This window comes from Achromobacter sp. 1012554356 (genome assembly GCF_059760815.1).
In genome coordinates this window covers 1-56,943 of the sequence record NZ_JCBANC010000020.1, presented here as the reverse complement: position 1 = coordinate 56,943, position 56,943 = coordinate 1, and the positions used below count along the sequence as shown (strand labels likewise).

Annotated in this window: 49 protein-coding genes, 1 tRNA gene, 1 rRNA gene and 1 other RNA gene (1 of these 52 only partly in view); 13 read left to right on the top strand and 39 right to left on the bottom strand. The window is 65.7% G+C overall.

The features are described from left to right. The 3 genes from AC6LJW_RS12800 to AC6LJW_RS12790 form a co-directional block, all read left to right on the top strand. Positions 1 to 69 carry the final stretch of a Fur family transcriptional regulator gene (locus tag AC6LJW_RS12800; protein WP_427986824.1) on the top strand. 372 nt of this gene lie to the left of the window's left edge, so the window shows 69 of its 441 coding nt (coding positions 373-441); the start codon falls outside the window, past its left edge; it ends in the stop codon at positions 67 to 69. Beyond that, entirely contained in the window at positions 66 to 485 is a 420-nt protein-coding gene (locus AC6LJW_RS12795) for a hypothetical protein (protein ID WP_498087477.1), read from the top strand. Before AC6LJW_RS12800 ends, AC6LJW_RS12795 begins: the two co-directional genes overlap by 4 nt. Before the next feature lie 108 nt (positions 486 to 593). Beyond that, positions 594 to 884, top strand: a complete 291-nt coding sequence (locus AC6LJW_RS12790; RefSeq protein ID WP_056569212.1) for a ClpX C4-type zinc finger protein — start codon at positions 594 to 596, stop codon at positions 882 to 884. Positions 885 to 905: 21 nt separating this feature from the next. Here AC6LJW_RS12790 and AC6LJW_RS12785 read toward each other — a convergent pair whose 3' ends face one another. Further along, positions 906 to 2,357 (bottom strand): GntP family permease, encoded by a 1,452-nt coding sequence (locus AC6LJW_RS12785; protein ID WP_498087476.1) that lies wholly within the window; start codon positions 2,355 to 2,357, stop codon positions 906 to 908. 2 nt (positions 2,358 to 2,359) lie between these two features. Next, positions 2,360 to 3,403, bottom strand: coding sequence for a patatin-like phospholipase family protein (locus AC6LJW_RS12780; RefSeq protein WP_498087475.1), 1,044 nt, complete (start codon positions 3,401 to 3,403; stop codon positions 2,360 to 2,362). A 225-nt stretch (positions 3,404 to 3,628) separates the two neighbouring features. Here AC6LJW_RS12780 and AC6LJW_RS12775 point away from each other — a divergent pair, with 225 nt between their 5' ends. Then, positions 3,629 to 3,958, top strand: a complete 330-nt coding sequence (locus AC6LJW_RS12775; RefSeq protein WP_498087474.1) for an EAL domain-containing protein — start codon at positions 3,629 to 3,631, stop codon at positions 3,956 to 3,958. 119 nt (positions 3,959 to 4,077) lie between these two features. On the opposite strand, the gene AC6LJW_RS12770 is transcribed toward AC6LJW_RS12775, so the two are convergent. From AC6LJW_RS12770 to mnmC, 6 genes are all read right to left on the bottom strand, one after another. After that, positions 4,078 to 4,153: transfer RNA gene (locus AC6LJW_RS12770), tRNA-Lys, on the bottom strand. A 167-nt stretch (positions 4,154 to 4,320) separates the two neighbouring features. Then, on the bottom strand, positions 4,321 to 5,118 hold the full coding sequence (locus tag AC6LJW_RS12765) for a MetQ/NlpA family ABC transporter substrate-binding protein (RefSeq protein ID WP_056569224.1): 798 nt from the start codon (positions 5,116 to 5,118) through the stop codon (positions 4,321 to 4,323). A gap of 45 nt (positions 5,119 to 5,163) precedes the next feature. Continuing rightward, complete coding sequence (locus AC6LJW_RS12760) at positions 5,164 to 5,817, bottom strand: methionine ABC transporter permease (protein ID WP_056569227.1); 654 nt, start codon at positions 5,815 to 5,817, stop codon at positions 5,164 to 5,166. Continuing rightward, positions 5,774 to 6,862, bottom strand: a complete 1,089-nt coding sequence (locus tag AC6LJW_RS12755; protein WP_056569229.1) for a methionine ABC transporter ATP-binding protein — start codon at positions 6,860 to 6,862, stop codon at positions 5,774 to 5,776. The genes AC6LJW_RS12760 and AC6LJW_RS12755 overlap by 44 nt, the downstream gene beginning before the upstream one ends. Before the next feature lie 222 nt (positions 6,863 to 7,084). Then, positions 7,085 to 9,310: a glycoside hydrolase family 31 protein gene (locus AC6LJW_RS12750; protein WP_056569232.1), complete on the bottom strand. Its 2,226-nt coding sequence runs from the start codon at positions 9,308 to 9,310 to the stop codon at positions 7,085 to 7,087. Between the two features lie 268 nt (positions 9,311 to 9,578). Continuing rightward, a complete protein-coding gene (gene mnmC, locus AC6LJW_RS12745; protein WP_498087473.1) occupies positions 9,579 to 11,450 on the bottom strand; it encodes a bifunctional tRNA (5-methylaminomethyl-2-thiouridine)(34)-methyltransferase MnmC2/FAD-dependent 5-carboxymethylaminomethyl-2-thiouridine(34) oxidoreductase MnmC1 in 1,872 nt (623 codons plus the stop codon). 138 nt (positions 11,451 to 11,588) lie between these two features. Between mnmC and AC6LJW_RS12740 the strand changes: the two genes are divergently transcribed. Further along, the gene (locus AC6LJW_RS12740; RefSeq protein WP_056569239.1) at positions 11,589 to 12,464 is read left to right on the top strand and encodes an inositol monophosphatase family protein; all 876 of its coding nucleotides are present in this window, start codon (positions 11,589 to 11,591) and stop codon (positions 12,462 to 12,464) included. Positions 12,465 to 12,532: 68 nt separating this feature from the next. On the opposite strand, the gene AC6LJW_RS12735 is transcribed toward AC6LJW_RS12740, so the two are convergent. Further along, on the bottom strand, positions 12,533 to 14,236 hold the full coding sequence (locus tag AC6LJW_RS12735) for an AMP-binding protein (protein WP_498087472.1): 1,704 nt from the start codon (positions 14,234 to 14,236) through the stop codon (positions 12,533 to 12,535). Between the two features lie 77 nt (positions 14,237 to 14,313). Between AC6LJW_RS12735 and AC6LJW_RS12730 the strand changes: the two genes are divergently transcribed. Further along, the gene (locus AC6LJW_RS12730) at positions 14,314 to 15,510 is read left to right on the top strand and encodes a M20 aminoacylase family protein (protein WP_105237375.1); all 1,197 of its coding nucleotides are present in this window, start codon (positions 14,314 to 14,316) and stop codon (positions 15,508 to 15,510) included. Positions 15,511 to 15,527: 17 nt separating this feature from the next. Here AC6LJW_RS12730 and AC6LJW_RS12725 read toward each other — a convergent pair whose 3' ends face one another. Next, positions 15,528 to 16,421: a LysR family transcriptional regulator gene (locus tag AC6LJW_RS12725; protein ID WP_056569247.1), complete on the bottom strand. Its 894-nt coding sequence runs from the start codon at positions 16,419 to 16,421 to the stop codon at positions 15,528 to 15,530. Between the two features lie 112 nt (positions 16,422 to 16,533). Here AC6LJW_RS12725 and AC6LJW_RS12720 point away from each other — a divergent pair, with 112 nt between their 5' ends. From AC6LJW_RS12720 to pagP, 4 genes are all read left to right on the top strand, one after another. Beyond that, a complete protein-coding gene (locus tag AC6LJW_RS12720; protein WP_498087471.1) occupies positions 16,534 to 17,643 on the top strand; it encodes a YeiH family protein in 1,110 nt (369 codons plus the stop codon). Positions 17,644 to 17,739: 96 nt separating this feature from the next. Next, a complete protein-coding gene (locus AC6LJW_RS12715; RefSeq protein ID WP_498087470.1) occupies positions 17,740 to 18,150 on the top strand; it encodes an acyl-CoA thioesterase in 411 nt (136 codons plus the stop codon). A gap of 10 nt (positions 18,151 to 18,160) precedes the next feature. Continuing rightward, a complete protein-coding gene (mgtE, locus tag AC6LJW_RS12710) occupies positions 18,161 to 19,633 on the top strand; it encodes a magnesium transporter (RefSeq protein ID WP_056569256.1) in 1,473 nt (490 codons plus the stop codon). Between the two features lie 133 nt (positions 19,634 to 19,766). Continuing rightward, the gene (pagP, locus tag AC6LJW_RS12705; RefSeq protein WP_056569259.1) at positions 19,767 to 20,321 is read left to right on the top strand and encodes a lipid IV(A) palmitoyltransferase PagP; all 555 of its coding nucleotides are present in this window, start codon (positions 19,767 to 19,769) and stop codon (positions 20,319 to 20,321) included. A gap of 6 nt (positions 20,322 to 20,327) precedes the next feature. Here the strand turns inward: pagP and AC6LJW_RS12700 are convergent, their stop codons facing one another. The 9 genes from AC6LJW_RS12700 to AC6LJW_RS12660 all read right to left on the bottom strand — a co-directional run bounded on the left by AC6LJW_RS12700 (position 20,328) and on the right by AC6LJW_RS12660 (position 30,891). Next, a complete protein-coding gene (locus AC6LJW_RS12700; RefSeq protein ID WP_056569262.1) occupies positions 20,328 to 20,939 on the bottom strand; it encodes a gamma-glutamylcyclotransferase in 612 nt (203 codons plus the stop codon). A 161-nt stretch (positions 20,940 to 21,100) separates the two neighbouring features. Further along, a complete protein-coding gene (locus AC6LJW_RS12695) occupies positions 21,101 to 21,559 on the bottom strand; it encodes an Lrp/AsnC family transcriptional regulator (RefSeq protein ID WP_056569264.1) in 459 nt (152 codons plus the stop codon). A gap of 17 nt (positions 21,560 to 21,576) precedes the next feature. Further along, a complete protein-coding gene (locus tag AC6LJW_RS12690) occupies positions 21,577 to 22,356 on the bottom strand; it encodes an SDR family oxidoreductase (RefSeq protein ID WP_056569267.1) in 780 nt (259 codons plus the stop codon). Positions 22,357 to 22,533: 177 nt separating this feature from the next. Beyond that, positions 22,534 to 24,228 carry a thiamine pyrophosphate-binding protein gene (locus AC6LJW_RS12685; RefSeq protein ID WP_056569270.1) on the bottom strand — a complete coding sequence of 565 codons (1,695 nt, stop codon included), beginning with the start codon at positions 24,226 to 24,228 and terminating at the stop codon, positions 22,534 to 22,536. Positions 24,229 to 24,292: 64 nt separating this feature from the next. Beyond that, on the bottom strand, positions 24,293 to 25,279 hold the full coding sequence (locus AC6LJW_RS12680) for a tripartite tricarboxylate transporter substrate binding protein (RefSeq protein ID WP_056569273.1): 987 nt from the start codon (positions 25,277 to 25,279) through the stop codon (positions 24,293 to 24,295). Then, complete coding sequence (locus AC6LJW_RS12675) at positions 25,279 to 26,052, bottom strand: GntR family transcriptional regulator (protein WP_498087469.1); 774 nt, start codon at positions 26,050 to 26,052, stop codon at positions 25,279 to 25,281. Before AC6LJW_RS12675 ends, AC6LJW_RS12680 begins: the two co-directional genes overlap by 1 nt. A 199-nt stretch (positions 26,053 to 26,251) precedes the next feature. Beyond that, positions 26,252 to 26,971 carry a VOC family protein gene (locus AC6LJW_RS12670; RefSeq protein ID WP_105237365.1) on the bottom strand — a complete coding sequence of 240 codons (720 nt, stop codon included), beginning with the start codon at positions 26,969 to 26,971 and terminating at the stop codon, positions 26,252 to 26,254. A gap of 18 nt (positions 26,972 to 26,989) precedes the next feature. After that, positions 26,990 to 29,725 (bottom strand): preprotein translocase subunit SecA, encoded by a 2,736-nt coding sequence (secA, locus tag AC6LJW_RS12665; protein ID WP_105237364.1) that lies wholly within the window; start codon positions 29,723 to 29,725, stop codon positions 26,990 to 26,992. Between the two features lie 191 nt (positions 29,726 to 29,916). Beyond that, on the bottom strand, positions 29,917 to 30,891 hold the full coding sequence (locus AC6LJW_RS12660) for a M23 family metallopeptidase (RefSeq protein ID WP_056569545.1): 975 nt from the start codon (positions 30,889 to 30,891) through the stop codon (positions 29,917 to 29,919). Positions 30,892 to 31,020: 129 nt separating this feature from the next. On the opposite strand from AC6LJW_RS12660, the gene AC6LJW_RS12655 reads away from it, so the two are divergent. Then, positions 31,021 to 31,428, top strand: coding sequence for a DciA family protein (locus AC6LJW_RS12655; RefSeq protein WP_082579009.1), 408 nt, complete (start codon positions 31,021 to 31,023; stop codon positions 31,426 to 31,428). Positions 31,429 to 31,644: 216 nt separating this feature from the next. Here AC6LJW_RS12655 and lpxC read toward each other — a convergent pair whose 3' ends face one another. The 16 genes from lpxC to rnpB form a co-directional block, all read right to left on the bottom strand. Continuing rightward, a complete protein-coding gene (gene lpxC / locus AC6LJW_RS12650) occupies positions 31,645 to 32,568 on the bottom strand; it encodes a UDP-3-O-acyl-N-acetylglucosamine deacetylase (protein ID WP_056569288.1) in 924 nt (307 codons plus the stop codon). A 240-nt stretch (positions 32,569 to 32,808) separates the two neighbouring features. Next, positions 32,809 to 33,993 (bottom strand): cell division protein FtsZ, encoded by a 1,185-nt coding sequence (ftsZ, locus tag AC6LJW_RS12645; RefSeq protein WP_008160099.1) that lies wholly within the window; start codon positions 33,991 to 33,993, stop codon positions 32,809 to 32,811. Positions 33,994 to 34,180: 187 nt separating this feature from the next. Continuing rightward, positions 34,181 to 35,407, bottom strand: a complete 1,227-nt coding sequence (gene ftsA, locus AC6LJW_RS12640; RefSeq protein ID WP_056569291.1) for a cell division protein FtsA — start codon at positions 35,405 to 35,407, stop codon at positions 34,181 to 34,183. Between the two features lie 4 nt (positions 35,408 to 35,411). Further along, positions 35,412 to 36,236 carry a cell division protein FtsQ/DivIB gene (locus AC6LJW_RS12635; RefSeq protein WP_056569294.1) on the bottom strand — a complete coding sequence of 275 codons (825 nt, stop codon included), beginning with the start codon at positions 36,234 to 36,236 and terminating at the stop codon, positions 35,412 to 35,414. Positions 36,237 to 36,248: 12 nt separating this feature from the next. After that, on the bottom strand, positions 36,249 to 37,199 hold the full coding sequence (locus AC6LJW_RS12630) for a D-alanine--D-alanine ligase (protein WP_175139415.1): 951 nt from the start codon (positions 37,197 to 37,199) through the stop codon (positions 36,249 to 36,251). After that, on the bottom strand, positions 37,196 to 38,602 hold the full coding sequence (gene murC, locus AC6LJW_RS12625) for a UDP-N-acetylmuramate--L-alanine ligase (RefSeq protein WP_056569300.1): 1,407 nt from the start codon (positions 38,600 to 38,602) through the stop codon (positions 37,196 to 37,198). Before murC ends, AC6LJW_RS12630 begins: the two co-directional genes overlap by 4 nt. After that, positions 38,599 to 39,675: an undecaprenyldiphospho-muramoylpentapeptide beta-N-acetylglucosaminyltransferase gene (murG, locus tag AC6LJW_RS12620; protein WP_427987439.1), complete on the bottom strand. Its 1,077-nt coding sequence runs from the start codon at positions 39,673 to 39,675 to the stop codon at positions 38,599 to 38,601. Before murG ends, murC begins: the two co-directional genes overlap by 4 nt. Further along, positions 39,672 to 40,865, bottom strand: coding sequence for a putative lipid II flippase FtsW (ftsW, locus tag AC6LJW_RS12615; protein ID WP_056569306.1), 1,194 nt, complete (start codon positions 40,863 to 40,865; stop codon positions 39,672 to 39,674). The genes murG and ftsW overlap by 4 nt, the downstream gene beginning before the upstream one ends. A gap of 55 nt (positions 40,866 to 40,920) precedes the next feature. Then, complete coding sequence (gene murD / locus AC6LJW_RS12610) at positions 40,921 to 42,453, bottom strand: UDP-N-acetylmuramoyl-L-alanine--D-glutamate ligase (protein ID WP_056569309.1); 1,533 nt, start codon at positions 42,451 to 42,453, stop codon at positions 40,921 to 40,923. Continuing rightward, entirely contained in the window at positions 42,450 to 43,619 is a 1,170-nt protein-coding gene (gene mraY / locus AC6LJW_RS12605) for a phospho-N-acetylmuramoyl-pentapeptide-transferase (RefSeq protein WP_056569311.1), read from the bottom strand. The genes murD and mraY overlap by 4 nt, the downstream gene beginning before the upstream one ends. After that, positions 43,609 to 46,464 carry a bifunctional UDP-N-acetylmuramoyl-L-alanyl-D-glutamate--2,6-diaminopimelate ligase MurE/UDP-N-acetylmuramoyl-tripeptide--D-alanyl-D-alanine ligase MurF gene (murF, locus tag AC6LJW_RS12600; protein ID WP_427987443.1) on the bottom strand — a complete coding sequence of 952 codons (2,856 nt, stop codon included), beginning with the start codon at positions 46,462 to 46,464 and terminating at the stop codon, positions 43,609 to 43,611. The genes mraY and murF overlap by 11 nt, the downstream gene beginning before the upstream one ends. Beyond that, positions 46,461 to 48,191 (bottom strand): peptidoglycan D,D-transpeptidase FtsI family protein, encoded by a 1,731-nt coding sequence (locus AC6LJW_RS12595; RefSeq protein WP_056569317.1) that lies wholly within the window; start codon positions 48,189 to 48,191, stop codon positions 46,461 to 46,463. Before AC6LJW_RS12595 ends, murF begins: the two co-directional genes overlap by 4 nt. Further along, on the bottom strand, positions 48,188 to 48,481 hold the full coding sequence (gene ftsL, locus AC6LJW_RS12590; protein WP_056569320.1) for a cell division protein FtsL: 294 nt from the start codon (positions 48,479 to 48,481) through the stop codon (positions 48,188 to 48,190). The genes AC6LJW_RS12595 and ftsL overlap by 4 nt, the downstream gene beginning before the upstream one ends. After that, positions 48,481 to 49,578, bottom strand: a complete 1,098-nt coding sequence (gene rsmH, locus AC6LJW_RS12585) for a 16S rRNA (cytosine(1402)-N(4))-methyltransferase RsmH (protein ID WP_056569324.1) — start codon at positions 49,576 to 49,578, stop codon at positions 48,481 to 48,483. The genes ftsL and rsmH overlap by 1 nt, the downstream gene beginning before the upstream one ends. A gap of 7 nt (positions 49,579 to 49,585) precedes the next feature. After that, positions 49,586 to 50,014 (bottom strand): division/cell wall cluster transcriptional repressor MraZ, encoded by a 429-nt coding sequence (gene mraZ / locus AC6LJW_RS12580; protein WP_056322651.1) that lies wholly within the window; start codon positions 50,012 to 50,014, stop codon positions 49,586 to 49,588. A gap of 355 nt (positions 50,015 to 50,369) precedes the next feature. Next, positions 50,370 to 50,775: RNase P RNA component class A (gene rnpB / locus AC6LJW_RS12575), an RNA gene on the bottom strand. A 127-nt stretch (positions 50,776 to 50,902) separates the two neighbouring features. Here rnpB and AC6LJW_RS12570 point away from each other — a divergent pair. Further along, entirely contained in the window at positions 50,903 to 52,729 is a 1,827-nt protein-coding gene (locus AC6LJW_RS12570; RefSeq protein ID WP_498087468.1) for an ATP-binding cassette domain-containing protein, read from the top strand. A 106-nt stretch (positions 52,730 to 52,835) separates the two neighbouring features. Here the strand turns inward: AC6LJW_RS12570 and pyrC are convergent, their stop codons facing one another. Continuing rightward, positions 52,836 to 53,915, bottom strand: coding sequence for a dihydroorotase (gene pyrC / locus AC6LJW_RS12565; protein ID WP_056569548.1), 1,080 nt, complete (start codon positions 53,913 to 53,915; stop codon positions 52,836 to 52,838). Next, on the bottom strand, positions 53,911 to 55,104 hold the full coding sequence (locus AC6LJW_RS12560; protein WP_056569330.1) for a M20 aminoacylase family protein: 1,194 nt from the start codon (positions 55,102 to 55,104) through the stop codon (positions 53,911 to 53,913). The genes pyrC and AC6LJW_RS12560 overlap by 5 nt, the downstream gene beginning before the upstream one ends. A gap of 147 nt (positions 55,105 to 55,251) precedes the next feature. Between AC6LJW_RS12560 and AC6LJW_RS12555 the strand changes: the two genes are divergently transcribed. After that, on the top strand, positions 55,252 to 55,530 hold the full coding sequence (locus AC6LJW_RS12555) for an SWIB/MDM2 domain-containing protein (protein WP_006217453.1): 279 nt from the start codon (positions 55,252 to 55,254) through the stop codon (positions 55,528 to 55,530). A gap of 489 nt (positions 55,531 to 56,019) precedes the next feature. Here the strand turns inward: AC6LJW_RS12555 and AC6LJW_RS12550 are convergent, their stop codons facing one another. Further along, on the bottom strand, positions 56,020 to 56,385 hold the full coding sequence (locus tag AC6LJW_RS12550) for a DUF4870 family protein (RefSeq protein WP_199778249.1): 366 nt from the start codon (positions 56,383 to 56,385) through the stop codon (positions 56,020 to 56,022). 161 nt (positions 56,386 to 56,546) lie between these two features. Next, a 5S ribosomal RNA gene (gene rrf / locus AC6LJW_RS12545) occupies positions 56,547 to 56,659 on the bottom strand. Between the last annotated feature and the right edge of the window lie 284 nt (positions 56,660 to 56,943).

Sequence of the window (56,943 nt, the reverse complement as noted above, 5' to 3'; positions counted from 1 at the left end):
CTGGTGCTTTACGGCAGCTGCGGCTGCGCCCAGGACGATCCCGCCCTGCCCCACGGAGCCTTCGAATGAACCCCGATCAGTTTTTCTTCCACGACCTGTCGCAATTTCCCATCGTGACCGCCCGCCACGGCGGCGCGCCGCTGGGCTACTCGGCCTCCTGGATCCGCGAAATGGAGCTGCTGGTGGACAACCCGCGCAGCTTCGTCATGGTGGTGCCCGATACCCGCCACGAGGCCGCGCACGACGACCGCAAGGCGATGATCGAATGGCAAACGGCCAACATGCCGCGGCTGCGCGCGCGCTGCCGGGCCTTCATCGCCGTCGAGCGTGACACCAACGCGCTCGACAAGCTGCGCAAGCGCGGCGAAAAGATGGCCCGGGCCTTCGGCCTTCCGTTCCTGGCGGTCGCGACGCCGGGCGAAGCGGTCCAATGCGCCCGCGAACTGCTGGGGCAGGCCGGGCCGGGCGGCTTCAACGTCGATTAAGGGGCCGGATCGCGATTTAAGACTGGGCGTGCGCGGCCGTTGTTCAATGACAGGCGCCGCCATCCGCGCGGCCGCCATTGCCAACTTTTCGCACCGGCTGCCCGACGCATGAACCACGCCCTCGCCTGTCTGTTTTGCCAATCGACGCTCGCGCAGGGCGCGCCGCTGCTCGAGCAGAACGGCGCGGCCATCTGCAAAACCTGTGTGGACCAGTTCGCCGTCCGCTTTGCCGACCGCGCGTGGGCGATGGCCGCCACGCCACAAGAGCAACTGGACGTGCTGCTGGACGAAAGCAGCCGCGCGCTGGCACAGAGCGAAACGCTGGCCGAGCGGGCGCGATGCTGCGGATTCAGCCTGAACGATCTGTCGGCGGCGTTGCCCGCGCGCACGCTGTCCTGACCGGCGCCACGCCGCCCGGCGTCAGAAGGACCCCAGCGCGCTACCCAGCGCAATGACGGCGGCCAGCCCGATGATGGGCCCCACGATGCCCACCACGACAATGTTCATGTAGCCGTCCCGGTGCGTCGATCCGCACACAGCCAGCAGCGTCACCACGGCGCCGTTGTGCGGCAGGCTGTCCAGCGTGCCCGCGCCGATCACCGACACCCGGTGCATCAGCGCCGGATCGATACCCAGCGTCTGTGCCAGTTCCATGTACGTCGCGGCCAGCGATTGCAGGGCGATGGTCAGGCCGCCGGACGCCGAGCCGGTCAGCGCCGCCAGCACATTGGTGGCGACGGCCAGCGACACCAGCGGCCCGCCCTCGATCGACAGCACCCAGTCGCGCACCGCCGCGAACGACGGCAGCGACGCGACCACCGCGCCAAATCCCACCAGGCTCGCGACGCTCAGCAGGGGAAGCGCCGAGGCGTTCACGCCCGCGTCCATGGTGTCGCGCAGCGACGGAAGACGCCCGAAGTTCAGCACCACCAGCACGGCAATCGCAGCGAGCAGCGCGGTGATCACCGACCAGACCCCACCCACCGCAGCCAGGCTCGTGCCGCCCCAGCGCGCCTCGGCCAGCCAGGCGGTGTCCATGCGCGGCAGAACGACGAGCGTCATGAACAGGTTGACCAGGATCACAACGACGAGCGGCGCCGCTGCCACCAGCGTGGACGGCGCGTCGGGGCTGCGCTGGCCATGATGCATTTCGGCGGGATCGAACTCGCGCGCGACGGTGGCACGCTCGCGCACCAGGACATCGTCGGACACGTCGGCAGCCATACCGGCCGGCGCGACATAGCCCTCGCCCGCGCGCCGCGCCGAAGCTTCCGCACGGCTCAGCCACCACAACCCGAAGCCCAGCATGATCGCGCTGGCGATGATGCCCAGCCCCGGCGCGGCGAACGGCGTGGTCGCAAAGAACGGCATGGGAATCGCGTTCTGCACGGCGGGCGTGCCGGGCAACGCGGACATCGTGAACGTGGACGTGCCGAGCAGGATGGCCGCGGGCATCAGGCGCACCGGGATCCCGGCCGCCTTGAAGAGCGCGTGCGCCATGGGCGCCAGCACGAAAAACGCCACGAACAGGCTGACGCCGCCATAGGTCACGATGGCGCCGGCCAGCACCATCGCCAGGATGGCGCGCCGCGCGCCGAGCTTGCGCGTCATCGCGTCGGCAATCGCCGTGACGGACCCGCTGTCGGCCATCAGCTTGCCAAACAGCGCCCCCAGCAGAAACAAGGGGAAGAACTGCGCCACGAATCCGGCCGCGCCGCCCATGAACGTCTGCGTCCAGTGGGCCAGCAGCGGTTCCCCGGCGGCGGCCGCCGTCACCATGGCCGCCGCCGGCGCCAGCAGCAGGATGCTCCAGCCGCGGTAGGCCAGCCCGATCAGCAGTACCAGTGCGAGGAGGATGCCAAAGAGTCCCATGGTCAGACCTCGCCCAGCAGTTCGTCGATGTCCAGCGATGACCGCTTGCCCAGGTCATCGCCATGCTCGGCCAGAAAGCGGTCGGCGGCCTTTCTGCCCTCGTCGCGCAGCATGCACAGGAACGGCCATTCGGCATTGAGCTTGGAGGAATAGCCCAGCTCCACCATGAGGTCGGACGAGACGCGATGGATGCGCATGTCCGCCCACATCCTGCCCTCGCCATTGCCGGGGTCGGCCACCTGGCGCAGCAGCGCGATCATGCGCAGCTCTTTCAACAGCGACGCGTTGAACGTGACTTCGTTCAGGCGGTTCATGATCTCGCGGGCGCTGCTGGGCAGCCCGGCGCGCTCGACCGGATTGATCTGCACGAGGATCGTGTCGTGCGACTGGCACTCCCGCACCAGCGGCGTGATCGTGGGATTGCCGCTGTAGCCGCCGTCCCAGTAGGGGTCGCCGTCGATCATCACGGCCCGGAACATGGTCGGCAGGCAGGCCGAGGCCAGCAGCACGTCGGCATTCACCTCGGCATTCTTGAACACCCGGCCGCGCCCGGTGCGCGCATTGGTCGCCGTGATGAACAGATGAATGGGCGCACGCGCCAGCTCGTCGAAGTCGATGACTTCCTGCAGGATGGCCGCCAGCGGATTGGTGCCCGCAGCGCTGAGGTCATAAGGGGAAAACACCCGCGACGCCAGGTCAAAGGCGATGAACATGGGCGAATGATCCAGCGACCAGGAACCCATAAGGATATCGAGCGGGCTGCGGCGGAACGGGCTGAACCGCGCGGCATCGGACACACGCCGCCAGAAGTCCTCGAGCGCGGCACGGGCGCCATCGGCGCCGCCCCGCGCGTGACCCAGCACCAGCACGGCGGCATTCATGGCGCCGGCTGAGGTGCCGGAAATGCCGTCGATGCCAAGCCAGGATTCTTCCAGCAGCCGGTCCAGCACGCCCCAGGTGAACGCGCCGTGCGCGCCTCCTCCTTGCAGGGCAAGATCGATCAACAGGGGATCGCGGGCAGTCGATGACGCTTTGGATCGGGCCACGGCGGAACTCCTTGCGGGGAGGCTGGGGATGAGCGGGCGATCAGATGACTGCGATATGAACCATGCTGCGGCGCACATATCGTTCGGATGTTATACGCGATGGCTTTGTAAAACGGAAGGCCGCCCTAGACCGGCTTGCCGAACACGCCGCCGCGCCGCGCCACCAGCGTGGCCTGCGTGCGGTTCAGCACTCCAAGCGTGCCCAGGATGGCCGATACATGCGTCTTGACGGTCTTCTCGCGCCGGACGATTTTTGGAACCGGCTATTCCAGCTTGAGTTATCTGCAGCGATTCGCCGTCGACAAGATCAAGATCGACCGCAGCTTCGTGGCCAACATTGGCGAAGGCAGCGACTCGACCGCCAGCGTAAACGCGGTCGTGATGCTGGGTCGTTCCATGGGCCTGACAATCAATGCGGAAGGGGTCGAGACGCCCGCCCAGCGCGATTTCCTGCGCGCTGCGGGGTGCGATGAGCTGCAGGGGTTTCTGTTTTCGAAGGCCGTGCCCGAAGCAGAAATTACCAAATGCCTGCAAAAGGAACGCTCCGCGGCGTAGCGGAGCCGCTGTCGCTCGTCGCTCGTCGCTTCTCGCTTATCGATCATGTTGCGAGCGGCAAGCCAAACGCAAAAACGCCGCTACGAATAGCGGCGTTCACAATGAACTGCGAATTGGGGTGGTGGGTTGTGCGAGACTCGAACTCGCGACCAACGGATTAAAAGTCCGCTGCTCTACCGACTGAGCTAACAACCCGACCGAAGCCCGAAATTATGGCGGATTTCGATGGGCTTGTCAAAAAATGACGCTGGCGGTGTTGCAGGGGCCGTCCGTCCGCATCGCGCCAAAGCAACCCGCAACGCAACCCGCCAAAAAAACGGCCGCTCGCGGCGGCCGTCTTCAGAACGCGTGCAGCTCCTGAATTACCAGGCAGCCACCACCGCACCCTTGAACTTCGTTTCGATGAACTGCTTCACTGCGGGGCTGTGATAGATCGAGACCAGCTTGGCGAACTCGGGGCGGTCCTTGTCCTTTTCACGCACGACCAGCACGTTGGCGTACGGCGAATCTGGCGATTCCTGGGCGATGGCGTCCTTGGTCGGGTTCAGGCCGGCTTCCAGCGCGAAGTTGGTGTTCACGGCCGAGGCGTCGGTGTCATCCAGCGAACGCGGCAGTTGGGCGGCGTCCAGCTCGATGAAGCGCAGCTTCTTGGGGTTTTCGATCACGTCGATCGGCGTGGCCTTCAGGCCCGCTTCCGGACGCAGCTTGATCAGGCCATTGGCCTGCAGCAGCAGCAGTGCGCGGCCGCCGTTGGTCGGGTCGTTCGGCAGCGCGATGCGGGCGCCTTCCTTCAATTCGGCCAGCGACTTGATCTTCTTGCTGTAGATGCCGATCGGGAAGATCACGGTCTTGGCGATGCTGACCAGCTTGTAGCCGCGGTCGGCGTTGGCGTTGTCCAGGTAGGGCTGATGCTGGTAGCTGTTCAGGTCCAGGTCGCCCGCGGCGAGCGCCACGTTGGGCTGCACGTAGTCCGAGAACTCGATGACCTGCAGGTTCAAGCCCTGCTTGGCGGCTTCGGCCTTGACCACATCAAAGATCTGGGCGTGCGGGCCGGCAGTGACGCCAACCTTCAGGGGCTTGTCCTGAGCCAGCGCGGGCTGGGCGAAAACGGCGGCGCCCAACGCGAACGCGGCCAGCGACTTCAAAACCTTGATGCTCATGTTGCGATATCCCGATATGACGGAAGTAGGAAAAAACAAAGTGGATCAGCGATGCGACATGCGGCGCACGAAGCGGTCGCCCAAACTCTGGATGGCCTGAACCAATACGATCAGCACGATCACGACCGCAGCCATGACGTCCGACTGGAAGCGCTGGTAGCCGTAGCGGATCGCCAGGTCGCCCAGCCCGCCGCCGCCGATGGCGCCGGCCATGGCCGAATAGCCGATCAGGCTGACAACGGTCACGATGGTGGCGGCGATGAGGCCCGGCAGGGCTTCGGGCAGCAGCACCTTCATGATGATCTGCATGGGCGATGCGCCCATCGCGCGCGCCGCGGTGACGAGGCCCGGATCGACCTCGCGCATGGCGTTTTCCGCGATGCGGGCCATGAACGGAATCGCGGCCACCGACAAGGGCACGATCGCGGCGGTGGTGCCGATGGAGGTCTGCGCGACAAGCCGCGTGAACGGGATGATCGCGACCATCAGGATCACGAACGGCACAGAACGGGTTGCGTTGATGATGGCGCCCAGCACGTGGTTCACGGGCTGGTTTTCGAGCATGTTGCCGCGCGCGGTCACCGTCAGCGTCACACCGAGCGGAATGCCGATGATCACCGCGATGGCGCTGGCCACGCCCACCATCAGCAGGGTGTCAAGCAGCGACGTAATAAGCAGGTCGATCAGTTGCGGACTCATGAGCTATTTCTTCAACGGTAATGTCACGGGCGTTCAAGGCGGCGATGCCGTCCTTGAGCGCGGCGGGCGCGCCTTGGGCCAGCACGAACATCGTGCCCACGGCCACGCCCTGGATGTCTTCGACGCGCGCCTGCACCAGGCCCACGTCCAACGCGAACTGCTTGGTCAGGTCCGACAGGAAGGCGCCGGATGCGTCAGTGCCGGTCAGCGACAGGCGCAGCAGACGCACGGCCTGCCCGGGCTTGGCGGCGGTGAGCGCCCGGATGCGTTCCTGGACGGCGGCCAGCGTGGCGTCGGTCAGTTCCGACGCCGTGGCGGCCGACACCATGTTGCGCGTCACGTCGTGGCGCGGCTGGGCGAACACTTCGCGCGTGCTGCCTACTTCAACGACTTCGCCCTGCGACAGCACGGCGACGCGGTCGCAGACCTCGCGCACGACTTCCATCTGGTGCGTGATCATGACCACGGTCACGCCCGTCTTGCGGTTGATGTCGCGCAGCAGCGCCAGGATGTTGTGCGTGGTTTCCGGGTCCAGCGCGGATGTGGCTTCGTCGCTCAGCAGGACGTCCGGATTGTTGGCAAGCGCCCGGGCAATGCCGACGCGCTGCTTCTGGCCGCCGCTGATCTGGCTGGGGTAACGGTCGCGCAGATGCTCGAGGCCCACCAGCGCCAGGAGGCGTTCGACGCGCGCCGGAATCTCGGCCTTGGCCACGCCCGCGATTTCCAGCGGCAGCGCCACGTTGCCGTACACCGTGCGGCGCGACAGCAGATTGAAGCCCTGGAACACCATGCCGATACGGCGGCGCTGTTCACGAAGCTGCGCTTCGTTGAGGCCCGTGAGGGCCTGGCCGCCGATGGAGATGCTGCCTTGGTTGGGGCGTTCCAGCAGGTTGATGCACTGGACCAGCGTGCTTTTACCGGCCCCGCTGGGACCGATGATGCCAAAGACCTCGCCCTGCTCGATGTGCAGGTTGATGCCGCGCAGCGCCTGGAATTCTCCATGCGGCGTGGCGTAGATCTTGGATAGGTTCTCGATGTGAATCATGGCAAGCGATTTTGTATCTTTTCTCTTCTAAAGAGAACGACCGTTTTTTCCGTTTTTAATAACTATAAGTAATATAAGTTGCCGGCGCGGCCCTGCGGCGCCCCCAGAGGACACGCGACTGCCCCGACAACGGCGATCCGGCAAAGACACAAAGGGCAGCCGGGAAGGAAAGCCTTCCTGACTGCCCTTTTTTCAGGCGGCCGACTGGCGGCCGATCCTGGTTCAGCGAGCGCGCGAAATGCGGACTTCCGCGCCGCGGCGCTTCACTTCCAGGCCTTCGGACGGCGAAATCCGCAGCCCTTCCAGCCCCTTGATGTAGCTCGAGCCCTGCATCTGCATCACGCGGATCTTGTTGCGCATGACGACCGGGTTATGCACCGGCATGCCAAACATCCAGACCTCGTCCAGGATACGGGCCGAGTTGAACTCGCCCGTATGCTGCGCGGCGGGGCCAAGACAGAGCATGTGACCTTCGCGGCCAAACACCGGGAACTGGCCCAGCTCGCAGTCGATGGTCCAGGTCGTGCCGCCTTCGTAGCGATGGCCGGTGTTCAGATCCCACCAAGCCTCGCCCTTGGGCAGATAGACGCGCACCTGATTGCCCGGCTCGGTAACCGGCGCCACCAGCAGGGCCGGACCCAGCAGGTATTGCAGGTCCCATTCGTGGGCGTGCGGATCGTTCGGGAACGACAGCGCCATGGAGCGCTGCACCGGCAGGCCGGTGCGGGCCGAATCCTCGATGGCGCCCAGCACATAGGGCACCAGCCGATAACGCCACTGCATCCAGGTCTTGGCGTGGGACAGGGTTTCGTCGCCAAAATCCCAGGGCATCAGCCCTTCCACGCCCTGGAAGGCAAAGTTGGCCGAGAACACGCCGGCGGTCAGCCAGCGCAGGTAGAGCTCGGACGTCATGCCCGAACGGTCGCGCGCGGCGGAACCGATGTTGTGCACCTGGACGGGTACGCCGCTGGAACCGATCGACAGGGACGTGCGCAGCGTGTGGCGCAGGCCTTCCCAGGTGTTGTCGACCTGGGGACCCACCTGCCACGGCAGGCGCTGGGCCGCCGGGAAGAGGTCGGCGCTGGGCACAACGCCTTCGGGCGGCACCTTCAGGCCGGCCACCGCGTCGAACAGCGCGCGGCGCACCAGCAGGGGATACATCGTGCGCAGAGCGGCGCCGGTCTCGCCGTTGCGCGCGGTCACGCCATCGGGGATCGCGATCTGCGCGTCGCAGGCGGGCGCGTCCAGGCCATCTTCCACCAGTTGGCGGTGACGCTCGACCCACAGGTTGTAGATGTCGCGGTAGGTCAGGTCCAGCAGGCCGTAGGGCTGCCCGGACGTGGCGGCATTGCCGTCGAACACCTGGGCGGCGCCGTCGTCCTTGGTCAGCAGCCAGCCGCGGTCTTCCAGCTCTTCAAAGAGCGGACTGGTCTTGATGACGCCCGGAAAGCCGGAGGCCGCCACATGCACGTTGTGCTTGTGAAAGAGCGCCAGCATCTGCTTGGCGTCCGGAAAGCGCTGGGCGTCCCACTCGAAAACCGTCTTGTCCGCCTGAAAGCCCCACGCGATCGGCTGGGCCAGCGTCACGGCATCGACCGGAATCTGGTTTTCGCGCATGCGCGCCACCAGGGCGACCGTCTGCGTCGGCATTTCGCCGGCGGCCTGCTGCAGCCACGCGCCCATTGCCCACAGGACGGGTTGGCCGGCGCGGCCGGTCAGCGCGGTGTACTGATTCAGGATTTCAGCGGGCTCGCCGGCAAAGAGGAACAGGTCCAGCACGGCGTCGTCGACGGTCAGCACATAGGCCGAATCCGCGGGCGCGACGCCCACCGAATGCTCCACGCGGCGCATCGAGTTGGCGTAGACGCCCCAACCGCGCGGGCTCCATGCCAGCGGCAGCGCACGGTGCTCGGGGTCGTCGGAGACCACCGATTCCTCGCGGCGGTTCAGGTCCCCGGGGGTTTCGCCCAGGCCGAACACCCGCTCGTCAGCGGCCAGCGTGAAGCCGGCCGTCCAGACGGCGTCGTCGGCCTGGTCCAGCGCGTTGTACCCGAATGCGGGCGTATGCGCGGAAACCTCGGATTCGAAGACGCGGTCTTCGTTGCGGTAAAGGGCGACGCGCACGGGGCTGGTCTGAATCTCCAGGGCAACGTCGCCCTGTGTGATTCGCCAACCGTCCCCGCCTTCGCGGGGCGCGATCGCGCCTTCGCCCACCGCCTCCTGGCGAGCGAGCAGCATTTCGGCCACGGCGCGCACGCGCGCGCCGGGCTTGTCATCATTGAAGTGGTTCGCCTCGCCGCAGCGCAGGCGAAAAACTCCAGGCGCATGCGCCTCGACTACCAGGTGCAACCCATCGCCCGCGTCGAAATCGAAGCGACTGGGGCGGGACGTCAGCAGCTCGACATTATCGAGCTGGGTAGTATGGGCAAAGTCGAACTTGGGCGGCACAGAGCATCCCCCGGCTTAAGCCAAAAACCATCAAAAGACGCTATTTTGACGGATTTGAGCTTTGAAATAAACTCGATCCCTCTTTTGGACGGTTAATTCATCCAAAAAAGGGGCATGAAGCCCTTGGCCTGCGCTAGGCGCACAAACGCCGCCGAGTCGCCGAATTGCCGTCCCGAAAGGTCAATTGCGGCCTACTGGCGCCAAATTCCGGCAATTCTTACAATTCTACGCCAGGCGGACAAAGCCCCCGGCCCGCATTAAATTTTTTTCATCGTGGTGAAACAAGCTGGGCCAGATCGGTCTCCAGCGGCAGGGGTTCACCCATCAGGCGGGCCGCAATCAGGTCTCCCATCAGCGCCGACCACGACAATCCCCGCGACGCATACCCGGCGGCCAGCCAGAGACCGGGGGCATGCGGCAGTTCGCCGACCGCCGGCAAGCGGCCCGGCAGGACCGCGCGCCACCCGGCCCACCCGGGCAGGCTGCCCGGCACCAGCGCATCAAATGCCGGAAACCGGCCATCCAGCAGCCCGGCCGCCTTGCCCAGCGTGACGCCCTGCCCTTCTGCGCCCACCGAGGCCTCGGCGGCGCCGTGAACATAGGTGCTGCCGACGACGCAGCCCACCCCGATGTCCGGCAACAGATACCCCTCGCCCCCGACGATGCACCGCGGGCCACCGTCCAGCGCCGCCGCGGGGATAAGCGTGACCTCGCCGGTCAGCGCATGCATCTGGGCGACGCGGGGCAGCGGGTCCAGCAGGCCGCTGGCCGCCAGCACGTCGCGCGAACCGGCGGCATTGGCCAGGATCACGGTGTCGGCACGGGCAAGCTCCGCGCCCGACGGGTCCAGCACGCGCCACCCCTGCCCCGCAGGCGACACCCGCTCGGCGCGGCCGGGGGTGACCGCCGCGCCGGACGCGGTCAGCAGCGCGTCGATCAGCAGCCCGGGCTGGACCAGCATGCCCTGTGAAAAGAACACGCCGCCGCGCGCCACGGGCAGCCCGGCCAATGCGCTGGCCTCTTCGCGCGACACTTGGCGCACCCAGTCCGCCGGAAACGCCAGGGCTTCCAGGGTGCCGGCCAGCGCCGCCGACCGGCCCGCGTCGCGCTCGACCTGGACGGTGCCGCAGACCCGGGGCGCCGCGCCGCCGGGCAGACCCTGCCAGCGCGCCAACGCCCGTTCGCTGCCCGCCCGCGACAGCCGCGCCCGCGCATTGTCATCCCGCGCGACTACCGGGGTAAGCGCCGCGGCCAAGTGGCCGGCGTGCGCCGGCGCGCCCTGCGACCGGGCGGCGTCCAGCACCGTGACGCGCCAGCCGCGGCCCGCCAGCGCCTGGGCAATGCCCGCGCCGGCCAGCCCCGCCCCCACGACCACCGCATGCCGATCCGACGAGACCGCCGCCGGCAGCGCGGCGCCTCCGGCCTGGCGGACCTGCCCCACCGTCATATGCCATTTCCCCCCGTAGCCGGTCGCCCGCCGCACCTCGAAGCCCGCATCGGCCAGATTGCGGCGCAGTTCTCCGGTGCAGGCCCAGGTGGCGACCGTGGCGTCCGGCGCCGCCAGGCTGGCCAAGGCGCGCAACAGCGGCGGCGCCCACATCTCGGGGTTGCGCTCGGGCGCAAAGCCGTCCAGGAAAAACGCGTCCACCCGCGCGCCAAGGCGCGGCGCCAACACCTTCGCATCGCCAAAACCCAAGGTCAGCGTGACGGCGCCGTTCTCGAATTCCAGTCGATGCAGTCCCGGCAGCAGCGCCGGCCACTGCGCAGCCAGCGCACGCCCCAATCCCGCCAGCGGCTCGGGCGCGTGGCGCGCCAGCAGCGCGGCAAAGTTGTCCCGCGAAAAAGGGTGCGCCTCCATCGAAACAAAGTGCAGGGCCGCGGGCCGCTGAGGATCGTCCCGCCACGCTTGCCAGAGCGCCAGGAAGTTCAGCCCCAGCCCGAATCCCGTCTCGCAGACGGTGAACGACGCGCGCCCCCGCCAGCGCTGCGGCAGGCCGTTGCCGCCCAGGAAAACGTGTTCGGCTTGGCCCAGCGCCCCGGACGGCGAGTGGTAGACGTCGCCATGGACGGCACTAACCAGCCTGCCGTCGGCGTCGACGTCAACCTTCGCGGGAACCAGCGGAACGTAAGTCACAGACATCCAGCCCAATAGATACAAATACGATGAAGCGCGAATTATCGGGCCACCTGCCGATTCGCGTTGGATGCGCACCACGCGGCCCAATGGATTAGTCCGTTTGCCACAGGTTTGACCCATGGGTGGGCTTACACTGGACCAATGGATACCTACGATCAGCCCCAATCGCTGGCTTCTCCCATCGACCTGTGCGCCGCGATCGACGCGGCGGTCACGGCCGCCCATGCCGGCGCAGCCATCCTGCAATCCTACGCGCACCACCGCGCCGATCTCGTGATAGATCGCAAGGCCCGCAACGATCTCGTATCTCAGGCGGACCGCGAGGCGGAGGCCGCGATCATCCAGGAACTGAAGGCGCGCACGCCCAAGTTCGGCATCGTCGCCGAAGAAACGGGCGGCAAGGCCCAAGGCGCGGCCACCTGGTACATCGACCCGCTCGACGGCACCACCAACTTCCTGCACGACATCCCGCATTACGCCGTGTCGATCGCCCTGATCGCGCACGCGGGCACGTCGATGTCCGCCAACGAGGCCCTGGCGGAAGACACGCCGGTCATCGGTGTGGTCTACGACCCCTGCCGCGAAGAGCTGTTCACCGGCGTGTACGGCGTGGGTGCGTGGCTGAATGGCCGGCGGATCACGTGCTCGCGCACGCAGACGATCGAAGACGCCGTGCTGGCCACGGGCTTTCCGTTCCGCGACTTCTCATTTGCCGCGCAATACATGCCGATGCTGCATGACGCCATCAACCGGTCACGCGGGGTGCGCCGCATGGGCGCCGCCGCGCTGGACCTGGCCTGGACCGCCTGCGGCCGATACGACGGCTATTGGGAAATGGGCCTCGCGCCCTGGGATGTGGCTGCGGGCACGCTGATTCTGCGCGAAGCGGGCGGCGTGTGCTCCGACATGCACAAGCAGGACCCCTGGCCGATCGGCGGGCGCGTCGTGGCGGGCAATCCCGCCATCGAACGCGCGCTGCATGAAATGATCGCCCCGCACCTGGACAAGCAGGGGTAAATCGCAAGCCGCAGGCAGCCAAGTGGCGGCCTGAACACCAGAGGCCGCCTTGCGCGGCCTCTGGCACATTACGCGGACGTCTTCGCGGATACCGCCGCGGCCTGCGCGTCAGGCCGCAGCTGGCGGCGCAGGATCTTGCCCACGTTGCTCTTGGGCAGTTCGTCTCGGAACTCCACGAAACGCGGGCGCTTGTAGCCCGTCAGCTTGTCCTTGCACCACTGCTGCACCTGTTCTTCGGTCAACGCCGGATCCTTCTTTACGACGAACACCTTGACTGCTTCGCCGGAATGTTCGTCCGGCACCCCGATCGCCGCGCACTCGAGCACGCCGGGATGCTGCGCAACCGCCGCCTCAACTTCGTTCGGATAGACCTTGAATCCGGACACCGCGATCATGTCCTTCTTGCGGTCCACGATGCGCGTGTACCCCTGCTCGTCCATGATGCCGATGTCGCCGGTACGGAAGTAGCCGTCGGCAGTCATCGAATCGCGCGTCTCGTCGGGCTTGCGCCAATACCCCAGCATGACCTGCGGCCCGCGGATGCCGACTTCGCCGCGTTCGCCGAGCGGCACCTCGTTGCCGGCATCGTCCAAAATTGCCACGTCCGTCGACGGCAACGGCAGCCCGATGGACCCGGAATACGCCGTCGCATTGGTGGGATTGACCGTTGCCACCGGCGACGTCTCGGACAGGCCATAGCCTTCGATCAGGGGCCGGCCGGTGATCTTCAGCCAGCGTTCGGCCACCTGCTGCTGCACGGCCATCCCGCCGCCCAGCGTCAGCCGCAGGCCGGAAAAATCCAGCTTCGCAAAGTCTTCGTTATGCGCCAACGCGTTGAACAGCGTATTGACGCCCGGGAACAGATTCACCGGCGTCTTGCGCCATGCATTGATCAGCGAAGGCTGGTCGCGCGGATTGATGATGAGCACGTTGCGCATGCCGGCATGCACGGCATACAGGCCGCAGACCGTCATGGCGAACACGTGGTACAGCGGCAGCGCGCTGATGATGGTGAGTTGCTGGTCCGCCAGGTCATGCACGACCGGCTGCGCCACCGCTTCGGTCTGCAGCACGTTGGCCACCAGATTACGGTGCGACAGCATCGCACCCTTGGGCACACCCGTGGTGCCGCCCGTGTACTGCAGCACCGCCACGTCGTCCATCGAAATGGATGGCGGATTGAAGGGCATGTGCGCGCCATCGCGCAGCAGCTTGGGCAGCGCATGCGCGCCGTCGATGTGCCAGGCGGGCACGATCTTCTTGATATAGCGCGCGGCCAGGTTGACCAGCGGCGCCTTCAGGCCGCCGAGCAGATCGCCCGGGCCGGTCACGACAATGTGCTTGAGATCGCCGCGATTGGAGACCTGCTGCAAGGTATGCGCGAAGTTTTCCAGGATGACGATGACGGACGCGCCGCTGTCCAGCAATTGGCGCTGCAGCTCTTCGGCGGTGTAGAGGGGATTGACGTTCACCACGGTCATGCCCGCGCGCAGCGATCCCAGCATGCACACCAGATACGCCGGCACGTTGGGCATCATCAGCGCCACGCGCGCGCCCTTTTCGAGGTTCAGGCCTTGCAGCCATGCCGCGAACGCGCGCGCCTGCCCGTCGAGCTGCGCATACGTGATGTTGCTGCCCATCGCCGTGCAGGCGATGCGCGGCGCGTAACGCTTGCAGGCCCGGTCCAGCAAGTCGGTGAGCGAGGAATAATCCTCGGTGGAGATCTCCGCAGGAACGCCTTGGGGATACTGAGCAAGCCACGGACGCGTCATGGTATTTGTCTCCATTAAATTGATTTTTGAATGATGATACCCTTTGTGCGTTCCCCATATTCCGCGCGAGTTCGCACATGAAACTCCTTGAACCCATCGTTGCCTGGCACCAGGATATTTCCAAGATCCGACGCGACATCCACGCGCATCCCGAACTGGCCTTCGAAGAGTTCCGCACCGCCGACGTGGTCGCGGCCAAGCTCGAGGAATGGGGCATCGAGATCCATCGCGGATTGGGCGGCACGGGCGTCGTCGGCATCATCCGCGGCAACCAGCCCGGCGATCGCGCCGTGGGCCTGCGCGCCGACATGGACGCGCTACCCATGCAGGAGGTCAACACCTTCGCGCATGCCAGCCAGAACGAAGGCAAGATGCACGCCTGCGGCCACGACGGCCACACCGCCATGCTGCTGGCCGCGTCCCAATACCTGGCCGCGAACCGCGATTTCGCGGGCACGGTCTATGTGATCTTCCAGCCTGCCGAAGAAGGCGGCGGCGGCGCCAAGCGCATGATCGACGACGGCCTCTTCACGCAATTCCCGATGGAAGCGGTGTTCGGCATGCACAACTGGCCCGGCATGAAGCCCGGCCAGTTCGGTCTGACGCCGGGCCCCATCATGGCCTCCAGCAACGAATTCTCGATCGTCATCAAGGGCAAGGGCACGCACGCCGGCATGCCCCACCTGGGCATTGACCCGGTCATGGCGGCGGTGCAGATGGCGCAATCGCTGCAGACCATCGTCACGCGCAACCGCAATCCGCTTGACGCGGCCGTGCTCAGCATCACGCAGATCCATGCCGGCAGCGCCGACAACGTCGTGCCCAACCATGCCGAATTGCGCGGCACGGTGCGCACATTCACGCTGGACGTGCTGGACCTGATCGAACGCCGTATGGAAGAGATCGCCCGCCACACCAGCGCGGCGATGGACTGCGAAGTCGAATTCACGTTCCAGCGCAACTATCCGCCCACCATCAACCACGCCGACGAAGCCGCGTTCTGCGCCGACGTGCTGCGCGACATCGTCGGCGAGGACAACGTCAACGCCAACGTGCAGCCGACCATGGGCGCGGAAGACTTCGCCTTCATGCTGCAGGAACTGCCGGGCTGTTACGTGTGGATCGGCAACGGCACCGGCGAGCACCGCGACAGCGGCCACGGACTAGGCCCGTGCATGCTGCACAACGGCAGCTACGACTTCAACGACGATCTGCTGCCGCTGGGCGGCACCTATTGGGTGCAACTCGCGCTCAAGAGGCTGGCCAAGGCCTGAACGGCCTGGCCGCGCATTTACCCAACGTCCTGCCCGCCGACCGCCAGGCACATCGCCAGAAAGCGCTCGGCGGCGCGGGCAGCGGCGTCGGCGTGCGGCACCAGGATGCTCAGCGTGCGCGTAAGCGGCCGGGGCAGCAGGCGCAGGGCTGCCAGCGCCCCGTCTTCGTGACGCATCGACATCACGGACACGAAGCCCACGCCCAATCCCGCCCGCACCGCCTGCTTTACCCCTTCCACCCCCGCCAGTTCAAGACCAACCGACGGCGCCAGACCGCCATCGCTGAACGCCCTTTCGACCAGCCGGCGTACGCCGGAACCGGGTTCACGCATCACCAGCGGCGACTCCGCCAGATCCCGTAGCGTCACGGCGCCCTTGTCCGCCAGGGCGTGATCCGCCCGCACGATCGCCACCACTTCGTCCTGCCGCCACGCGTGCACCGCCGTATCGGCGGGCAGCCCGGCGGGCACATCGCCTTCGATGAACGCCAGGTCCAGCGCCGGCAGGCGATCCACGATCTCGCGCGTGTTGCCATCGGACAGATGCAGGCTGACGGCCGGAAACGCGTGACGGAAATCCGCCACCAGGCGGGGCAGCAGATAGCTGGCCGGCGTGGTGCTGGCGCCCAGCCGCAGCGCGCCGGTTTCCAGGCCGCGCCAGGATTCGCGAACTGCCTGCGCCTGCCGGTACACCTGGCGCAGCTGCCGCGCCTGCTCCGCCAGGCGCTCGCCGGCCTCGGTCAGCGCAATGCCATGGCCGCTGCGCCGGTACAGCGGCTCGCCAAACCATTCCTGCAAGGCGCGTAGCTGGCCCGACACCGCCGGTTGCGACAGGTGCAGCGACTGGGCCGTGCGGCTGATGTTGCCGGTATCGGCGACTGCGGCAAACGTGAGCAATTGATCCGGCGTCATAGGGCTGATATCAGAATTACTGATATTCATTATTTAGATTGAAGATTTTTCAAATAATACGGCCGGATCTAATATTTCGTCTAGTTATGTAGTTATGCCCAAAGGGCCAGTAATGAACACTTCCACCACAACCGCCGTCCCCCTCCCCGCCAGCCCGGCCGCCCCATCTGCCGCAGCGCCGGCCGCCGCAACCCCGGCCGCCTCGGCCACCCCGTGGCGCGACAAGCTCAACGGCGTGCTGTTCGTGGGCCTGATGGCCGGCGCGGTGATGCAACTGGCCGATCTGCCCTTCATCCGCCAGCTCGGCTTTTCGCCGCTGGTCGTGGGCATCGTCTGCGGCATGCTGTACGGCAACTTCCTGCGCGGCACCATGCCCGCGGACTGGGGCGTCGGCGTCAACTTCACCGCCCGCCGCCTGCTGCGCATCGCGGTCGCCTTCTACGGCCTGAACATCAGCATCCAGCAGATTGCCGCCGTCGGCATGCCGGGGCTGGCCGTGTCGGTGGCCGTGGTGGTGGGCACGCTGCTGATCGGCACCGTGGTCGGCCAGCGGTTGCTGGGGCTGGACCGCGACACCGCCATGCTGACCGCCGCGGGCAGCGCCATCTGCGGCGCCGCGGCGGTGCTGGCGTTCGAACCCACGCTGCGCGCCGCCCCCCACAAGAGCGCCGTGGCCGTGGCGACCGTGGTGCTGTTCGGCACCCTGTCCATGTTCCTGTATCCGGTCTTCTATCACGCCGGCTGGCTGAACTTCGATACGCAGGCGCTCGGCATCTACATCGGCGGCACGGTTCACGAAGTGGCGCAGGTCGTGGGCGCCGCCAGCAACATCGACCCCGCCACCACCGAGGTCGCCACCATCGTCAAGATGACCCGCGTGGCGCTGCTGGTGCCCGTGCTGCTGGTGCTTGGCATGTACCTGCGCAGCGCCGCCTCCCATGCGGACGGCCAGGGCAAGAGCGCCAAGCTTCCGATTCCCTGGTTCGCCGTCGGGTTCCTGGTGCTGGCCATCATCAATTCGCTCGACATCATTCCCGCCGATATCGTCGCGGCCATCCGCCGGCTCGACGTCTTTGCCCTGACCATGGCCATGACCGCGCTGGGCATCGAAACGCGCTTCGCCCAGATCCGCAAGGCCGGCCCGCGCGTGATGGCCCTGGGGTTCATCCTTTACGTCTGGCTGTTGGCTGGCGGCTACGGGATCGTCAAGCTGGCGACCTGATCGCCGCGCTGCGCGGGGCGGCGGGCGCCAACGCGCACGCCGCCGTCTCGTTTTTCCTGCATAATCGGCTGGTTCTCTAGCATTGGAGTCGGCCGCATGACCTCCAGCACCAAAACCCCGTTTACGACTCTGCCTGCCCATCGCGACGCGGTGTTGCGCGTCATGCCGATGCCGGCCGATGCGAACATCCACGGGGACGTTTTTGGCGGCTGGATCATGGCTCAGGTCGACATCGCCGGGTCCATCCCCGCCGCCCGCCGTGCCGCCGGCCGCGTGGCGACCGTGGCGGTCAATGCCTTCCAGTTCAAAGAGCCCGTGTTCGTGGGCGACCTGCTCAGCTTCTACGCCGCCATCGTCAAGACCGGCATCACGTCCATCACGGTCTCCGTCGAGGTCTACGCGGAACGCCAGCGGCTGGACGCCGAAGTCGTCAAGGTCACCGAGGCCACGCTGACGTATGTCGCCACCGACGAAGCGCGGCGCAGCCGCCCTCTTCCCACACTTTGAGCCGTAACGCATGACGCAGTCCGCCGCCGCGCAGAAACCGCCCGCGACGCCCCGCCGCCTCGACCCGGAAGACGCCCAGACCGCTCTCGCGGAGGTCCAGGAGCGCCTGCGGCGCCAGCAGCTCGTCGAAAGCCTGGTTCACCGCCAGGAAGAAGGCGACGCCAAGGCCCCACTGGTCGAAGACCTGGTGCATCGCCAACACGAGGCCGAGCTCAAGACGCTTGTCGACAACCTGCATCCGGCCGACATCGCTTTTATTCTTGAATCGCTGCCCAAGGACGAGCGCCAGGCGATCTGGAAGCTGGTCAGCCCTGAGCACGACGCGGACGTTCTGCTCGAAGTCGAAGACTGGGTCCGCGAATCGCTGATCGAAGCGATGGACCGGAAGGATCTCGTCGCCGCGACCGAAAGCATGGACGCGGACGAGCTCGCCGACCTGGCGCCCGACCTGCCGCCCGACGTGGTGGCCGAAGTGCAAAAGGGCCTGACCGAAGAAGAGCGCGCGCAGCTCCTGGAAGCCATGGGCTACCCGGAAGACAGCGTGGGCGCCATCATGGACTTCGAGATGGTGCGCGTGCGCGAGGACGTCACGCTCGAGGTCGTGCTGCGCTACCTGCGTCGGCTGCACGAACTGCCCGACCACACCGACCAGATCTTCGTCGTGGACCGCCAGGACAAGCTGCAGGGCATCCTGCCCTTGTCGCGCCTGTTGGTCAGCGAGCCCGAAACCGAAGTTCGGGCGGTCATGAATTCCGACTTCCTGACGCTGAACCCGCTGGACTCCGACGCGGACGCCGCCGGCGCCTTCGAGCGTTACGACCTGGTTTCCGCCCCCGTGATGGACGACCAGGGCCGGCTGATCGGCCGCGTCACCATCGCCGACGTCGTGGACGTGATGCGCGAAGACTCGCAAGAGCAGGCGCTGTCGCGCGCCGGTCTGCAGGAAGAAGACATCTTTGCGCCGGTCAGCACCGCGCTGCGCAACCGCGCGCCGTGGCTGCTGTTCAACCTCTGTACCGCCGCCACGGCCTCGTTCGTGGCATCGCAGTTCGAGGGTACGGTCAGCCAAATCGTCATCCTGGCGTTCCTGATGTCGATCGTGGCCGGCATCGGCGGCAACTCCGGCAACCAGACCATGACGCTCATCATCCGGGCGCTGGCCATGGGCCGGATCACCGGTCGCAACCTGTGGCAACTCGTCAAGCGCGAGCTGTTCGTGACCTTGCTGGTGGGTCTGTGCGGCAGCCTCGTGGCCGCCCTGTTCGCATGGGTGATCTCGCGTTCGCTGTCCATCGCACTGGTGATGATGGCCGCCATGGTCTGCAACATGCTGGTCGGCGCCTCGGTCGGCGTGCTGGTGCCCATGGTGCGCGCACGCTTCGGCAAGGATCCGGCGATGGGTTCGTCGGTGCTGCTCACGTTCGCCACCGATTCGCTTGGCTTCTTCATCTTCCTGGGCCTGGCCACGATCTTTCTGCTGTAGCGCCCCCGCCACATCCCAACACCGCATCGGGCTGAATCAGCCCGTGCCGCCCCGCAGGTGACAGCCCGCTGACAGGGAAGATGACACCCACTCCGTTACAGTAACGGATCTGTCATCCTTACCTGGGGCCGCAATGACCGCCAGAATCCGCGCCGCGCTGCTTTGCCTGCTGTTGTCCGTTTTCACCGTTTCCGCCCACGCCTGCGACGGCATGCCCTCGTGGGCGCAGTCGGCGTGCAACCGCATCGACCAGATCTGGACCGATGGCGGCAACGACCTGTATGTCAGCGGGTGGGCCTGGCACAACCGCGCCAAATACAGCGCCGACAAGATCGACAGCTTCCGCGAACTTGCCTGGGGCGGCGGCTACGGGCGCAGCATCTACGACGAGGACGGCGACTGGCAGGGCCTGTACGCCATGGCGTTTCTGGACTCGCACTCCAAGGTGCAGCCCATCGCCGGCTATGGCTTTCTGAAGATCGGCCAGGTCAGCGACAACTTCCGGCTCGGCGCGGGCTACACGGTATTCCTCACCGCGCGCCACGACATCATGAGCTACGTGCCGTTTCCCGGCATCCTGCCGCTGGTCAGCGCGGGCTACAAGGACGCCATGCTTTACGCGACGTACATCCCGGGCTCAAGCGGCGCGGGAAACGTGCTGTTCATGTTCGGCCGCTGGCATTTCTGACACGCGTCAGAACGCGTGTCCCAGCTTGCGCACCAGATCGCCCAGCCGCCAGTCGTCGATGCCATGCGCACGCAGCGCGCGCGCCGTTTCCACCACGTAGTCCAGGCAAGGTCCGGAATGCCCGACCGCATTGCGCACGGACGTCAGCAGGCGGTCGTCGCAGAGATCGGCCGCGTACTCGCGGCAGGTGCGATTCAACAGGAATACCAGTCCGCGCACCGGCGCGGCGTCGGTGTGGCAGGTCAGCCAGCGCGGACGGTAGGCACCCGTGACCATCTCCCGGCGCCATAAGGCTTCAAAGACTTGCGGCACGTCGCTGGCCGCGATCTGGAAAGCCACGCCGCGGCAACAGCCGCCGCGATCCAGTCCGAACACCAGGCCGGGATTGTCGGGCGACCCGCGGTGGTCATGCGACCACAGGCACAGCGACCGGTGATAGCCCCGCACGGTGGCCAGGCGCCGCTCGCGCCAGGCAAAGCCGGGATGCCAGATCAGGGAACCGTAGGCGAACACCCACAGGTCGTCGGCGCCGTTCCAGCCGGCCAGGAGGTCATCCACCGATGCTGCTTGCCGCGATTCTTGCAATCCGGCGCAGCCGGCGGGCACTGCCAACGACATAGGGTCCTCTGATATCCCAATTCACTCCAAGACTGGAGTGAGCGATATCCTACGCCGCGCCCCGCGCAAAAGCATTGCCAGATTGGGCCCGCGCAACACGCAGAAAGAAATTTGCATCCGCGGCGGAGGGGGACTCAGGAAAAAATTTGCGCGTCCCGCGGCTACACCGCGCCCAGCGGCAATTCCGTGGTGCTTTTGATGACTTCCATCGAGAAGCTGGCGCTGACGTCCAGCAGGTCCACCGCGCCGATCAGCCGGCGATAGAAGCGGTCATAGGCTGCCATGTCCTCGACCACCACCTTCAGCAGGTAGTCCACGTCGCCCGCCATGCGATGGAACTCGACCACGTTGGGCAAGGCCATCACGGCATTGATCAGGCTTTGCGTCCATTTCTCGTTGTGCTGGCTGGTGCGGATGGACACGAACACCGTCAGGTTCAGGCCCAGCGCGCGGGGATCAAGCAGGATGGCGTTGCGCGCGATGACGCCGTCGTCCTTGAGCTTCTGGATCCGGCGCCAGCACGGCGTCACGGAAAGGTTCACCTGTTCGGCCACTTCCGCGACCGAGCAGGTCGCGTCCTTTTGCAGCAGCGCGAGTATCTTCAGGTCCGTCTGGTCCATGGGATGTCTTGACGCCATCAATAGGTCCCGGGGTAGCCGCCGCCGTCGATCAGCAGGCTCTGCCCCGTCATGTAACCCGAGTGCGCCGAGCAGACATACGCGCACAGCGCACCCAGTTCCTCGGGCTGGCCATACCGGCCGGCGGGATTGCTGCGCGCCCGTTCGTCCCACAGCTGCTCGAACGTCTTGCCGCCCTGCTCCACCATGCCCTGGATGTGCCGGGTCTGCGCATCGGTGGCGAAAGCGCCGGGCAGCAGATTGTTGATGGTGACGTTGTGCCGCACCGTCTGGCGCGCCAGGCCGCCCACGAAGCCGATCAGGCCCGAGCGCGCGCCGTTGGACAGTCCCAGCTCGGCATGCGGCGCCTTCACGCTGCGCGACACGATATTGACGATACGGCCGAACCGGCGCTCGACCATGCCGTCCACCACGCGGCGGATCATGTCGATCGGTCCCAGCATCATGGCGTCGAGCGCGGCGATCCACTCATCGCGCGACCAGTCGCGGAAGTCGCCCGGCAGCGGGCCGTCGGCGTTGTTGATGAGGATGTCGGGATGCGGACAGGCGGCGATGGCCGCGTCGCGTCCCTGCGGCAGCGTCAGGTCGGCCGACACCCAGCCCACGCCGATGCCGGTTTCGCGCGATATCTCGGCGGCGGCCTGCTCAAGCGTCTGCGGGTTGCGCGCCGCGATGGTCACCGCCACGCCCTCGCGCGCAAGCTGCAGGGCGCAGGCGCGCCCCATGCCGCGGCTGCCGCCAAACACCAATGCCTTCCTGCCGCTGATCCCCAGGTCCATGCCTGCCCTCTCTGCTGTCGCGTTGATGGCGCCGGACCTCCGCGGACCGCCGCGCCGAAGCGGTCCAGTATAGGAGCGCGCCCGCCGCCAGGGAATTTTTTTCTGATCCGTCCGGCCAATAAAAATGGGGCCCCGCGAAGGGCCCCATCGGCTATGCAGCGCGACGCGGTTACCGCATCAGCCCATCCATTGGCTCACGGGCGCGGCGGTGTCCTGCAGCGGCTGCGCGATCACGTCGATCAGCGCGGGGCCATCGTGCTCCATGGCGGCCTTGATCGCGGCGTCCAGCTTGGACGGGTCCTCGACGCGCCACGCCTTCACGCCATAGGCTTCGGCGATGCGCGCATGGTCGGTGCGGTTGAAGTCCACGCTGTAGTAGCGCTTGTCGTAGCCGGCTTTCTGGCTGGCCTTGATCCAGCCATAGACCGAGTTCGAGAACACCACCATCAGCAGCGGCGCCTTGTGGCGCACGATGGTTTCCAGCTCGCCCACCGTGAAGCCGAAGCTGCCGTCGCCCATCACCGACACGCACTTCGATTGCGGACGGCCGACCCAGGCGCCCAGCGCCGCCGACATCGAAAAGCCCAGCGCGCCGTGGGCGCGGTTGGTGATGAAGTGGCGGCCAGGACGCGAGACGTCGTAATAGGCCGAAAAGTACGGGCACGGCGTGCCCGGGTCCGCGCAGACCACCGCGTCGTCAGGCAGCAGGCGGTTCAGCGACTGCACCACGCGCTCGGGGCGGATGGGCGCATCCAGGCTGGCGGCCAGCGGCTCAAGCTGCGCGCGGCGCGCTTCCTTGGCGCGTCCGGCCAGCACCGCACCGTCGGCCGCGTCGGAGGGCCGGTGCTTGATGCGCGCCTGCACTTCGGCGGACAACGCTTCGAGCGCCAGCTTGGCATCGCCCACCAGACCCACTTCGGTCAGGTAGTTGGCGCCGATCACCATCGGGTCGATGTCGATGTGCAGGATCGGCACGTTGCGGTTCGGGAAGCGCCAGTGCTCGGTCGAGGTCGACCCAGCGCGGCAACCCACGAAGAGCACCACGTCGGCAGCCGCGACCACATCGCGCGTGGCCATCACGCCGCCGTTCGACCCGACCACGCCCGCGTTCAGCGGATGGGTGTCGGCCAGGCTGCCCTGCCCGCTCACCGTCACGCACACCGCAGCCTTCAGGGCCTCGGCGACTTCCTGCAGCGCGCCGCAGGCGCCGGCGATGACGACACCGCCGCCGCAGATGATCACCGGCGAGCGCGCCGCCACCAGGCGTTGCGCGGCGCGCGCCACGTCGGCGGGATCCGGCGCGAAGCGCATGGCCGGGAAGCTGCTGTGCTCCGGCTGCGCCCACACGTCGGACGCATCCACTTCCTGCTTCATCACGTCATAGGGAAAGCACAGGTGCGCCGAGCCGGGCTTGCCGGTCGTCATGGCGCGGAAGGCCGCGCGCACCATGCCGGGGATCTGGTCCGCGCGGTCGATCGTGCGGTTCCACTTGGTCAGCGGGCGGTAGAGCGCCTCCTGGTCCAGTTCGGTCAGCGGATACTTGCCGCGCGAGCCGACGGCCACGTCCGACGTGATGCCCAGCACGGGAATCGACGATTCGTTGGCTTCGACCAGGCCGGGCAGCAGATAGGTCGCACCGCCGCCGCTCGGGCCTTCGCACACGCCGACCTTGCCGGTCACGCGGGCATAGGCGTCGGCCATGTAGGCCGCGCTGCGCTCGTCGCGCGTCAGGATGTGCTGCATGCCGTGATCCAGGCGGTACAGCGCGTCATAAAGCGGCAAGGTGGTGTCGCCGCACAGGCCAAAGATATGTTTGACGCCGTTGTGTTGCAGCATCCGCACCATCGCTTCGGCGCCGTTCATGTGTTCCATGTCATCTCCACGTAATTCGGGAGCCGGGCCGGGGCGGCGGTCAGCCGCCCCGGCCCGACGCCGTTCAGTTATCCAGATTGATCTTGCTGCTCTTGATGAAGGCGCTCCAGCGGTCGTATTCCGACTTCACGTACGCATCAAGCGCCGGACCATCGGAAGCCACGATCTCGAAGCCGGCTTCCGTGACCTTCTTCTTGATCTCGGGATCGGCCAGCACCGCCTGGAAATCGGCCGTCAGCTTCTTGACGGTGGCTTCGGGCGTGCCCTTCGGGGCGAACATGCCGCTCCACGAATAGGCGACGAAGCCCGGGAAGCCCGATTCGGCCACGGTCGGCACGTTGGGCAGCTCGGGCAGGCGTTTTTCGCCCGCGACGGCCAGCGGCTTGATCTTGCCGCCCTGAATCTGGCCGCGTAGCGCCGCAAAGCTCAGCCACGTCATGTTGGCTTGCCCGCCGACCACAGCCTGGATGGCCGGTCCGCCGCCGCCGTAAGGCACGTGCAACAGCTCGACCTTGGACAGCCGCTTGAGCTCTTCCGGCGCCAGGTGGTTCAGCGAACCCACGCCCGTGGACGCATAGTTGAACTTGTTGGGCGGCTGCTTGGCGGCCGCCGCCAGGAACTCCTTCAGGTTGTCCCCAGGCACGCTCGGATTTGCGCCGATCACCAGCGGAAAGCGCACCGTCTGCCCAATGGCGACAAAGTCCTTGAACGTGTCGTACGGCAGCTTGGGCTTCACGGCCGGATTGATGCCGTGGTTGTCGAAGCTGACCAGCAGCGTGTTGCCGTCCGGCTCGGCCCGCGCGACGAACGCCGTGGCGATCTGGCTGGCGGCGCCCGGACGGTTCTCGACGACCACCGCGCGGCCGCCCATCTGCTGCGACAGGCGCGGCTGCAGGATGCGCGCCAGGATGTCGGTGCTGCCGCCCGGCGGATACGGCACGACGAGTATCAGCGGCCGTTCCTCGGCCATCGCCGGCGCGGCGACAAAGGCGCCCCCGGCCGCGGCCAGCGTGCATACCGCCGCCAGCGTCCGCTTGATCGTTCTATTCATCAGTTTTCCCCTGCTGTTGTGGTGTTGGCCGGCACTGCCGTGGCGGGTTCGGCCTGGTCCCGCATGTAAATCGTTGAGAAACCCGTGCGTATGACATCGGTGATCTGGTCCAGCCGCCGGCCGATATGCGCGCTGATGAGGCCGGGCAAGGCCTCGATGTCGCGCTTTTGCAGCGCGTCCACGATGCGCAGATGTTCGCCTTGCGTATGGCTGCGGCGCCCTTGCTGCATGTCGATCCAGCGTACGAAATGAATGCGCGCGTTGACGCTTTCCAGCGCACGCACGAATTCGTCGTTGCGGGAGTAGCGGGCCAGCGCCAGGTGAAAGGCTTCGTCCAGTTCCAGCAGCCGGGCCGCATCGCTGTCGTCGGGCTCGTCGCGCGAACGTTCGACGAAGGCGCGCAGGCTGGCAAGCTCCTCGTCGGTGGCGCGCTCGCAAGCCGCGCGCACGATGCCGGCTTCCAGCACCGCGCGGTATTCGTAGAGGCTGTGGATCTGCTTGGCGTCCAGCAGGCGGGCGATGAAGCCGCGGTTGACCGAGCGCGTCAGAAACCCCTCGACCATCAACTGGTTCAGTACCTCGCGCAGCGGTGTGCGGCTTACATTGAGCCGGCGCGCCAGCTCGACTTCGTTGATGCGTTCGCCCGGCTTGAACTCAAACCGCACCGCCATGGCCTTGACGGCGCCATACAGCTCCGCCTGCCCGGCCGAGGTGCGGGCCGCGCGGGGAGTGGATTGGGTCGCGGGTCGAGTTGCGGGTTGGGACAGCGTCATACCGGATCGCCTGTGGCAAAGTTCCAGTCGGAATGAAGTGCATACTAAAGTGCATACACTTTGAGCAGCAACCCGGGTTTGCCCGAAGCGCGTGGCGTTCTACCCGAGCGGAACCCCAGATCCGGAAGCAACCGCCAGGCATGAAAAAGCCCGCCTGTAGAGGCGGGCTAGTCGCGGGGGACGGTTGGACGGCGACGGCCTACAGCCCAGTGTCCAGCGTGTAGTGCGCGCCGTCGCGATTCTCGAGGGTCAGCGTGGACAGGACCGGCGTCTGCGCAGTGTCGTCCTGCTGGACGTGAATACGCAGGTTCGCCAACGGCACGTCCCACCCGCCGTTGGCGGCTTCGGCAGTCACCCCGGCGACCAGCGCCAGACGCTCGGCCACGCCACGGGCGTCCGCCGCGCGCGCGTCGATGCGTTGCAGGCTGCGGGCGCCATTGGGATGCGCCATCAGATCGGGGGACCAGACGCACTCGGGCGTCAGGTGCCGGCAGAAATACATGCGGATGCCAGGCAAGGGCTGCTCGGCAAAGCGCACGGTGTGGAAACGGGCTTGGACTTCCTGACCGTCCAGCATGGCCGGACGGGTCAGTTCTTGCACGGGATTGACGGCAAAGCCGGCATCCTGCAGCCGCTTGTAGGTGGCCTCGGCGTCATAGGTCCGGAACACCAGCGCTTCCAGCCCAAACGGCGAATCGGCAATTTCCTTGCGCGCGGGCGGCGCGCCCGGCGGCCAGCCCAGCAGTTCGACGTACGTGCCTTCCAGCACGATCAGGCGATTGCACGACCCCAGGTTGTGCACAGCCTTGTCGCTGAGATGAAAACCCTGCCGTTCGTAATGGGGCGCCAGCGCATCCAGCCGGTCGCGCACCATGACGACGGCGTGGTCGAATTCAGTGCGGCCAACGGAATGCAGCATGAAGGCTAACCCCTTTTATCAGACCAACTTACCGTGGCACTGCTTGTACTTCTTGCCGCTGCCGCACGGGCACGGATCGTTGCGGCCGACCTTGGGCAGTGCGTTGCGCGCGGGTTGCGCACCCGTCTCCTGCGCATCGGAAGCCAGCGCCTCGTCGTAGTCGGAGTGGTGATACTGCACGTTCTGCACATGCGACTGCGCCGCTTCGGCTTCGGCCTGCTCGACCTGTTCCGACGACTGCACGCGCACCGTCATCAGCACCTTCACCACGTCGTCGCGGACGCGTTCCAGCATGCCCGAGAACAGCTCGAAGGCTTCGCGCTTGTATTCCTGCTTGGGATTCTTCTGCGCATAGCCGCGCAGATGGATGCCCTGACGCAGGTAATCCAGCGCGGACAGGTGCTCGCGCCAGTGCGTGTCGATCGCCTGCAGCATGATCGAGCGCTCGAACTGCGACCACGATTCCTCGCCCACCTGGTCGACCTTGGCCTGGTACGCATCGCGCGCCGCAGCAACCACGCGTTCGCGCAGTTCTTCGTCGTTCAGGTTGGGTTCTTTTTCCAGCATCTCCGTCAGCGGCAGATGCAGGTGCCAGTCGGCTTCAAGCGCCTTTTGCAGCGCCGGGATGTCCCACTGTTCTTCCACCGATTCCGGCGGCACGTACGTGTTGAACAGATCGGTCACCGCGGCATCGCGCAGGTTCTGCACGGTGGCGCCGACGCTGGAGGCTTCCAGCACGTCATTGCGCTGCGAGTACAGCACCTTGCGCTGGTCGTTGGAGACGTCGTCGTATTCCAGCAATTGCTTGCGGATGTCGAAGTTGCGGCCTTCCACCTTGCGCTGCGCGGTCTCGATCGAACGCGTGACCATGCCGGCCTCGATGGGCTCGCCCTCGGGCAGCTTCAGGCGTTCCATGATGGCGCGCACGCGGTCGCCCGCGAAGATGCGCATCAGCGAATCTTCCAGCGACAGGTAGAAGCGGGACGAGCCCGGATCGCCCTGGCGGCCGGCACGGCCACGAAGCTGGTTGTCGATACGGCGCGATTCATGGCGCTCGGTGCCGATGATGCGCAGGCCGCCCGCGGCCTTGACCTGGTCGTTCAGCGGCTTCCATTCAGCGCGGATCTTGTCGATGCGCGCCGTCTTTTCGGCTTCGGACAGCGATTCGTCGGCGCGGATCAGGTCGACCTGCTTGTCGACGCTGCCGCCCAGCACGATGTCGGTACCGCGACCGGCCATGTTGGTGGCGATCGTGATGTGACCCGGCTTGCCGGCTTCGGCCACGATCTCGGCTTCGCGGGCGTGCTGCTTGGCGTTCAGGACCTCGTGCGGCAGCTTGGCCTTCTTCAGCAGGCCGGACAGCAGCTCGGAGTTCTCGATGCTGGTGGTGCCGACCAGCACGGGCTGGCCGCGCTCGTGGCAATCGCGGATGTCTTCGAGGATGGCGTTGTACTTCTCGCCGTCGGTCTTGAAGACCTGGTCGTTCTGATCCTTGCGGACCATGGGCTTGTTGGTCGGGATGATGACCGTTTCGAGCCCGTAGATTTCCTGGAATTCGTACGCTTCCGTGTCGGCCGTACCGGTCATGCCGGACAGCTTTTCGTACATGCGGAAGTAGTTCTGGAACGTGATCGACGCCAGCGTCTGGTTCTCGTGCTGGATCTTCACGCCTTCCTTGGCTTCGACGGCCTGGTGCAGACCATCGGACCAGCGGCGGCCCACCATCAGGCGGCCCGTGAATTCGTCCACGATCACCACTTCACCGTCCTGCACGACGTACTGCTGGTCGCGGAAGAACAGGGTGTTGGCACGCAGCGCCACCATCAGGTGGTGCATCAGCGCGATGTGACGCGGGTCGTAGAGCGATTCGCCTTCGGGCAGGATGCCCAGACGGGCAAGAATGCCTTCGGCGTGTTCGTGACCGGCTTCCGACAGGTAGACCTGCTGGCTCTTTTCGTCGACCCAGTAATCGCCTTCGGGTTCAGGCTCTTGCGGCTTGGGCTCGTGCGCCATGCGCGTGAGCAGCGGCGGCACTGCGTTCATGCGGACGTAGAGTTCGGTGTGGTCTTCGGCCTGGCCGGAGATGATCAGCGGCGTGCGGGCCTCGTCGATCAGGATCGAGTCCACTTCGTCGACGATGGCGTAGAACAGCACGCGCTGGCGGCGGTCCTCAACACGGAATTCCATGTTGTCGCGCAGGTAGTCGAAACCGAATTCGTTATTGGTGCCGTACGTGATGTCGGCGGCGTACGCGGCCTTCTTTTCCTCGTTCGGCTGCTGCGGCACCACCACGCCCGTGGACATGCCCAGGAACCGGTACAGGCGCCCCATCCATTCGGCATCGCGGCGGGCCAGGTAGTCGTTCACCGTGACCACGTGCACACCCTTGCCGGCGATGGCGTTCAGGTAGACGGGCAGCGTCGCCATGAGCGTCTTGCCTTCACCCGTGCGCATTTCGGCGATCTTGCCGTTATGCAGGGCGATGCCGCCCAGCATCTGCACGTCGAAGTGCCGCATGCCGAACACCCGCTTGCCGGCTTCGCGCACAACGGCGAACGCTTCGGGAAGCAGATCGTCCAGGGACGTGCCCTGGGCGTGGCGGGATCGGAATTCGTCGGTCTTGGCCGCCAGTTCCGCGTCGGAGAGCGCGGAGATCTTGGGTTCGAGCCCATTGATCTGGGTTACCAGCTTGCGATACTGCTTAAGCAGCCGGTCGTTGCGGCTACCTATGAGTTTTTTGAGCAGAGAAACCATGCGTATGTCGGCCGCACGAGCCACACCACACCCGAAAGCGCCTGGGGCAGCGTCACCCGTGACTTGATGTTATTGGTTGAGCGGGGGTCCGCTGGGAAACGAACCAGTTTAACGCACCTGGAGCGTAATAGCCTGGACCTATGACCAGGGTAGCACTGTTGGCCGGTTTGACCGGCCAACCCGCGAAGGGTTCACGGCGCGGCGGCTTGCGCGACCGTGGGCGGCGCGTGCTGAGGCTGGGGCCCCAGAAAGAGGCGCGGATCCAGCGGCTGCCCGGCAAGACGGACCTCGAAATGCAGGTGCGGCCCGGTAGATCGGCCGGAACTGCCCACGCGCGCCACCTGCTGGCCGCGCTCAACCAGATCGCCCTGTTTGACCAGCAACGAGGACGCATGGGCATAGCGGGTGATCAGGCCGTCGCCGTGGTCGATTTCGACCATGTTGCCAAAGCCGGGGGCCCACTTGGCCTCGAGCACCACGCCGCCGGACGCGGCCAGGATCGGCGTGCCCGAGGGCGCGGCGAAATCCAGCCCTTCGTGCATGGCCGAGCGGCCCGTCACCGGGTTGCGGCGCCAGCCATACGAAGACGATAGATAGGGGTAATCGGTGATCGGCATGGCGGTCGGCATGCGCGCCTGATCCGCCGAACGCTTGGTGAGCGCCGCATCCAGCAGCTTCAGGTTGTCGGTCTGCTGCGACAGCCGTGCCTGGATCTCGTCGAGCTGCCGGCCCAACGCCTCGGCCGACGCCGCGCTGGGCGGCGGATGGTCGGTGAAGAGGTCGTCCATGACCTGCGTGGCTTCGGGGTGAGCCGGCGCCTCAGGCTGCGCCGACGCAAGCTGCTGAGCCAATTCGGGGTCGGTATAAGCCACGCCCGCCACCTTGGCCACGCGCTGGCCGAGGCCGTCAATGCTGACCAGCTTGGCCTGCAGTGCGCCCACCTTCGAGGCCAGCAGATTCATGTTTTCACGCAGGAAATCGGCGTCGCGCCCAGGCTGCTCGGAAAGCGGCCATCCCATCGTGTGGACGGCGGGAAGGATGGGAGTGATGTATCGTTGAAGCGCTGCGCCAAAAATGGCCGCGGTAATCAAGGCGCCCCCCAGAAACAACGCCAGTCGCGCGCCGCCCAGGGTGAGATGCCCGTCCTGCCCGTCCCGGGCGTGCATAATCACGATCTTCAAGGTTTGCTTCCTAATTCTTTTAAAGCCGGCATGAATAGACCCGCTTCATACCGTCAACGTTCCAGTACCAGCCGGCGCGGTGAAAATACCGCCCTGGGATGGCTGGGTCATGACATGCGGGGCGCCGGTGTATTGGCGACTGCCCGCAAGCATCTGCAAATTCAGTACGCGGTGGCGGCGGTGTTGCCCGCTCCGCTGGGTGCTGTGTGCCAGGTCGCCAAGCTGGAAAACCTGTGTCTGCATCTGGTGGTGCCCACCGCCGCGCACGCGGCCAAGATGCGTCAGTTGGCGCCGCGCATCGCGCGGTCACTGGCGGACCAGGGCTGGAACCTTAACGAAATTGCCATCAAGGTACAAGCCGGGTTACCCAAGCCCGGCGCCCGTCAGCCGCGCCCTCCCAAAGAGGCGCAGCCCCTGAACGACAAGGCATTGGGCGCGTTCGAAACGCTGCACGACAATCTGCGGCCGGGTCCGTTGGCCGATGCTGTCGCCAAGCTCTTGAGGCATCACAAGAGTAGCTGAGCAACCGGGCTTTGTCCGGCAACTCGGGGGTCCGGAAACGTCGCGAAACCAACTTTTCAGACCGATGGCCGGATGGTTTGCTACCGGATTGCGACTACCGCGCGAGGGGATGACGGCCAGCGTCGTCCCAAAGTAGAAACCCAGGCGGGAATCTAAACCGAAACCCGCGCGGGATTGGGGTCAGGCCCCTGCGCGGGTTCAGCGGAAAGCCTGGCGTCAGGCCAGCTTCCATTCGTGGCGAAACGCCTGGGGCGCTTCTGCCTGCGATTCGTACGTGACGATTTCCCAGGCGTCGCGCTGCTCGAGCAGCGCGCGGGCGAGCTGGTTGTTCAGGCCGTGGCCTGACTTGCACGCCACATAGCGCGCCACCAGCGGTTTGCCCAGCAGATACAGGTCGCCGATGGCGTCCAGGATCTTGTGCTTGACGAATTCATCGTCGTAACGCAGCCCGTCGCTGTTCAGCACACGGTACTCGTCCATGACGATGGCGTTATCCAGGCTGCCGCCGCGGGCCAGGCCCATCGACCGCAAGGCCTCGACTTCATTCACGAAACCAAACGTGCGTGCCCGCGCGATCTCGCGCACGTACGAATGCGTGGCGAAATCGATTTCGGCAAAATTTGCCGTGGAGTCGATGGCGGGGTGGCGAAAGTCGATCGAGAAGGCCAGCGCGTACCCTTCATGGGGTTCGAGACGGGCCCATTTCTCGGTGCGTCCTTCGCCTTCACGCACTTCCACCGGCTTCAGGACACGGATGAATTGCTTGGGCGCGTTCTGCTCGACGATGCCCGCCGAGCGCAACAGGTACACAAACGTCGCCGCGCTGCCGTCCATGATGGGGACTTCTTCGGCAGTGAGGTCGACGTGCAGGTTGTCGATACCCAGGCCGGCCAACGCCGACATGAGATGCTCCACGGTCGACACGCGAACATTGCCCTGCTGCAGCACGGACGCCATGCGGGTATCGCCCACGCCCGTGGCTTGCGCGGGCAGGTCAACGACCTGCGGCAGATCCACACGGTGAAAGACGATGCCGGTATTGGGCTGTGCCGGACGCAGGGTGAGCTCTACCCGCCGTCCTGAGTGGACGCCGACGCCTGTCGTGCGGACGAGATTCTGGATGCTGCGCTGTCGGAACATGAGACTTGGAATTTTGAACCCGGAAGCCGGCAAGATAAGTACGGATTGCCGGCGTAACCGAAGTATTGTAACGCTGTCCGATCCTTGCCGCCATTCAAACTGGCGCTCAGACCGACCGAAACCTCCGTCCCTTATTTAACGTGCAAGGGAAACACGGACCGCTCTGCCTCCGGCTCGCCCGTGGGGACAGGCGAGCCGGAGATGAGGGAGTGCAGTTAGAGCCGTTGACCGGCTCTAGGTTCAGTCCGCCTGCTTACGCAGGAAGGCCGGGATGTCGAAATGATCCATCCCCGAGCTTTCCAGCGCGCGCACCTGGGCCGACGCCTGGCTGCGCGGATTGCGCATGACAGACGGCATGTCCAGATTGCGGTAATCACCGCCTTGACCGGCCGGCATCGTGCCCATGGGCATGTTGTCGGTGCCGGTGCGCAGCACTTCAGCGGTGGTCTGCACCAATTGCGGACGGGCTTGCGCGCGGCCAAGGCCGGTTGCAACCACCGTGACACGCAGGTTTTCGCCCATGGACTCGTCGTAGGCGGTGCCGAAGATCACGGTCGCGTCGTCCGAAGCGTAGCTGCGGATCGTTTCCATGATTTCGCGCGTTTCGCGCATCTTCAGCGAGCGGCTGGCGGTGATGTTGACCAGCACGCCACGCGCGCCGTTCAGATCCACGCCTTCCAGCAGCGGGCAAGCAATGGCGTGCTCGGCGGCAACACGTGCGCGATCCGCGCCCGATGCCGACGCCGTGCCCATCATGGCCTGGCCCTGCTCGCCCATGATCGTCTTGACGTCTTCGAAGTCGACGTTGACGTTGCCTTCGACGTTGATGATTTCCGCGATACCCGCGCACGCGTTGTGCAGGATGTCGTCGGCCGAACGGAAGCAGTCTTCCTGCGTCGCGTCCTCGTCCATCAGTTCATAGAGGTTCTCGTTGAGCACCACGATGAGCGAATGCACGTGCTTGGCCAGTTCCGAGATACCGTCCTCGGCCATCTTCAGGCGCTTGTTGCCTTCAAAGGTGAAAGGCTTGGTGACCACGCCCACGGTCAGGATGCCCAGTTCCTTCGCCACTTCGGCCACGACCGGACCTGCACCGGTACCGGTGCCGCCGCCCATGCCCGCGGTGATGAAGACCATGTGCGCGCCGTTCAGCGCGGCGCGGATTTCCTCACGCGCGGTTTCAGCCGACGCGCGTCCCTGCTCGGGCTTGGCGCCCGCGCCAAGGCCGGTCCGGCCCAGGCGGATCTGCACCGGCGCATTGGTTGCCGCCAGCGCTTGCGCATCGGTATTGGCGCAGATGAAATCCACCCCGTGCACACCGCTGCGAATCATGTGCGCCACGGCATTGCCGCCCGCACCACCCACACCAACGACCTTGATTACGGTCCCTTTGGTGTTGTTCTCAAGCATCTCAAAGTTCATCATGATGACTCCCTCACAAGTCCGATTTTGCAAATCACAAAAATTCCCCGACAACCTATCTTTTGTGAATCGCCTCAAAGCCGACGCCGGCTACATAGGCCCGCCACGGGTTTGAGACGCCTCCTCTTTCTGGCGCTCCCCGCAAAACTGCCGCGGTTCGCACCAAGGAGCAGGCCCCAACCTGCACCCTTTAATTCATAAACCACTCCTTCATGCGCGCAAGCAGGCTCTTGAAGTTGCCCGTCTGCGCAGCCACCTTGCGGCCGCGCACACGCTGCATGCGCGCTTCCTGCAGCAGCCCCATCACCGTCGAGAAGCGCGGATTGCGCATCACGTCGGCAAGGCTGCCTTCGTACTCGGGCACCGCCACGCGAACCGGCTTGAGGAACACGTCCTCGGCCAGTTCGATCATGCCGGGCAGCTGCGCGGATCCGCCGGTCAGGACCACGCCGGAAGCCAGCAGGTCCTCGTAGCCGGAATCGCGCACCACCTGTTGCACCAGCGTGAACAGTTCTTCGACGCGCGGCTCGATCACCGCGCCCAGCGCCTGGCGCTTGACCTGGCGGGGGCCGCGGTCGCCTAGGCCCGGCACTTCCACGGACTCCTCCGGGCTGGCCAGCACCTGCTTGGCGACGCCGTAGCGCAGCTTGATTTCTTCGGCATCGGGCGTGGGCGTGCGCAGCATCGCCGCGATGTCGTTGGTGATCTGATCGCCGGCGATGGGCAGCACGGCGGTGTGGCGGATTGCGCCGCCGGTGAAGATGGCCACGTCGGTCGTGCCGCCGCCGATATCGACGAGAACGACGCCCAGTTCCTTTTCGTCAGCCGTCAGCACGGCCAGGCTGGAGGCGAGCGGCTGCAGGATCAGGTCCTGCACTTCCAGGCCGCAGCGGCGCACGCACTTGACGATGTTCTGCGCGGCGCTGACCGCGCCTGTCACGATGTGCACGCGCACTTCCAGGCGCAGGCCGCTCATCCCGATGGGTTCGCGGATGTCTTCCTGGCCGTCGACGATGAACTCCTGCGTCAGCACGTGCAGCACCTGCTGGTCGGTCGGGATGTTCACCGCCTTGGCGGTCTCGATGACGCGGGCGACGTCGGTGGCGGTGACTTCCTTGTCCTTCACGGCGACCATGCCGCTGGAATTGAAGCTGCGGATATGGCTGCCGGCGATGCCGGTGTAGACGTCTCGAATCTTGCAATCTGCCATCAGCTCGGCTTCTTCAAGCGCGCGCTGGATGGAATTCACAGTGGTCTCGATATTGACGACCACGCCCTTGCGCATGCCGCGCGATTCGTGCTGGCCCAGGCCTAGCACTTCGAAGCGGCCTTCAGGCAGGATTTCAGCCACCACAGCCACCACCTTGCTGGTGCCGATATCGAGGGCGACGATAAGGTCCTTGATGTCACGGGTCATGGCGTTAGCGTTTCTTGGGAGGTTTCGGTGTGGATTTGGATTTGGTTTCCGACGCGGGCAACGGGGCCAGCGCCAGGGCGAAACCATTCGGATATCGCAGGTCGGCCTGCGTGATGGAACGCCCTTCCAGGCGTCCCGCCACGGTGGGCCACGCCTGCACAAAGCGTTGAATACGAGCCGCGAACGGCAAGGCGCCGGGCAGGCCATGCGGGTCCGGCGCATCGGCGCCCGGATCGCGGCCAAGGTCCAGCAGCATGCCGTTGGAAAGCACGACGCGCCAGGCGTAACGCGGGCTCAGTTCCAACTTTTCCACATGCATGTCCAGCGGCGCGAACCAGCGCGCCAATTCGGCATAGCGCTGCACGACCAGCGCCTCCGTGCCGTCGGGTCCGGAGAACTGCGGCAGCACCGTATCGTCGTCCACCTCGCCCGTGTTGGCCGTGAACGCCTCGCCCCAGGTGTTGATCATCTGGTTTTCGTTCCACAGCGCCAGGGGCTGCTGCTCTTCGATGCGCACGCGCAGCACGTTCGGCCAGATCCGCCGCACGGTGGCATGCCGGACCCACGGCACCGATTCGAAGATCTCTCGCGCGTCGTCCAGGTCCACCGTGAAGAAGTTGCCCTTCACGCGGCCCGCGATCGCCGAGCGCACGGCGCCCGTCGACACGTAGTGCAGCTCGGTGTCCGGCATTGATTCCAGCTCGATCGCCGACAGCGTGAAATACGGACGCTGCGCTACCCACACCACGCCCGCGATGAGCATGGCGGCAACCGCCAGCACGGCGAGCGTGTTGGCGATCAGGTTGGTAGTACGAGCGTCGTTCCACACGGAGTATCCAGGTCAAGCGTTGCGGGCGTGGCCGTGCACCTTGCACGAGGCCTCGGACAGGATGGCCACGCACAATTCTGCATAGCTGATCCCCACGGCCTTCGCAGCCATGGGCACCAGGGAGTGGCCGGTCATGCCGGGCGAAGTATTCATTTCAAGCAGCCAGGGCCGGTTGTCGGCATCGAGGATGAAATCGGCGCGGCCCCAGCCTTCGCAGCCCAGGGTCTGATACGCCTTGACGGCAATCCGCGCGACTTCTTCAGCGACGTCCGCGGGCAAGGCGGCCGGGCAGAAATACTGCGTGTCGTCGGAGAAATACTTGTGTTCGTAGTCGTAGTTGCCGCCTGGCGCCGCGATCTCGATCACGGGCAGCGCGCGCGCCGCCTTGCCCGAGCCCAGCACGGCCACGGTCAGCTCGCGTCCGGTGATGAACTGTTCGGCCAGGACCTCGCTGTCGTACTGCGCGGCCGCGGCGTAGGCTTCCTTCATGTCGGAGTAGCCGACGACCTTGGTGATGCCCACGGTCGAGCCCTCATGCGGCGGCTTGATGATTAGCGGCAGCTGCAGGCGGTCCGGAACCAGGCGCAATTCCGTATCCGCGTCCAGCACTTCAAAGTCAGGCGTGGGCAGGCCGTGCTGCAGCCAGATGCGCTTGGTCATGGTCTTGTCCATGGCCAGTGCCGAGGCCATCGGGCCGCTGCCGGTGTAAGGGATGCCCAACAGTTCCAGCGCGCCCTGCAGGGTGCCGTCTTCGCCGTAACGGCCGTGCAGCGCGATAAACACGCGGTCAAAGCCTTGATCAGCCAGCTCGGCAAGACTGCGCTCGCCGGTGTCGAACAGGTGCGCGTCCACGCCGGCGCTGGTCAGCGCCTCGTGCACGCCCTTGCCGGACATGAGCGAGACTTCACGTTCGGCGGACCGGCCGCCGTACAACACACCCACCTTGCCGAATTGCTTGCTCATGCCAGCTCTCCCACCTGGGCCGGGACCTTGCTGATCGAACCCGCCCCCATCACGATGACGACGTCGCCATCGCGCACAAAATCCACAACGGTCTGCGGCAGTTCCGCCACGTCTTCCACAAACACCGGCTCGACCTTGCCGGCCACGCGCAGTGCCCGCGACAGCGCGCGTCCGTCGGCCGCGACCAGCGGGGGCTCGCCCGCGGCGTAGACCTCGGTCAACAGCACCGCGTCGGCGGTGCCCAGCACGCGCACGAAATCCTCGAAGCAATCGCGCGTCCGCGTGTAGCGGTGCGGCTGGAAGGCCAGCACGATGCGGCGGTCGGGCCAAGCGCCGCGCGCCGCGGCCAGCGTTGCCGACATTTCGACCGGATGGTGGCCGTAGTCGTCGATCACCGTGAAGGTACCGCCGCCATGGTTGGCCGGCACCGGGAATTCGCCTGTCTGGGTGAAGCGGCGGCCCACGCCCTTGAAGGAAGCCAGCGCCTCGCAGATGGCGGCGTCGGACACGCCCAGCTCGGTCGCCACGGCAATCGCGGCCAGCGCGTTGCGCACGTTGTGCAGGCCGGGCAGATTCAGTTCGACGTTCAGCGGCGGCAGCAGCGTGTCACGGTGGGTGCGCTGCACGTTAAAGCGCATGCGCGTGCCGTCCGGCCGCACTTCATACGCCCGCACCTGCGCGTCCTCGTTCAGGCCGTAGGTCGTGATGGGACGCGACACGAACGGCATGATCTCGCGCACGTTCGCGTCGTCCGAGCACAGCACGGCGCTGCCATAGAACGGCAGGCGCTGCGTGAACTCGATGAACGCGCTCTTGAGCCGCGCCACGTCGTGCCCGTAAGTGTCCATGTGATCCGCATCGATATTCGTCACGATGGCCATCACGGGCAGCAGGTTCAGGAACGAGGCGTCCGACTCGTCGGCCTCGACCACGATGTAGTCACCCTGCCCCAGTCGCGCATTGGCGCCCGCCGAATTCAGCCGGCCGCCGATCACGAACGTGGGATCCAGGTCGCCCGCCGCCAGCACGCTGGCGACCAGGCTGGTCGTGGTGGTCTTGCCGTGCGTGCCGGCCACGGCGATGCCGCGCTTCAAGCGCATCAGCTCGGCCAGCATGATGGCGCGCGGCACCACCGGGATGCGCGCCGAGCGCGCCGCGATCACTTCGGGGTTGTCGCCCGCCACCGCGGTGGACGTGACGATGGCGCTGGCGCCCGTGACGTTGCTGGCGGCATGGCCGATCGCGATCTTCACGCCCAGCGCGGCCAGGCGGCGCGTCACCGCCGACTCGTTCAGGTCGGAACCGCTGATGTCGTAGCCCAGGTTCAGCAGCACTTCGGCAATGCCGCTCATGCCCGAACCGCCGATGCCTACAAAATGGATATGTTGAATTCTGTGTTTCATGATGAACGCCCCGCTGCTTGTTCACAGACGTCGGCGATATGGGCGGCCGCGTCGGGACGCGCATGCGCGCGGGCCCGGACGGCGACAGCCTCGAGTTCTTGTCGGGTGCGCTGGCTCAGCCAGTCCGCCAGCCACTCGGGCGTCATGGCGGTCTGCGGCTGCAGCCAGGCGGCCTGCGCATCGCTCAGGAAGCGCGCGTTGGCGGTCTGGTGGTCGTCGATGGCGTGGGGGAACGGCACGAACAGCGCCGCGACGCCGGCGGCCGCCACTTCGGACACCGTCATGGCGCCCGCGCGGCAGATCAGCAGATCGGCGTCGGCCATGGCGCCCGCCATGTCGTCGATGAAGGCGCGGCAGTCGGCTTGTACTCCCGCCTGGGCGTACGCCTGCTGCAGCGCCGGCAAATGTTGTTCACCGGCCTGGTGGACGACCGTCGGCCGGTGGCCGAGCGGCAGACGCGCAAGCGCCTGCGGCACGGTGGTATTCAAGGCTTGCGCCCCCAGGCTGCCGCCCACCACCAGCACGCGCAGCGGGCCGCTGCGGCTGGCATAGCGTTCGGCGGGGTCCGGCAAGGCGCACAGGTCGGCGCGCACCGGATTGCCCATGGCTTCGCCCTTGGGCAGCACGCCGGGGAATCCGCTCAGCACGCGGCGCGACATCTTCGCCAGGCATTTGTTGGCGGTGCCAGCGACGGCATTCTGTTCATGCACGACCAGCGGCGTGCCGCGCAGCGCGGCAATCACGCCGCCCGGGAACGCCACGTAGCCGCCCATGCCCAGCACCACGTCGGGGCGCACATCGGACAGCCGCGACCACGCTTGGGCGAACGCGCGCAGCAGCAGGAACGGCAGCTTGAGCAGCGCGGACGCGCCCTTGCCGCGCACGCCCTGGAAGTGCAGCGGCACCAGCTCGATGCCGCGCGGCGGCACGAGGCGGCCTTCCATCTTGTCGGGATTGCCCAGCCACAGCACGCGCCAGCCGCGCGCTCGCAGCACATCGGCCACGGCGAGACCCGGCATGATGTGGCCGCCGGTGCCGCCGGCCATGATCAGGATGGTGCGGGCGGCGGTCATACCCGTCCTCCGCGCATCATGATGCGGTTTTCCACGTCGACCCGGATCAGCATGGCCAGCGCGCATAGGTTCATCACCACGCCCGAGCCGCCGTAGCTCATCAGCGGCAGCGTCAGGCCCTTGGTGGGCAGCAAACCCAGGCACACGCCCATGTTGATGAACGACTGCACGCCAAACCACATGGCCACGCCGTGCGCGACCAGGCCGGCGAACGTGCGCTCCATGGCGATGGCCTGGCGGCCGATGTCAAAACCGCGATAGACGATGAGAGCAAACAGCGAAATCACCAGCATGACGCCGGCAAAGCCCAGTTCCTCGCCCACCACCGCCATCAGGAAGTCGGTGTGCGCCTCGGGCAGGTAATGCAGTTTTTCGACGCTGGCGCCCAGGCCCACGCCGAACCATTCGCCGCGGCCCAGCGCAATCAGCGAGTGCGAAAGCTGATACGCGCTGCCGTAGGCATTGTCTTCGTTCCAGGGATCCAGGTAGGCGAACAGACGCGCACGGCGCCACGGCGACAGCCAGATCAGCATCAGGAACGTGCCCACCAGCACGGCGAGCAGGCTGCTGAAATACTTGCCGTTGATGCCGCCCAGGAAGAGGATGCCGATGGCGATGGCGACGATCACCATGAACGCGCCCAGGTCGGGCTCGAGCAGCAGCAGCATGCCAACGCCGGCCAGCGCGAACGCCATCGGCAGGAAGCCGCGGGCAAAGGCCTGCATGTGCTCCTGCTTGCGAACCGTGTAGTCAGCCGCGTACAGCAAGGCGGCAAGCTTCATCAGTTCGGACGGCTGGAAGTTCAGCGGACCCAGCGGGATCCAGCGGTGCGCGCCGTTGACTTCGCGGCCGATGCCGGGAATCAGCACCGCCACCAGCAACACCATCGTCACCACGAAAAGCGGCACGGCCAGGCGCTGCCAGACCCGGATGGGGATCGCCAGCACCACGGCGGCCCCAACCAGGCCCGCGCTTACAAAGAGACCGTGGCGGATCACGAAGTAATAGCGGCCATAGGACGCATAGCGCGGACCGTCGGCCAACGCGATCGACGCCGAATACACCATCAGCAGGCCGAGCAGCAGCAACGTCGACGCCGCGATCACGAGCGGCATGTCGAAGTTGCGCATGCGGGTACGGCCGGGCCGTACGGCATTGACGCTGGCGGTGAGGTCGGCGATCAGGCTCATCGTGCGGCCTCGGCGCCACGCGTCACGGAATTTGCCCAGGAGGCGGCGTTGCGGTTCATGCCACCTCTCCACGGTCGCGGGCCAGGTCTTCGACCTCTTCCACGAACACCTGCCCGCGATGCGGGTAATTGCGGAACATGTCCAGGCTGGCGCAGGCCGGCGACAGCAGCACGGCGTCGCCTGGCTGCGCCAGTTCGGCCGCGCCGCGCACGGCGTCGCGCAGGGTCTCGACAGTCAGGCACTTGACGCCGGTCGGCGCCAGCACGCGGCCGATTTCCGGGCCATCCAGGCCGATCAGCATCACCGCGCGCGCGTGGCGCGAGACCACGGGGATCAACGGCGAAAAATCCTGGCCTTTGCCCTGGCCGCCTGCGATCAGCACCACTGGCTGGCCCAAGCCTTCCAGCGCGGCCACGGTGGCGCCCACGTTGGTGCCCTTGCTGTCATTGATGTAGTCGACGCCACCGATCGTGCGCACAAACGCGGCGCGATGCGGCTCGCCCGCGTAGTCACGCAATGCGCGCAGCATGGCGCCCCAACCCAGATCCAGGCAGCGGGCAAGCTGCAATGCAGCCAGCGCGTTCAGCGCGTTGTGGATGCCCCGGATGCGCAGTGCGTCCACGGGCATGAGCCGGCTCATGCGGCCCTTGGCGCGCACCGGTTCGGGCGCGTCCTTCTTGCGCCGCGTGGGCGGCGCGGGCTCGTCGAAATCGTTGGACTCGCAGGCCGTCAGCCACGCCACGCCCTGTCCCAATTCAAGACCCATGTCGCCCACCAGCTCCGGCACATCGCGGCCAAAGCTGCGCACGTTCATGGCGTTGAGCGACGACACCATATCGACGGTCATCGGATCGTCGCGATTGACGATGGCGACGCGCGCCATCTTCAGAAGGCGTCCTTTGGCATCGGCATAGGCCTGCATGCCGCCGTGCCAGTCCAGGTGATCCTGGGTCACGTTCAGCACGACAGCCGCGTCGGCCATCAGCGTGCGGGTGGTTTCAAGCTGGAAGCTGGACAGTTCAAGCACCCACACCTGCGGCAGCGCGTCCGTGTCCAGCGCGTCCATCAGCGCGGACAGCGCCGCGGGGCTGATGTTGCCGGCGGCGATCACCGTCAGGCCGCTGGCGTCGACCAGTTGCCGGGTCAACGCGGTGACGGTGGTCTTGCCGTTGGTGCCGGTCACGGCGAGCAGTTTTGGGCGGTATTCGCGGTCGGCGGCCAGATCCGCCAGCGCGCGGGCAAACAGTTCGATCTCGCCGACGACTTCAATGCCGCGGGCCTCGGCCTCGCGCAGCACATCGGCGGCGGGCGCCTGCGTGGGCGCCAGACCCGGACTCAGCACAACCTGCGACACGCCGTCCAGCAGATCGGTGGCAAACGACTCGTCGCAGCCCAGGCGGTATTCCACTTCGTTTTGCGCCAACGCTTCGCGCAGCGCGGCCAAGCCTCCCGGTTCCGCGCGCGTGTCGGCCACGCGCAAGCGGGCGCCCTGTCGGGCGCACCAGCGTGCGGCGGCGACACCCGTCTCGCCCAATCCGAGGATCAGCACGAGCGGCGCGTCAGCGCGGGAGGTTTCCATCATGTTCATCGCAACTTCAGCGTAGAGAGGCCAATCAGCACCAGCATCATGCTGATGATCCAGAAACGCACGACCACCTGGGTTTCCTTCCAGCCGCCCACTTCAAAGTGATGATGCAACGGGGCCATTCGGAAAATGCGTCGACCTGTTCCATAACGTCGCTTCGTGTACTTGAACCAGGTCACCTGGATCATCACCGACAGGGTCTCGACGACGAACACGCCGCCCATGATGAACAGCACGATTTCCTGGCGCACGATGACCGCGATCGTGCCCAACGCGCCGCCCAACGCGAGCGCGCCGACGTCACCCATGAACACTTGCGCCGGATACGCGTTGAACCATAAAAATGCGAGCCCCGCGCCCCCGATCGCCGCGCACAGCACCATCAATTCCGATGCGCCGGGAATGTACGGGAACAGCAGGTACTTCGAATAGTCCACGCGGCCGACCACGTAGGCGAAGATGCCCAGCGCGCTGCCGACCATCACGGTCGGCATGATGGCCAGCCCATCCAGCCCGTCGGTCAGGTTCACGGCGTTGCTGGTGCCGACGATCACCGCCCAGGTCAGCGCCACGAAACCGAGCACGCCCAGCGGATAGCTCACCGTCTTGAAGAACGGCACGATCAGGTCGGCGCGCGTCGGCAAGGCCATCGTGAAACCGCTGCCCACCCAGGCCTTGAACAGAGGCCACAGTTCAGTGTTGGCGGGCGCGGACACCGCGAACGCCAGATACACCGCGGCCACCATGCCGATGGTGGCTTGCCAGAAGAATTTTTGCCGCGCCGGCATGCCTTCGGGGTCGCGGTAGACCACCTTGCGGTAGTCGTCGCGCCAGCCGATCCAGCCAAACCCGAAGGTGACCAGCAGCACGACCCACACGAAGCGGTTGGTCCAGTCCGCCCACAGCAAGGTGCTGATGGCGATGGAGATCAGAATCAGGACACCGCCCATGGTCGGCGTGCCGGTCTTGACCAGATGCGTTTCGGGGCCGTAGGTGCGCACAGCCTGGCCGATCTTCATTTCGGTCAGCTTGCGGATGACGCGCGGACCGGCCACCAGGCCAATCACCAGCGCCGTCGCGCACGCCAGCACGGCGCGCAGGGTGATGTATTCGAACACGCCCAGCGCGCGAACATCGTCGGAAAGCAGGCGGGCGATCTCAAGCAGCATGCTGCTCTCCCTGCCCCGCGGCTGCCGTACCGTCATTCAAAGAAAAAGCCGTCACTACCCGCTCCATGCGCATAAAGCGCGATCCTTTTACCAATACGCAGGACGGGCGCAAGCCGCGCAAGGCGGCAACGACTTCGTCTACCGATGCGCAGGCGTGCGCGCCAGGACCGAATGCGGCGGCTGCCGCCCGGCTGGCTTCGCCTAGCGTGATGAATGCGTCGAGCCCATGCTCGCGCGCGTAATTGCCCACCTCGACGTGCATGGCCGGGCCGTTGTCCCCGACTTCGCCCATGTCGCCCAGCACCAGGGCGCGCGTGCCGCCGATACGCGCAAGCACATCGATGGCCGCGCGAACCGAATCGGGGTTGGCATTGTAGGTGTCATCGATGAGCAACGTTCCGTCACTCATTCGCTTGTGCTGCATGCGTCCGGCCACCGGGCTGAATCCGGCCAGCGCACGCACCGCGGTCTCGAGCGGCGCCCCCGCGGCAATGGCGCTGGCGATGGCGGCCAGCGCGTTGCGCAGGTTGTGCAATCCCGCCACCGGCAGCATCAGGTCGGCAACGCCGACCGGCGTCACGACACGGCAGCGCGTGGCGTCCACTTCCGCAATGATCTGTTCCGCGTAGACGTCCAGGCCAGGCTGCAACCCGAACCGCAGCACGCGGCGCGGCGCTGCCAGCGCATCCCAGATGGCCGCGTAGGGTTCGTCACCCGGATACACGGCGACACCATCGGCCGGCAACGCGGCAATCGCGGCGCCGTTCTCGTGCGCGACCGCCTCGACGGTGTGCATGAATTCCTGATGCTCACGCTGCGCATTGGTGACGAGCGCGACGGTCGGCGCGGCAATGGCGGCAAGCTGCGCGATTTCGCCGGGATGGTTCATGCCCAGCTCGAACACGGCGGCACGATGCCCGGCCCGCAGGCGCAGCAAGGTCAGCGGCACGCCGATGTCGTTGTTCAGATTGCCGGCCGTGGCCAGGCGCCCTGCTTCGCCCTGCCATTCGGCGAGCATCGCGGAGATCATTTCCTTGGTCGTCGTCTTGCCATTGCTGCCGGCCACCGCCACCACGGGCAACGTAAACCGGGCGCGCCAGGCAGCGCCGATGCGCGTCAGCGCCACGCGCGTATCGCCCACGACAAGCTGCGGCAGTCCGGCATCGGCAACACGGTGCGCGACGAGCGCGGCGCAAGCGCCGCGCGAGGCGGCCTGATCCAGGTAATCGTGCGCGTCGAAATTCTCGCCTACCAGCGCAACGAACAGCTCTCCTTCGCCGATGCGGCGCGTATCGGTGGACACGCCCGGCGTCTGCTGCAGCAGCAACGCCACACGCGCCCATTCACGATCATCGAAAGGCAGCTTTTCGCCGCCGATGTCCTGGTAGGTTTCGTGCCCCTTGCCCGCCAGCAGCACCACGTCTTCCGGCGAGGCCGCCCAGATCGTCTGCAGGATGGCGCGCGCGCGGTCGACTTGCACGTCTGCGTGCGCCGCTTCGGGAACGCCGGCCAGGATCTGCTGAACGATCGCCTCGGGCGACTCGGTACGCGGGTTGTCGCTGGACACCACCACGTGGTCGGCCAGTTCCGCAGCAATCGCGCCCATCACCGGGCGCTTACCCGGGTCGCGCTCGCCGCCGCAGCCGAACAGGCAGATGAGGCGGCCGGAACGCGCCGTGGCGACGGCACGCAGCGCCAGCAACGCGCGGGACAACGCGTCCGGCGTATGCGCGTAATCCACGACCACCAACGGACCGCGCGCCGTGTGCGCTGGCAAACTGACTGCCGGTTCAACGGTCTGCAGGCGGCCATCGACAGGATCCGTCGCCGCCAGTTCGCGCGCAATCTGCGCGAACGGCAGGCCCAGCTTGTACAGCACGCCCGCCACCAGCAGCAGGTTCGAAACGTTATGCGCTCCCAGCAGACGCGTCACGATCTGGGCTTCGCCATGCGGCGACACCAGCGTGAAGATCTGCCCCTGCGACGTGGCCTGCAGGTCGCGCGCGCGCATCGCGGCGGGGATCGCGGGATCGTCGCTCAGGCTGTAACCCATTGGCGTCACGCCGTCCGGCAGGCTGGCCAGCATCCGGCGCCCCGCCTCATCGTCGGCATTGATCACCGCGGCGCTCAGGCCGGGCCAGCGGAAGAGGCGCGCCTTGGCCGCTTCGTAGCGTTCCATCGTGACGTGATAGTCCAGATGGTCGCGCGTCAAATTCGTGAAAGCGGCCAGCGCCACGCGCACGCCATCCATGCGGCCTTGCTCGATACCGATCGACGAGGCCTCCATGGCCACGGCCTTCGCGCCGGCGTCGCGCATCGCGGCCAGCGTGCGGTGCACGGTCAGCACGTCCGGCGTCGTCAGGCTGCCGCCCAGCGTCTGACCGTCGGGCAGCACGGCGCCCAGCGTGCCGATGGTGCCGCAAGCCTTGTCGTTGCGGCTCAGCGCATGGGCAATCCATTGCACCGAAGAAGTCTTGCCATTGGTGCCGGTCACGGCAACCACGGCCAGCGCGGCCGACGGCCTGCCATACCAGGTGTCGCCCAGTTCGCCCAGCAGCGAGCGCAGGCCCGTCACGGCAAGCATCGGCGTGCCGGCCGACGCGGCTTGCACGGCATCGGTGGCGGGCGCGTCGAACAGCACCGCGCTGGCGCCCAGCGCCAACGCCTTATCTATATAGAGACGGCCATCGCTCGACAGTCCCGGGCACGCGACGAACACGTCGCCCGGCTCGATGTCGCGCGAGTCCAGTTTGAGATGCGCGGTCAACGACACGCGCTCATGCAACCACGCCACGGTCTCGGCAACCGTGGCGACAGGGGAAGAGAGGAAGCCGTTGGCGCTCATCTGCCTGGCTCCTTGATACCAGCAACAATCGTGGATTCAAACGGTGCGTCGGGCCGCACCCCCATCAGCCTCAGGCTCCCCCCCACGATATGGGAGAACACTGGCGCGGCAATGGCGCCGCCGTAATAACCGCCGATCGTCGGTTCGTCGATGGACACGGCCACCACGATCTTGGGATCCGACACTGGGGCAAAACCCACATACGAGCTGCGGTACCGTTGCGTGCTGTACTTGCCGTCCACGATCTTGCGCGCGGTGCCGCTCTTGCCCGCTACGCGGTAACCCTGCACCTGCGCGGCCTTCGTGCCATCGGGACCGGTGGCGGCCTCCAGCATGGCGCGCACCAGCGCGGTCGTCTTTTGCGAGTAGATCTTCACGCTGGTCGGATCGCTATCGCGCTTGACCAGGGTCAGCGACACCATGTCCCCGTTACGTGCAAAGACGGTATAGGCGCGTGCCACTTGCAGCAGCGACACGGACAGGCCGTAGCCATAGGCCATCGTGGCCTTTTCAATCAGGCGCCAGCGTTCCCACGGACGCAGACGGCCGGGTGCGGCGCCGGGGAATCCCACTTGCGGCGCCTGGCCGAGGCCCAATTCGGTGAAGCGGTCCCACATTTCGCGGGATTCCAGCTTCTCGGAGATCATCGTCATGCCGATGTTGCTGGACTTGCGCAGCACACCCGCCACGTCCAGCGTGCCATTGCGGCTCACGTCGCTGATCGTGCTGCCCTGATACGTGAACCGGCCGTTGCCCGTCTCGAACTGCGTCGACGTGCTGATGCGGCCCAGGTCCAGCGCCAGCGCGGCGGTAAAGGGCTTCATGATGGAGCCCGGCTCGAACGTATCCGTGATCGCCTGATTGCGCAGATTGGCGCCATGGAAGGTTTCGCGATTGTTCGGATCGAAGGTCGGCACGTTGGCCAGCGCCAGGATCTCGCCCGTGTGCACGTCCACGACCACGGCCGTCGCACCCTTGGCGCGGTGCTTGTCCATGGCGTCCTTCAGTTCCTTGAACACCAGGTACTGCAGGCGCGTGTCGATGGACAGGCGCAGGTCGCGGCCGTCCACCGGCAACGTGACGGCCTGCACGTCTTCGATGACGCGGCCCAACCGGTCCTTGATGACCCGGCGGCTTCCCGGGCGTCCGGACAACTGCTGGTTGAACGTCAGCTCGACGCCTTCCTGGCCTTGGTCTTCGACGCTGTTGAAACCCACCACGTGGGCCATCACGTCGCCGTCGGGGTAGTAGCGGCGGGTTTCAGGCTGCTGGTGCACGCCGGGCAGACCAAGCTGCTTGATCTTGTCGGCCACGTCCATCGAGACCTGGCGCTTCAGATAGACGAAGTTCTTGTCCTCGTCCACGAGACGGCGGCGCAAATCACCCGCAGGCGTGTCCAGCAGCTTGGCCAGCGAGTCCAGCTGCGCGGGCGTGGCCTGCTTCACGTCTTCCGGAATTGCCCAGATGGCGCGCGCCGGCACACTCGATGCCAGCACCGCGCCATTGCGATCCATGATCTTGCCGCGCGTGGCGGCCAGCGTCAGCGTGCGCTCGTAGCGGCGCTCGCCCTGCTGCTGCAAAAACTCCGTCGACAATCCTTGCAGGAACAGCGCGCGGCCGGCCAGCACGGTGAATCCGCCAAACAGCAGGATCAGCACCAGGCGCGCGCGCCACGTGGGCAAGCTGCCGCGCAGCACGGGATTGTCGAAGAAGGGCACGCGCTTCATTGCGTGCCTCCGGCAGCCGCGGGCACGGGCGCCTGATTCATATATAGCGTGCGGTCCGGAACGATGGGAATCATCTTCAGACCGTCGCGCGCAATGGCGTCGACCCGCGCATTGCGGGCCAGCTCGGCGCGCTCAAGCTGCAGGCGTCGCCAGTTTGTTTCGAGGTCGCGCGCATGCGCCTGATCGCGGCCCAGCTCCACAAAGAGCTGGCGCGACTGATACCGGCTGGTGACCAGGGAAATGGCCGACAGCATCAGCAAAGCCGCAACGATCAGATTGACGCGACCCATCAGCGGCGCCCTCCCTTACCGCCACGCCGGGGCGGCGGGACGAGGTCGCTGCCGGGCAGCGAGCCGATCTTCACAAACGCAAAGCCGCCTTCGGCAGGCAGCGGCGTTTCGGTGCGCTCGGCCGCACGCAGAATGGCGGAACGGGCGCGGGCGTTGGACGAGACCTCATCGTCCTCGGCCACGACCTTGCCGAGGGACCGCACCACGGGTTGGGGCATTTCGCTTTCGCGCAGGGGCAGGCGTGCATGCGCGGCAGCCGGCCTGGCCGCCGCCGCGATGCACTGCTTGACCATGCGGTCTTCAAGCGAATGAAAGCTGATCACCGCCAACCTCCCCCCCGGGGCAAGCAGGTCTAAAGCTGACGCGAGGGTGCGCGCGAGCTCTTCGAGTTCCCGATTGATGTAAATCCGTAAAGCTTGAAAGGTGCGTGTGGCCGGATGTTGCCCCTTTTCGCGCGTGCGGACGGCGCTGGCGACGCACTCGGCAAGCTCGAGCGTGGTGCGCAGCGGCCTTGTTGCGCGGCGAGCAGCAATCGCCTTTGCAACCTGAAAAGCAAACCGTTCTTCGCCATAATCCGCTATGACCTCCCGCATCTCATCCACACTGGCTTGCGCCAGCCAATCCGCCACCGTGGGACCACGAGTGGTGTCCATCCGCATATCGAGCGGGCCGTCTCGCATGAACGAGAAACCGCGCTCGGCATCGTCGATCTGAGGCGACGAAACGCCCAGATCCAGCATCACGCCATCGACCTTGCCGATGCCGCGCTGCTCCAATTCTTCGGCCATGGTGGCAAAGCCTCCATGTACCACCGTGACCCGCGCATCTTCGGCCGCCAGCGCGTTGGCGACCGCAATGGCCTGCGGGTCCTTGTCAAACACAACCAGCCGGGCCTGCTTGCCCAAGCGGCCAAGCAACTCGCGGCTGTGGCCGCCCCGGCCGAAAGTGCCGTCGACAAAGACGCCGCTTTCGATCCGCGTAGCCACACCCTGCCCATCCTGCGGCTGCGACCGAGCCGCGCCCTTGCCGCCAAAACCGGGCAGCAAAAGCGCGTCCACCGTCGGCGCCAGGAGGACGGGCCGATGTTCGAATTCCATAACTCTTTCAGAACGAAAACTGGTTCAACACGTCCGGCATACCCTTGGCCAAGTCTTCAGCCTCGCGGCTTGCCAGGGTAGCGGCGTCCCACAGCTCGAAGTGAGAGCCCAGACCGAGCAGCATCACATCGCGCGTCATACCGGAAGCGTTGCGCAGTTCAGGAGCGATCAGGACCCGGCCGGAGCCGTCCAGTTCCACGTCCTGAGCGTTGCCCAGCAACAGCCGCTGCAGCGCGCGGGCCGTCATCGGAAAAGCGGCGATCTGCTCGCGCTTCTTTTCCCATTCCGGTCGCGGGTACACCAGCAGGCAGCCGTCGGGGTGGCGGGTCAGGGTCAGCCGGCCTTCGGCCTGCGACATGAGCGCGTCACGATGCCGGGTCGGAATGGAGATCCGTCCCTTGGCATCCAGCGTGAGCGCGCTGCTTCCCTGAAACACCACTTTTACCCCACTTAATTGCACAATTTCCTACTATTTCCCACTCTACGGTATGGGACAGGGGCGGTCAAGCGAGCGGTTGCAATTTTTTCAATCACAACAAGGACTTAGATCAACTTGTAAATTCGCAAAAAGAAAAACCCCCTAATAAATCAGGAGGTTGCGACATACTCTAAATGTCCTACTTCAGAAGTAGCGGCTAACGGTGCGACTTACCGTCTGGGGCCCGCCCGATCCTTCAAATTGGCGAGGCATCCTGCCGGATGGGCGCCCCTGAAAGCGGAAATGCGCTGGCGGGGAGCACGCCAGACGGCCGCGCGGCCTCTTCCTGATCCGCGCGCGCCGTGGGAATTCAATGCAAGACGGGTCTATAGGCCGGATTCTGTACACCAGGTTGCCCTGGCGGACGATCATTCCTCTGCGCGGATCATTGCTGAGCCGCTGTAGCCATCTACCCGCATGCTCGGACGGAGCCGCCCTTCACGGCCGTGAGGCCGCACGCATGCCTATTTGATGTTGCTCCGGATAGAGGTTGCCGCGTTTCACCCTGCGATGCCGACGCCCGTTGCCGGACGGCGCAATACGGAGATGGCCGTATCAGTGCGCGCAAAACGCGCCCGCGCCGCAGTCTCGTCTCTGTGGTCCTATTCCTCAGCCGTGCCCGAAGACACGACCGGACGGCCGTTAGCCGTTACCCTGCCCTGTGGAGTCCGGACCTTCCTCGATGAGCTCGCGCCCACCGCGATCGTCCAACCCGCCTTGCAGGCCGTATTCTATTACAGCCGCCCGATCTGTCCCCGGGGACGGCCAGCACCGGCTCGAACAGTACCTCGGGTTCCTGCGACAATACGCGCTGATCCGCTTAGATGCCGCAGACACCAACACTACATGGCCCTCGAAACTCTCATCACCCTGACCGACGTTCAGCTCGCGTACGGACACCATCCGCTGCTGAACCATGCCGACTTCGCCATCCAGGCCGGCGAGCGCATCGGCCTCATTGGCCGCAACGGCGCAGGGAAGTCCTCGCTCCTCAGATTGCTGGACGGCCGCACGCAGCCCGATGACGGCGCGATCTCGCGCAGCTCCAGCCTGCGGGTGGCCACCGTCGAACAGGAACCCGAACTCGACGACAACGCCACGGTCTTTGATGTCGTGTGCAATGCGGACGGCGACCACGAAGACTGGCAACGCCCCTCCCGCGCACGTGCGGTCCTGGAAAAGCTGGGTCTGCCCGCCGACGTGCAGATCGCGGGGCTATCTGGCGGCACGCGCAAGCGCGTCGCCCTCGCCCGCGCCCTGATCGACGAACCAGATCTGCTGCTGCTCGACGAACCCACCAACCATCTGGACTTTGAAGGCATCGCCTGGCTGGAAGACATGTTGCGCACCTGGAAGGGCGCCGCCGTCATCATCACCCACGATCGCCGCTTCCTCGACGCTGTCACCACCCGCATCGTCGAACTCGATCGCGGACGCCTGCTCAGCTTTCCGGGCAACTTTTCGCAATGGCAGGAGCGTAAGGCCCAATGGCTCGAGTCCGAACGTCTTGAGCAAGCACGTTTCGACAAGCTCCTGGCGCAGGAAGAAGTCTGGATCCGCAAGGGCGTGGAAGCCCGCCGCACCCGCAATGAAGGCCGTGTGCGCCGCCTGGAAAGCCTGCGCGTGGAGCGCGCCGCGCGCCGCGAGCGCGTGGGCAATGTGTCGCTGGCGCTGGCCGAGGGCCAACGTTCCGGCAAACTCGTGGCGGAACTGGAGCACGTCAGCAAGCGCTTCGGCGACAAGATCGTCGTGGACGACTATTCCACCACCCTGCTTCGCGGCGACCGCATCGGCATCATCGGACCCAATGGCGCGGGCAAGACCACGCTGCTCAAACTCATCCTGGGTGAACTGCAGCCTGACAGCGGCGCGACGCGCCTGGGCACCAACGTTGCCGTCGCCTACTTCGACCAGATGCGCGCGCAGCTCGACGAAAACGCTTCGCTGGTCGACATCATCAGCCCGGGAAGCGAATGGGTAGAGATCGGCGGCGTGCGCAAACACGTCATGACATACCTGGGCGATTTCCTGTTCTCGCCTGCGCGCGCCGGCTCGCCGGTGCGCAGCCTGTCAGGCGGCGAACGCGCGCGTCTGCTGCTGGCTCGGCTCTTTGCCCGCCCGGCCAACGTGCTGGTGCTGGACGAGCCCACCAACGACTTGGACATCGAAACGCTCGAACTGCTGGAAGAGCTGCTGCAGGAATACGCGGGCACCGTGCTGCTGGTCAGCCACGATCGCGCCTTCCTCAACAACGTCGTGACGCAGACCATCGCCTATGAAGGCGACGGCCACTGGCGCGATTACGTGGGCGGATACGACGAATGGGTCGCGCAGCGTCCGGCACCTGTCGCCTCGCCGAACGACGCTGACAAGGGAGCGAAGCCGGCCGAAGACGGCGCCTCGCGTGCGAAGGCGGCGCGGACCAAGCCAGCCAAGGCGGGCAAGATCAACGCCTGGGACCTGCGCGAACTCGAAGGTCTGCCCGACGCGATTGCCGCGCTCGAGGCAAAACAGGCTGAGTTGGCAGGCCAGCTCGCAGATGGCAGTCTCTACCGCGATGCGCCGGCCGAGGTCGAGCGCATCAACGGCGAACTGGCCAAGCTGGAAGCCGAGCTCGAAAAGAAGTTCGCGCGTTGGGAACTCCTGGAAGCGCGCCGCGATGGCACGCTCTGACATCACTGCTATATATAGATAGCCCGCGCGGCGGCAAACAAATGGGGTGAACGGCACAGCCGCTCACCCCATTTTCATTGGTATGCGGCGCCAGCCGCGATTGCCTTCAGACGTGCGCGCGCCACTCGAGCGCCTCGCCGGCCGCCAGCGGAACCAGCGTCGTATCGCCGAACGCCAGTTCCTCCGGCACCAGGTACGTCTCGCGCGACAGCGTCAACGTGCCGGTGTTGCGGGGCAGACCGTAAAAGTCCGGTCCGTGGAAGCTGGCAAATCCCTCCAGCTTGTCGAGCTTGCCGACCGCCTCAAACGCCGTCGCATACAGCTCCATGGCGTGCAACGCGGTGTAGCAGCCCGCACAGCCGCAGGCATGCTCCTTCAAACCACGCGCGTGCGGCGCGCTGTCCGTACCCAGGAAGAATCGCGGACTGCCGCTGGTAGCCGCCTCGACCAGCGCAAGGCGGTGCGTCTCGCGCTTCAGGATCGGCAGGCAGTACCAGTGGGGACGCACGCCGCCCTGGAAGATCGCATTGCGGTTGTACAGCATGTGCTGCGGCGTGATCGTCGCGGCAATCGGGCCCTCGGCATCGCGCACGTACTCCGCGCCTTCCTTCGTCGTAATGTGTTCGAACACGACCTTCAGCGCCGGGAATGCGCGCCGCAACGGCTTCATCACGCGCTCCACAAAAATGGCCTCGCGGTCGAACACGTCAATCGACGCGTCCGTCACTTCGCCATGCACCAGCAACGGCATACCGCACTTCTGCAGCGCTTCCAGCGCCTTCGTGCATTTACCCAGCAGATCGGTCACTCCCGCATCCGAGTTGGTCGTGGCGCCAGCGGGGTACAGCTTGACCGCATACACCTGGCCGGACTCGTGCGCGCGCACGATTTCTTCAGCCGGCGTGTTGTCGGTCAGGTAGAGCGTCATCAGCGGCGTGAACGAATCCGGATTGACGCCCGTCTTCGCAAGCGCTTCCAGGATGCGGCCGCGATACGCCAACGCCTGCTCCGTGGTCGTGACCGGCGGCTTCAGGTTCGGCATGATGATGGCGCGGGCAAACTGGCGCGCCGTATCCGCAACCACGGCTTCCAGCGCCGCGCCGTCGCGCAAGTGAAGATGCCAGTCGTCGGGTCGGGTGATGGTGAGTTGAGTCGTACTTTGAGTAGACATGGAAGGCTTCTTAATCTGCCAGCGGCATGCCCCGTTCAGCCAGCGCGCAGAACATTGCGCTGCCAAGGGGAATGACGGCATCGTTGAAATCAAAATGCGGGTTGTGCAGCAGGCAGCCGGAATCCGCACCACCTTGGCCAAGACGGAAGTAGGCGCCCGGCTTGGCTTGCAACATGAACGAAAAGTCTTCGGACCCCATCGAGGGTACCAGGTCACGCACCACGTTTTCCTTGCCGATCATCTCGGTCGCGATGTCGGCCACCAGGTTGGCATGCTGTGGCGTGTTAAGGGTCGCGGGGTAAATGCGTTCGTACACGACTTCAGCGGTGCCGCCAAAAGCGCCTGCAATGGCGCTCACTAGCTCGCGCATGCGCGTTTCGACCATTTCCTGGACGGACTTGCGGAACGTCCGCACCGTGCCCACCATGCGCGCCTCGCGCGGAATCACGCTCATCGCACCGGGATGTCCGGCCTGCACCGAACCGATCGACAGCACCGCCGAATCCAGCGGATTCACGTTGCGCGACACGATGGTCTGCAACGCAGTGATGATTTGGCCGGCGATCGTCACCGGATCGATCGTCTGATAGGGATGCGCCCCATGACCGCCACGGCCCGTGATCAGGATCTCGAAGCGATCGGCCGCAGCCATCATCGGCCCCGGGTTGATGCCGATCGTGCCAGGCTTGAGGCCCGGCCAGTTGTGCAAGGCATAGATCGCATCGCAAGGGAACGTGTCGAACAAACCGTCCTCCAGCATGGCGCGCGCACCCCCGCGTCCTTCTTCGGCCGGCTGAAAAATCAACACGGCCGTGCCGTCGAAATTGCGGGTCTGCGCCAGGTACTTCGCTGCGCCGATCAGCACCGCGGTGTGACCATCGTGACCGCAGCCGTGCATCAGTCCCGGCTTGGTCGACTTGTGCCCGAACGTGTTGTCTTCCGTCATGGGCAACGCGTCCATGTCGGCGCGCAATCCGATCATGCGGCCGCTATCGCAGCGCTTGCCGCGGATCACGCCCACCACGCCGGTTTTCCCGATACCGCGGTGCACTTCGATGCCCAACGCTTCCAGCGCACCTGCGACGATGCCCGACGTTCGGACCTCTTCAAAACCAAGTTCTGGATGGGCATGCAAATCGCGCCGGAGCGCCGTCAATTCGTCATGAAAAAGCCGAATCGATTCCAACGGAGAACGTGCGTACATAGGACGTTACAGAATGACGTGAGAGAGGGGACGGTCGGTGCATTTTAGTTGCTACAGAGGATAAATGCCTTTGTCTTTACTGGAGAGACACGTTATGCTCCGGCCGCAGGACAATTTTTCCAACAGCCAGAGAAGGAGCGCCGCATTATGGCCACAACCTCCAAACCCGCGACCGCGCGCAAGCCGAACGCTGCATTCATGAAGCCGCTGACCCCCAGCGCCGAATTGGCCGCTGTCATCGGCTCGGAAGCCGTGCCGCGTACCGAGGTCACCAAGAAGATCTGGGAATACATCAAGAAGCACAACCTGCAAGATGCCAGCAACAAGCGCAACATCAACGCCGATGCCAAGCTGCGCCCGATCTTCGGCAAGGATCAGGTCACGATGTTCGAACTGACCAAACTGGTCAACGCACATCTGAAGTAAGCAGGCAAAGGGCGTACGGCGTACGTCCCTGCCTTTGGATTGTCGCGACGCCCTGGCTTACGGCCGGGCGAGCTTCACGCCACCACGCAAGCCCCTCCTCGCAGTGCCTCATATCCACGTTCGTGGACATCCCCGCTCGATTTCAATAGCGATATCCATCGCCTCACCGGCAGCACAGGTGCGCCTTCGCAAGCCGACACGCGGCATGCTCACGCAAGTCAACGTCCCCTCCATCAGGCTCGACGCTGATAGGCACGCACGCGGCGTCTGAATGCGTCCTACGCGTCCCACGAAACTGGACCGAAGGTTAGCGCCGCGCCATCCGTTCAACACGCGACGCCGGCGCCCTGTCTAATCCCATCGTTCACACGTCTCGCAAGAACGGATCACTAAGAACGGACCACGCCGGCGCACGCTTTCCGGATGCACACGAGCCGCATGCAAAAAGGCCGGCATCGATGCCGGCCTTCTCGAAGGTACTACCTGAACTCAGGCGTAGGACGTGGGCGCGGAGCCTTCCAGCAACGACAACCAGCCGCGTATCAGGCGATACAGCACCCACACGATGGTCGCCGCGACGCCGATCCAGCCGATGAAGATGAGAGTCGCGATCCCGCTGATGGCAAGCCACAGCAATGCCCACCAGAACGTACGCAGAAGCCAGTCGAAATGACCGGCGTAGACGGTGCCGGCAGCGTCCGACCGCTTGAGGTACATGAGCACAACAGCCGCGATCGTGGCAATGCCCAGAAATCCACTCGTCAGAAAGCCCAAGGCGTACAAGCCATAGGCCACGTGGGTCAACGTGCGAAGGTCCAATGTCGTACCGGGCACGGGGGTCTGGGGATCACTCACGATAACGCTCCAACGAATTGACTCGAACAATCTTACCGCACAAAGCCACCCCGCCCACGGGCGTTGTTATTTGGGCACATTCAGCATTGGCGCGGCTTGCAGGCCGATGACGCCCCAAAGACAAAGCCCCACCGGGTACCGGTGGGGCTTTGAGAATAAGAGCTTGACGATGACCTACTTTCACAGACGTCCGTCCACTATCATCGGCGCAAAGGCGTTTCACTGTCCTGTTCGGGATGGGAAGGAGTGGTACCACCTTGCTATGGTCGTCAAGCGTAGCTGCTTGAGCAATTGACACCAGGGTCAATCGTTCGAATCTTGGCTCTTACTTAGGTGCTGCTTAGGCACTGTTGGGTACTGCAAGGTATTGCAATGGGGACCTGGCGCTCACTGCCGCGGAAGGGTTCGTGCCTATCGCACAATCAACCTCCAGCGCGCCGGTCTGGTCTCTCACTAAAGACAAAACCCCGCAGGGGATACCTGCGGGGTTTTGAGCAATAAAAGCCTGACGATGACCTACTTTCACAGACGTCCGTCCACTATCATCGGCGCGAAGGC

What these genes read in the sequence shown, in the direction of transcription:
- AC6LJW_RS12760 (WP_056569227.1), bottom strand. Translation starts at nt 5,817, where the DNA reads ATGAGTCCGCAACTGATCGACCTGCTTATTACGTCGCTGCTTGACACC.
- AC6LJW_RS12730 (WP_105237375.1), top strand. Translation starts at nt 14,314, where the DNA reads ATGAAACTCCTTGAACCCATCGTTGCCTGGCACCAGGATATTTCCAAG.
- AC6LJW_RS12790 (WP_056569212.1), top strand. Translation starts at nt 594, where the DNA reads ATGAACCACGCCCTCGCCTGTCTGTTTTGCCAATCGACGCTCGCGCAG.
- AC6LJW_RS12695 (WP_056569264.1), bottom strand. Translation starts at nt 21,559, where the DNA reads ATGGACCAGACGGACCTGAAGATACTCGCGCTGCTGCAAAAGGACGCG.
- lpxC (WP_056569288.1), bottom strand. Translation starts at nt 32,568, where the DNA reads ATGTTCCGACAGCGCAGCATCCAGAATCTCGTCCGCACGACAGGCGTC.
- murF (WP_427987443.1), bottom strand. Translation starts at nt 46,464, where the DNA reads ATGAGCGCCAACGGCTTCCTCTCTTCCCCTGTCGCCACGGTTGCCGAG.
- pagP (WP_056569259.1), top strand. Translation starts at nt 19,767, where the DNA reads ATGACCGCCAGAATCCGCGCCGCGCTGCTTTGCCTGCTGTTGTCCGTT.
- ftsA (WP_056569291.1), bottom strand. Translation starts at nt 35,407, where the DNA reads ATGACCCGTGACATCAAGGACCTTATCGTCGCCCTCGATATCGGCACC.
- AC6LJW_RS12795 (WP_498087477.1), top strand. Translation starts at nt 66, where the DNA reads ATGAACCCCGATCAGTTTTTCTTCCACGACCTGTCGCAATTTCCCATC.
- murC (WP_056569300.1), bottom strand. Translation starts at nt 38,602, where the DNA reads ATGAAACACAGAATTCAACATATCCATTTTGTAGGCATCGGCGGTTCG.
- AC6LJW_RS12595 (WP_056569317.1), bottom strand. Translation starts at nt 48,191, where the DNA reads ATGAAGCGCGTGCCCTTCTTCGACAATCCCGTGCTGCGCGGCAGCTTG.
- AC6LJW_RS12735 (WP_498087472.1), bottom strand. Translation starts at nt 14,236, where the DNA reads ATGACGCGTCCGTGGCTTGCTCAGTATCCCCAAGGCGTTCCTGCGGAG.
- AC6LJW_RS12685 (WP_056569270.1), bottom strand. Translation starts at nt 24,228, where the DNA reads ATGGAACACATGAACGGCGCCGAAGCGATGGTGCGGATGCTGCAACAC.
- AC6LJW_RS12715 (WP_498087470.1), top strand. Translation starts at nt 17,740, where the DNA reads ATGACCTCCAGCACCAAAACCCCGTTTACGACTCTGCCTGCCCATCGC.
- ftsZ (WP_008160099.1), bottom strand. Translation starts at nt 33,993, where the DNA reads ATGATGAACTTTGAGATGCTTGAGAACAACACCAAAGGGACCGTAATC.
- AC6LJW_RS12690 (WP_056569267.1), bottom strand. Translation starts at nt 22,356, where the DNA reads ATGGACCTGGGGATCAGCGGCAGGAAGGCATTGGTGTTTGGCGGCAGC.
- AC6LJW_RS12680 (WP_056569273.1), bottom strand. Translation starts at nt 25,279, where the DNA reads ATGAATAGAACGATCAAGCGGACGCTGGCGGCGGTATGCACGCTGGCC.
- AC6LJW_RS12755 (WP_056569229.1), bottom strand. Translation starts at nt 6,862, where the DNA reads ATGATTCACATCGAGAACCTATCCAAGATCTACGCCACGCCGCATGGA.
- rsmH (WP_056569324.1), bottom strand. Translation starts at nt 49,578, where the DNA reads ATGGAATTCGAACATCGGCCCGTCCTCCTGGCGCCGACGGTGGACGCG.
- secA (WP_105237364.1), bottom strand. Translation starts at nt 29,725, where the DNA reads ATGGTTTCTCTGCTCAAAAAACTCATAGGTAGCCGCAACGACCGGCTG.
- mgtE (WP_056569256.1), top strand. Translation starts at nt 18,161, where the DNA reads ATGACGCAGTCCGCCGCCGCGCAGAAACCGCCCGCGACGCCCCGCCGC.
- AC6LJW_RS12560 (WP_056569330.1), bottom strand. Translation starts at nt 55,104, where the DNA reads ATGTACGCACGTTCTCCGTTGGAATCGATTCGGCTTTTTCATGACGAA.
- AC6LJW_RS12570 (WP_498087468.1), top strand. Translation starts at nt 50,903, where the DNA reads ATGGCCCTCGAAACTCTCATCACCCTGACCGACGTTCAGCTCGCGTAC.
- AC6LJW_RS12725 (WP_056569247.1), bottom strand. Translation starts at nt 16,421, where the DNA reads ATGACGCCGGATCAATTGCTCACGTTTGCCGCAGTCGCCGATACCGGC.
- murD (WP_056569309.1), bottom strand. Translation starts at nt 42,453, where the DNA reads ATGAACATGATGGAAACCTCCCGCGCTGACGCGCCGCTCGTGCTGATC.
- AC6LJW_RS12555 (WP_006217453.1), top strand. Translation starts at nt 55,252, where the DNA reads ATGGCCACAACCTCCAAACCCGCGACCGCGCGCAAGCCGAACGCTGCA.
- AC6LJW_RS12700 (WP_056569262.1), bottom strand. Translation starts at nt 20,939, where the DNA reads ATGTCGTTGGCAGTGCCCGCCGGCTGCGCCGGATTGCAAGAATCGCGG.
- mraY (WP_056569311.1), bottom strand. Translation starts at nt 43,619, where the DNA reads ATGCTGCTTGAGATCGCCCGCCTGCTTTCCGACGATGTTCGCGCGCTG.
- AC6LJW_RS12765 (WP_056569224.1), bottom strand. Translation starts at nt 5,118, where the DNA reads ATGAGCATCAAGGTTTTGAAGTCGCTGGCCGCGTTCGCGTTGGGCGCC.
- ftsW (WP_056569306.1), bottom strand. Translation starts at nt 40,865, where the DNA reads ATGAGCCTGATCGCCGACCTCACCGCCAGCGTCAATGCCGTACGGCCC.
- AC6LJW_RS12785 (WP_498087476.1), bottom strand. Translation starts at nt 2,357, where the DNA reads ATGGGACTCTTTGGCATCCTCCTCGCACTGGTACTGCTGATCGGGCTG.
- ftsL (WP_056569320.1), bottom strand. Translation starts at nt 48,481, where the DNA reads ATGGGTCGCGTCAATCTGATCGTTGCGGCTTTGCTGATGCTGTCGGCC.
- AC6LJW_RS12670 (WP_105237365.1), bottom strand. Translation starts at nt 26,971, where the DNA reads ATGCTGCATTCCGTTGGCCGCACTGAATTCGACCACGCCGTCGTCATG.
- AC6LJW_RS12720 (WP_498087471.1), top strand. Translation starts at nt 16,534, where the DNA reads ATGAACACTTCCACCACAACCGCCGTCCCCCTCCCCGCCAGCCCGGCC.
- AC6LJW_RS12740 (WP_056569239.1), top strand. Translation starts at nt 11,589, where the DNA reads ATGGATACCTACGATCAGCCCCAATCGCTGGCTTCTCCCATCGACCTG.
- AC6LJW_RS12675 (WP_498087469.1), bottom strand. Translation starts at nt 26,052, where the DNA reads ATGACGCTGTCCCAACCCGCAACTCGACCCGCGACCCAATCCACTCCC.
- AC6LJW_RS12630 (WP_175139415.1), bottom strand. Translation starts at nt 37,199, where the DNA reads ATGAGCAAGCAATTCGGCAAGGTGGGTGTGTTGTACGGCGGCCGGTCC.
- murG (WP_427987439.1), bottom strand. Translation starts at nt 39,675, where the DNA reads ATGACCGCCGCCCGCACCATCCTGATCATGGCCGGCGGCACCGGCGGC.
- AC6LJW_RS12655 (WP_082579009.1), top strand. Translation starts at nt 31,021, where the DNA reads ATGCGGGGCGCCGGTGTATTGGCGACTGCCCGCAAGCATCTGCAAATT.
- mnmC (WP_498087473.1), bottom strand. Translation starts at nt 11,450, where the DNA reads ATGTCTGTGACTTACGTTCCGCTGGTTCCCGCGAAGGTTGACGTCGAC.
- AC6LJW_RS12660 (WP_056569545.1), bottom strand. Translation starts at nt 30,891, where the DNA reads ATGCACGCCCGGGACGGGCAGGACGGGCATCTCACCCTGGGCGGCGCG.